Here is a 56,760-nt window from a genome sequence, read left to right as displayed (position 1 = left end):
ATCGTGAGCGAAATGATGTCGGTCCAGCGGCGGCTGTCGGCCGCGTCGAGCTGCTCGCGGGAGATCAGCGTCAGATAGGTTTTGACCGCGGCATAGAGTTCGTCCACGTCGTCGTCCATGCGGACTGTTTCGCGCGCTTTGTCGAGATCGTTGTGATGGATCAGATCCGCGACGTTGTCGAGCATGGTGCGCACGATGTCGCCGATGCGCAGCACCTCGCGGGCGGCATGCGCGAGCGCGAGAGCCGGCGTGGAAAGCGCCGCGGTATCCAGATGCAGCGGACGCAGTTCGCCGTTCGGCTGCGGCCGGTCCGGCAACGCGCGCGTACAGATGCGCGCCACCGGGTCGATCAGCGACAGACACGCGCAGCAGCGCAGCGTGTTGTAGATCACGTGAAAACCGACCACGGCTTCGCGTGGATTCGCAATCAGCACCGGCAGGCCGCGCGCGAGCAGCGGTGCGAACGGCAGGATCAGCAGTGCGCCGGCCAGCTTGAACGCAAGGCTGCCCAACGCCAGACGCCGCGCTGCCGTGTTTTGCGCAACAGTACCGATAAGCGCCAGCAAGCCGCTGCCGAGATTCGCACCAATCACGAGACACAACGCCACTTTCAAAGAGATCACGCTGGACGACGCAAGCGTCGCGGTCAGCAATACCGCCGCGAGGCTCGAATAGGAAAGCATCGCGAATGCCGCGCCGACCAGCGCATCGAGCATGGTGTCGCCGGTCAGCGCGCCGAACATCACGCGCACGCCGGCGCCTTGCATCATCGGCTGTGCGGCCTCGACGATCAGGTGCAGCGCCAGCAGGATCAAGCCAAGCCCGATGAGCGTGCGGCCAATCTGGCCGACGCGGGTCTGCTTGCGCGACAAAAAGAACGGCACACCGGACAGAATCAGGATCGGCGACAGCCACGACAGATTGAGAGTCAGCACCCGCGCCATCAACGCGGTGCCGACGTCGGCACCGAGCATGATGGCAAGGCCGCTGGTGAGCGGCAGGAGACCCTGCGCCGCAAACGACGTGACGATCACCGCGGTTGCATTGCTGCTCTGCACGAGGCTCGTTACGCCGACGCCAGAAAGGAAGGCCCGCCAGCGGCTGCTGGTGCTGCGCCCGAGTGCGCTGCGCAGATCGGCGCCGAGAACACGCAGGATGCCGGTGCGTACGATGTGCGAGCCCCATACGAGCAGCGCAACGCCGGCCAGAAGGTTAAGGAGAATCAACATGAGGCACTGCGCGTTCCGTTCCGGCTGCCATGACCCGAACCGCATGCCGTGCGAACCGGCACCCGGGGCGTATGACAGTAGTGTTGCATATTTTTGCCTTATTGTAATTTTGTGCTTTTAAATATACGCTCGCGCAAAGCTGTGGATTGCTGTGCGCCGACGGGATGGTTAGCGCACCGGTCCGCTCAACCACCTGATGCCGAGGAATCCCGATGAGCCGCAACCTTGCGCTGTTCGACCTGGACCATACGCTGCTGCCGCTCGACAGCGATCAGGCATGGGCGCATTTCATCGCTGGATTAGGGATAGAAGGCGCTGCGCGGCATGCCGAGGAAATCGACGATTACTACCGGCAATATGTAGCCGGCACGCTCGATATGGCCGCCTATCTGGACTACACGCTGGCGCCGCTCGCCCGCCATTCGCGCGAGCAGCTCGACGCGTGGCATGCCCAGTTCATGCGTGAGGTGATTGTGCCGGCGATCCTGCCGGCAGCGCGCGAACTCGTGCAACGTCACATCGAAGCAGGTGACCTGTGCTGCATCGTGACGGCGACCAACGTGTTCATCACCATGCCGATCGGCAAGGCGCTCGGCTTCGAACATCTGCTCGGCATCGAGCTCGGCACGGAAGGCGGCGATCCTTTGGCGCGCTACACCGGAACCGCAGTTGGCGTACCCACCTTCCGCGAAGGCAAGATCACCCGCACCGAGAATTGGCTGGCTTCGCTCGGCCATCGTTTGCAGGATTTTCCGCGCAGCTACTTCTACAGCGACTCGATCAACGACGTGCCGTTACTGGAGCGCGTCACGCATCCGGTCGCGACCAATCCCGATCCTCGCTTGCGGGACATCGCCACGGAACGCGGCTGGCCGGTGATCGAACTGTTTGCCTGATGTTTGCCCGATGATTGCTCCGGGTTTGCCGGCGCATGCGGCCGTGCAGGTGTGAGCCGCCGCGGCTAAACGCGCCCTTTCCACGGCGCCATCCGCCGCTCCAGCGCGCGCATGCCGAGGTCGAACAGCCACGCGATAAGTCCGATCAGCACGATGCCCATCACCACCACGTCGGTACGTAGGAAGCTAGATGCGTTGAGCACCATCTGGCCGAGTCCCGCGGTGGCGGCGACCATCTCGGCGGCGACCAGCGTGGTCCAGCCGAAGCCGATCGCGATACGCAAGCCGGTCAGAATCTCGGGCAACGCGGCCGGCAAGACCACGTGGCGCACGACCTGCCCAGAGCGGCCGCCGAGAGAATAAGCCGCATGAATCTGTTCGATGGTCGCGCTGCGCACACCGGCGCGCGCAGCCATCGCGATCGGCGCGAAACAGGCGAGATAAATCACGACGATCTTCGCCGTCTCGTCGATGCCGAACCAGATCACCACCAGCGGCAGATACGCGAGCGGCGGCAACGGCCGGTAGAACTCCAGCGGCGGATCGAGCAAGCCGCGCGCGACCCGGCTCACGCCCATCAGGAGACCAATCGGCACTGCGGTGAGCGCCGCCAGTGCGAAGGCGCCGAACACGCGCAGCGCGCTCCATGCGAGATGCTGCGAGAGCGGCAGGCCGCCCTGAATGTGTCCGCGCCACGCGTCCAGAAACGCGGCCCAAACGGCTTCGGGCGTCGGCAGGAACAAGGGTGGCAACCAGTGCAGATGCGTCGCTAGCCACCACAGCGCTGCGAGCGTCGTCACCGAGACTACGCTGAGAGCCGCAGTCGGGCCTTCGCCCGGCAAGCGCCAGCCGCGCACCGGGCGCGCATTCCTGCGCGACGATTCTCCCGCACGCGCCCGCGGCAGATCGCCGAATGATTCCCGCGAAGCCGTCAAGACGCCACCTCCTCCTCGCGCCGTTCATGCAGGCGGCGCACCAGCCGCTCCCGCCATTCGATGAAATCCGGTGACGACTTCACCGCGCGCGCGTCGCGTGTCTCGAGAAAACGTCGTGCGAACGGCAGGTCGTAGCTGTCGGCGATGCGGCCAGGGCCTGGCGTCATCACCACGAGGCGGGTTGCCAGAAACAGCGCCTCTTCGACGCTGTGCGTAATGAAAAACACCGTCTTGCGCGTACGCCCCCAGACGTCGAGTACGAGTTCCTGCATCGACTCGCGTGTCATTGCGTCGAGTGCGCCCATCGGTTCATCCATCAACAGCACTTGTGGATCGCTCGCCAATGCGCGTGCAATGCCCACGCGCTGCTGCATGCCGCCCGACAACGCATAGACCGGCGAGCGCGCATGCTGTTCGAGGCCGACCAGCGCCAGCATCTGCCGTGCGATGCGCTCGCGCTCCGCCTTGGGCACGCGTTGGAAGCGCAAGCCGAGCGCCACGTTTTCGAGCACGTCGAGCCACGGCATCAACGCGTACTTCTGGAACACCACGCCGCGATCCGCGCCCGGCCCGAGCACAGGTTCGCCGTTTAGCCGCACGTCGCCTGCGGTCGGTTGAATGAAGCCGGCAATGCAGTTCAGCAAGGTCGTCTTGCCGCAACCCGACGCCCCCAGCGCGACGACGAACTCGCCCGGTTCGATGCGCAGATCGACGTCGGCGAGCGCGACGTGCGGCATCGCGCCGCGCTCGCCTTCATAGGCGACCTGCAATCGCCTGATCTCAAGACCGCTCATCGCCGATCCTTTTCATCGTGCTAATGGGAATCAATGCCTGCGGCTCAATGCGCTGCACGCTGCACGAACTGCGGATCGACGCCGATCGAGTAATCGGCCAGCACGTTCTGAATCGTGCCTTGCGTCTTCAGAAACGCGGCGGTGGCGGCCAGCGATTTCGCCGCGCCGGATTGCGCGCCGCCACCCAGCCACAAGTTCGAAGCCTGCTGCGCGGGCGTCGGGAAGGCATACAGCGCGAGGCTCGCCGGCACGTCCTGCGCGACGGCGCCGGACTCCTTCGCAACGGCTTCGACCAGCGGCGAAGCCGCGGTCCACGCCGACCTGTGATCGCGGTAGCTCGCGTCGGTCGCGGCCAGCACCTTCACGAAACGCGCGACGAACTCGGCGTTCTGACTGGCGAACTTACGATCCACAACGAAGCCGTCGAAGGTCGCCTTGCCGGTCTGCTGCGCAATCTGTCCCGACGTGATCAACACCTTGCCGTTCTTCTTCACCTTCGCCAGCACCGGATCCCAGATGTAGGTCGCGTCGATGTCGCCGCGCTCCCACGCTGCCGCGACTTCAGGCGGGCGCAGGTTGACGATCTTCACGTCCGACGGATTCACGCCGGCGTTCTGCAGCGCGACCAGCGTATGAAAGTGCGAGGTCGATACGAACGGGACGCCGATCTTCTTGCCCTTCAGTCCAGCGACGCTCGTTACGTTGGAACCGTCGCGCGCGACCAGCGCTTCGGCGTCGTTGATGTTGTCGAGAATCCAGAACAGCGAAATATCGACGCCTTGCGACAACCCTGCCGCGATCGGACTCGACCCCGCCTCGCCGAGTTGCACCGAGCCGGAGGCCAGCGCGCGGATCACGTCGGCGCCGCTACCGAGCTTGCGATAGGTGACTTTGTAACCGGTGGCCTTCTCGACCTCGCCGGTCGCCTGCGCATAACGCCAGGGCACGACCATGTCCTGATACGCGATCACGACTTCTTTGCTATCGGCGTGTGCGGCGGAGGTAAACGGCGCGGACAGCGCGAGCAGCGCGGAGAACGCCGCGAATGTGCGGAGAAAGCGGTTCATCGGGAAGCCCCTTTAGTGCGTGTTGTCTGGGAGGCTTTCGACTATAGGGAGTTTGTGCGCGCGCAGTTCTATTTAATCCGCGATAGCTAATCACGCCGTTCGAGCATTGCTTTTCGCGTTGAGTTGGATAGGGGTGGTTGCTGCTGCGTGCAGCGGATCGGCTCTAGCGGATGATCGCGGATTTAAATACCTGAGCGCAAGCTGGCCGTTTGGCGGATTGACCGTGGCTTGGGGCGGGCGGGATGATCACCGGATTGTTCTTCAGTTCGCATTCCTATGGTCGAATTTCTTCACCGCTTGAGCTGGTTGCTTTTCAATGTCGGCGTGCCTGTTTTCGCGCCGATTGCTTTGTTGCCTCTATTGAACTTCTCGCGCGTCTATCGGCAGACCTCGAAAGGCATTGCCACAAGGGCGATCCGGGACGGGCAACTCCTGTGGGTCGTCATTTCGATGTGCGCGAGCGCGTGCTATGAGATTGGAGGTGCGCTCGGAGCGGCTTCGTCAGGCAGCATATTGACTGTGATGCTGGCAGGACTAATCTGGCACGTACTATTTATCATCGCAGCCTCCATACTCGTGACGTTCGGCGCTGCTGACTCGGCGCCCCATCTCTCACATAGCGGCGGCGACGAGGTACCTGGCCAAAAACTGATGTGGACATCAATTTTAATAACGGCCGTCGCCGCGACTTCGTTCGCCATATCTCATTATTCGTTAACCTAAGCAATTTAAAAACTATTGGGCTATACTTTGACCCACGAATCACAGGGAGAAATCACATGCCCAATCTGATTGACTACATCATCGAGAATCGCGAACTGCGTAATCGCTTTATCGATTTCATCGGCCCCTTCGCGGTCGTCAGCGGAACGCTGCTCTGTATTGCGATGCTGACCGTGAAGTACTTCCGGTAACCGACGCCGGCCGTCTGCCCGGGCTTGACTCCCGCCCGGTAACCAGGCCGCCCAGATGAACAAAGCCCGCAACAAGTGCGGGCTTTGTATTTTCAACCGACCAACCAGCCAAACCGCTTAGACCACTCCAGCGCCATGCGCCTGCAAATCGGCGTGGTAGCTCGAGCGCACCATCGCGCCAACGGCAGCATGCGTGAAGCCCATCTTGTACGCTTCTTCCTCGTACATCTTGAACGTATCCGGATGCACATACGAGCGCACCGGCAGATGATGCTCCGACGGTTGCAGATACTGGCCGATCGTCAGCATATCCACGTCGTGCTCGCGCAGATCGCGCATCACTTGCAGGATTTCCTCTTCGGTTTCGCCGAGGCCGACCATCAGGCCCGATTTGGTCGCGACGTTCGGATGCAGCGCCTTGAAGTCTTTCAGCAACTTCAGCGAATGCGCGTAATCCGAACCCGGACGCGCTTCCTTGTACAGACGCGGCACCGTTTCGAGGTTGTGGTTCATCACGTCAGGCGGTGCGGCGTTCAGAATACCGATCGCGCGGTCCAGACGGCCGCGGAAGTCCGGCGTGAGAATTTCGATGCGCGTGTCCGGCGACAACTCGCGCGTCTGACGGATACATTCCACGAAGTGAGCGGCGCCACCATCGCGCAAATCATCGCGGTCGACGCTGGTGATCACCACGTACTTCAGCTTCAACGCCGCGATGGTGCGAGCGAGGTTGCCCGGCTCGTCCGCATCGAGCGGATCGGGACGGCCGTGGCCGACGTCGCAGAACGGGCAGCGGCGCGTGCACTTGTCGCCCATGATCATGAACGTCGCGGTGCCCTTGCCGAAGCATTCGCCGATGTTCGGGCAACTCGCCTCTTCACACACGGTATGCAGGTTGTGTTCGCGCAGGATCTGCTTGATCTCGTAGAAACGCGAATTGCCGGTGGCCGCCTTCACGCGGATCCAGTCGGGTTTCTTCAGCTTCTCGATCGGGACGATCTTGATCGGAATACGGGCGGTTTTGGCTTGCGCCTTCTGCTTCGCGGTGGCGTCGTAAGCCGTGCCGGCGGCGGCAGCCGGCACGGCATCGGTAGCGGCAGCAGGAGAAGCTGCGAGGTTCGCGGTAACGTCAGTCATTCGTTCGGTCCAGTCAGGCGGTGAGCGCACCGGCCTGCGGTTGGGCGACGGCCGCGGGACTGCCGTCGAGGTTTGCGGTGAGGCACGCAGCAAAGGTTCGGGCCACTTCGTCCCAGCCGGCAGCAACGCCCAGCGTCGCCATATCGACGGTTTCGAGCCCCGCGTAGCCGCATGGGTTGATGGCCAGAAACGGCCGCAGATCCATCTTCACATTCAGGCTCACGCCGTGATAGCTGCAGCCGTTGCGGATTTTCAGACCCAGCGCGGCGATCTTGGCGCCAGCATGCAGCCCGGCGTCCGGCCCGGGCGCCACATAGATGCCCGGAGCCCCCGCCTTGCGTTCTCCGGCGAGATTATACGCCGCAAGGGTATCGATCACGGCCTGCTCGATCCGCGTGACCATCTCGCGCACCATCAGCTTGCGCCGGCGCAAGTCGAGCAGCAGATAGGCGACCACCTGGCCTGGTCCGTGATACGTGATCTGCCCGCCGCGATCGACCTTGACCAACGGAATGCCGCTGTCGGCCGCCAGCAGATGCGCCGGGTCGCCGGCCTGGCCGAGCGTGAAGACGGGTGGGTGTTCGACCAGCCAGATTTCGTCAGGGGTGTCCGCCGTGCGCTCGTCGGTGAACGCGCGCATCGCGGCGAAACTGGCTTCGTAAGTTTCACTGCCGCGCCAGCGCAGAGTGGGGGGCACCGTGGCGGGCAGGGGAGACGGGAAAACCGGGGTGGCACACATAATGGCGTCAGTTTACCGAAATCCGGCAATCCCCGCCGGAAGTGCTCACGGCGCCGCGGCCCGCCGCCGCCGCGCCGTCCAGGCCCCAAAGAGGCTCAAACCGTGCGCCAGCCGCCGCGCATCCACGCCGCCAGCCGTTCGCCGACCCGCGCGAACCAGTTCAGCGCCCGCTCGTCGCACCGTGTCGGCACCGAAAACGCCACCCTCGCCTGCGTGTTGCCCTCGGCGCTCAGCCACAGACGCTCGCCGCGCCGCAGCCGCAGCGTGTGGCCAGGCTGCAGCCAGTAGTCTTCGGTGTCGTCGCTGCGTGTTACCCATACGGCGCCACCATGCACGACCAGCTTGGTGCTGCGTGCCACCTTCATCGGTACGGTTTCGCCGTGACGGATTTCAAACGCGATGCTAGAGGAAATTTCTCTCATGATGCCCTCGCCAAAATTCGTTTCGTGGCTACAATCGTAGGCGTAGCAAGGGTTTACGCAAAACGATCTATTTTCACCTCTATGTGAGAAATATTGCGATGGACCTAAGGCAATTGCCCGCACTGAACGCCATCAAGGCTTTCGAAGCCGCCGCCCGCCACGAGAGCTTCTCGCGCGCCGCCGACGAGCTGTTCGTCACGCACGGCGCTGTCAGCCACCAGATCCGGGCGCTGGAAGCGGAGCTGGGCATCACGCTGTTCGCCCGCGACGGCAAGCGCGTGCGTCTCACGGAAACCGGCCGGCGTTATGCCACCCACGTGCGCACCGCGCTGATGGCGCTCGCCGATGCCACCCGCGAAATCCGCGCCGGCGACCGCGAGCGGCGCCTCGTCGTATCGATGCTGTCATCGTTTGCGGCGCGCTGGGTGACGCCGCGCATCGGCAGCTTTATCGAGGCGCATCCGCAGTGGGACCTCGAACTGCTGTCCACCAACGCGCTAACGGACTTCGCGCGCGACGACGTCGACGTGGCGATCCGCTTCGGCTTCGGCAAATATTCGGGGCTTCATTCGGAACTGCTGCTGGAGGAGATTTTCTTTCCGGCCTGCGCGCCGACCTTCAACGGCGGCAAGCTGCCGCAAGTTCCCGCCGATCTGACCAAGGTCCCGCTGCTGCGCTCCGACGACGAATTGTGGCGCCCGTGGTTCGACGCCGCCGGCCTCACCGACTGGCCGGAGCCGAAGCGCGGGGTGCTGTATCAGGATTCGTCGAATTTGCTGCAGGCGGCCATCGACGGCCAGGGGGTCGCGCTCACGCGCCGATCGCTGGCAATGCACGAGATCGCGGCGGGCCGCCTCGTGCGGCTATTCGACGTGGATGGGCCGAGCCCGTGGCAGTACTACTTCATCTGCCCTCCGCAAATGCTCGAAACCGCGCGGGTCAAGGCTTTCCGCGATTGGGTATTCGACGAAGTGGGACGGTTCAAACAGCTTTTCGACCGGGCTTGTGCGGCAGGCCCCTCGGCAAGCTCCGCTCAGTCGGCGGACGCATTGCGCGTCACGCCATGACTTCGCTTAAAGCACCACTTTCACCATCGGATGACCGGTGAGCGCACGATAGATATCGTCAAGCTGCGCCTGGCTCGTTGCGCGCACCGTGACCGTCAGTCCGGTGTAGTTACCACCGCTGGACGGTCGCGTTTCGACACGCTCCGGGTCGACTTCGTTATCGAACTGCCGCACCACCGCGACGATGGTCTCAGCGAATGCGGGATGCGACTTGCCCATGATCTTGATGGGAAAATCGCACGGAAACTCAAGCAATGATTCTTTCGCGGAATTCACTGTTCACTCCTTGCTGCGCCTCAAGCGCTTCTTTTGCCTTGGCACGCTGGTACGCCGCGTACAGCGCCGCAAAGACCGCGCCCGGCTTACCGTCGTGGCCGACCGGCCGGCCGTCGAGCTGCGTGACCGGCAGCAGTTCCTTGGTGGCCGAGCTGACCAGGATCTCGTCCGCGGCGCGCAGTTCCGCTTCGGCAATCTCGCGCGCTTCGAAGCGGATGCCGCACTCCTGCGTCAGCTCTTCGATCAGTCCGTAGCGGATCCCTTCGAGAATCTTCTGGCTGCGCGGCGGTGCAAATAGCGCGCCATCCTTCACCACCCAGACATTCGACGACGACCCTTCGGTCAGCAAGCCGTCGCGAAACTGGATCGTTTCGAACGCATCGTTTTCCGCCGCGTACTGTGCCATCAGCACATTGCCGAGCAGCGACACCGATTTGATGTCGCAATTCAGCCAGCGACGATCTTCGGCGCTGACGCAACGCACGCCTTGGGCACGCTGCGCGGCGCCCGGCAAGTTCAACGGGCTGACCATCACGAATACGGTCGGCTGGATGCCGGCCGGAAATGCATGGCCGCGTTTCGCGACGCCGCGCGTCACTTGTACATAAGCGATCGCGTTCTGATCGACACGCAAGCCGCCATCCGCTTCATTGGCGGCGACTACCCGCTCGATCAGCGCGCGCCAGCCGGCGGCGTCGAACGGATTGACGATGCCGATCTTCTCCAGCGAACGCGCGAGACGCGCCAGATGGTGCGCGAAGCGAAACGGCGTGCGGCCGCCGGCGTGCGCATACAGCGGCGCGACTTCGTAAATGCCGTCGCCGAAGATAAAACCGCGGTCGAGAACCGGCACGCGCGCTTCGGACAACGGCACCAGCTCGCGGTTCAGATAGACGATCGGGTCGAGCGGAGCATCGCAGACAGCGGTCATCGGCGTCAGGTTGTTACTTCTTCTTGTTGAACATCAGCATCAGCGAATCCCACACGCGGCCCACTACGCCGGCTTGCGACACGGCCTGCAACGCGACAACCGGGAATTGCGCGAGCACCTTGCCGTCGGCGACCAGCTTCACGGTGCCGACCTGCTGACCGTTGGCGAGCGGCGCGATCAGCGGGTCGATCTGTTCGATCTGGGGCTTCACCTTGTCGCCCATGCCCTTCGGCACGGTGATGTACTGATCGCCCTTCACGCCGATCTGCACGGTGTCCTGCGCTCCCTTGTAGACGCGCGGCGCGCCGACCACCTGATTCGCCTTGTACAGACGCACCGTGTCATACGCGGTGTAGCCGTAGTTCAGCATCTTCAGGCTGTCCTGCACGCGGTCGTGTTCCTTGGTCTCGCCCATCATCACCGAAACGAGACGGCGCGACGTGTCGTTCGCGCCCGGCAACGGCCGCTTGGCGCTCGCGATGAGGCAGTAGCCGGCGCCTTGCGTATGGCCCGTCTTCAGGCCGTCCACCGACGGATCGATCCACAGCAGACGGTTGCGGTTCGGCTGCTTGATCTTGTTGTAGGTGAAATCCTTGACCGAGAAGATGTTGTAGTAGTCGGGGAAGTCGCGGATCAGGCGCGCCGACAGGATCGCGAGGTCGCCCGCGGTCGTGTAGTGCTGCGGGTCGGGCATGCCGTTCACGTCGGCGAAATGCGTATGCGTCATGCCGAGGCGCTGGGCTTCGGTGTTCATCATGTTGACGAACTGCGCCTCGCTGCCGCCGGCCAGTTCGGCCAGCGCGATCGCCGCGTCGTTACCCGACTGGACGATCATGCCGTAGACCAGATCGTGCACGGTCACCGGCTTGTTCGCCTCGATGAACATGCGCGATTCGTCCGTGCGCACGCGGCGCACCGCTTCGCTCGGCATCACCGTCTGTTCCATCGTGATCTTCTTCGTCTGCAGTGCTTCGAAGACGAGGTACGCGGTCATCAGCTTGGTGAGCGACGCCGGTTCGACGCGTTCGTCGGCATTGCCCGAGGCGAGCACCTGATTGCTGGTTGCGTCGACGAGCACCCACGAACGCGCGTTCACGCCAGGAGGCGGCACTTGCGCGAACGCCGTGCTGGCAACGAGGGTTGCCGGCAACACGATGCCGAGGGTCACGGCACGGCTAAGCGTAGGGGGAACGAAGGAAGCGACGGAGGGAAATGACGTGCGGCCGGAGATGGAAAAACGCATAGGGTCGATTCGTGCAGATAAATGCATCGCGCGCAGGGCGCGGAGTTTGGGAGAGCCGGTCGGCAAGCGTCAGCCGTGTAAAACACGGCACGGCGCCCGTTGGACTTCCGGCCACGCGGTCGGTTCGCGCAGCAAGCCTCGCATCCAGCACCGCTGCGCGCGCAGGGTTGCTACGCGTCGCGCGAACTGCCGGGTGGGCTGTGCTGCGCCCAAAAAAGAGCGCTCATTATACGCGCGCTATCCTGGTAACTTTGCGCAATGGGTGGCGATTAATTTCGGTTTGTGCGTACCTGTACCCCGGAAAACACGCGCCGGGCACGATTCACCGCCACGCGTCGACGATGATCCGCTTCAGAATATGCAGCTTGCGGTGCAGAAAATGCTCCGCTCCCGGGATCACGACAATCGGCAATTCCTGTGGCCTTGCCCAGTCGTAAACCGATTGAATGGGAACCGTCTCGTCGGTTTCGCCGTGAATCACGAGCGTGTTTTCCGGTACGGGCGCGACTTCCCAGCGACTCGCCGCGGTGCCGACGAACACCATGCGCTCGATCGGCTGACCGTCTTCGCGCAGCTTCGCGGCCACATGCGACAAGACGAAGGTGCCGAACGAGAAGCCCGCGAGCACGAGGGGCAGATCACCCTGCCCCGCTTCGGCGCGCATGTGGTCGAGCACCGCGCGCAGATCGTCGCGTTCGCCGATGCCGTTGTCATGCTCGCCCTGCGTTTCGCCCACGCCGCGAAAATTCGAGCGATAGGTCACGTAGTTCAACTGCACAAGCGTGCGCGCGAGCGTTTGCGCGACCTTGTTGTCCATCGTGCCGCCGAACAGCGGATGCGGGTGCGCGACGAGCGCGATGCCACGCGGCGCGGCGCCGTTTTCGCGGGTTTCGTCGGGCAGATCCAGTGCGACTTCGATCTTGCCGACCGGGCCGTCGATCAGATATTTCTTCGTGTGAACGTTCATGGCGCGGCTTATTGATCGATCTTCAGACGCTCGACAATCTTGCCGTTCGCAAGATGCGAATCGACGATTTCGTCGATGTCGCTCTCGTCGACATACGTGTACCAGACGCCTTCCGGATAAACGACGACCGTCGGCCCGAGTTCGCAGCGATCCAGACAGCCGGCCTTGTTGATCCGCACTTGTCCGGGGCCGGCGAGGCCAAGTTGCTTCACGCGTTTTTTCGCGTGCTCCTGCATCGCCTGCGCGTTGCAGTTCGCGCAGCTCGGGCGTTCCGCGCCGGGCTCGCGCTGATTGAGGCAGAAGAAGACGTGGTACTTGTAGAAGGAGTCCATGGTGTCCGGAGGCGAGACTGTAAGAATGGGGAACGGCGCTGGGCGCGCTGCGGCGCCTCTGTGGTGCGGTCGATTATAGCGAGCGGGGCTCGGGGCCGCTCATGCCCCATTCATGCCCCGCTCGCGCGCCGCCTGAGCCACACCCGCTCGACCAGGAACGCCAGCCACACCAGCGCCGCATACGGCCAGATCCACGCGAGCCATTGCGCGAGGCCATTGAAGTGCAGATAACGTCCTTGCCGCCAGTCGGCCAGCACGACATCGAAATACGGATTCACCGGCAGCAGATTGACGAACGCCAGCATGAGCGTCAGCGCACAGGCCGCGAGCGCCGCGCGCGAACGGCGCCGCAGCCGCAGTGCAAGCAGCGCCGCGACCGTGCCGCAGGCGAGGCCCAGCAGCGCGCCGGGCGTCGCCCAATCGAACGCGAGGCCCGATTGCGATTGCAGGAACGTCGCGCCCGCCTTGACGCACAAGGTCATGACGATAAAAGCAGTCAGCAGGCGCACGCGCGGCGCGTGGCGGCGCATCGGCAGCGACGCCAGCGCGAGCGCGGCGAACAGACTGAGCGTGGTGATAGCGGCTTCCCAGCCGCCGTCGGGCAACCAGGCGGCGGCCAGCGCCGGCCATCCGCCGACGTGCCAGCCGGGCGGCGTCCATGCGAGCAACGCCTCCTGCGTGTTCGAATCGAAACTCAGCCACAGCGCGCGCGGCCAGTTGCCAAGCCCGAAAAGGCGCGGCACCGGATACATCGTCGCGAACGGCCACAACGCGACGATGCAAGCGAGCGCCGCGCTATCGCGCTCGAACCACAGCAGGCGCAAGCGGCGCAGCAAGCCGCGATCGAGCAGCGCGCCGGTGGCCGGCGACATCATCGCCGCGCCGAGCAGCGCGCCGAGCGCATTGGCGGCCACATCGAGATTGGAGGCGACGCGCGTCGGCAGATAGGTCTGCACGGCTTCCATCACGCCCGACAACAGTCCGCCGAGCACGAACGCGAGCGCGACCGCCAACGTGCCGCGCCAGCGTGGATAGACCGCGAGCACCACCAGCGCGCCGAACGGCATGTAGCCGAGCACGTTGGCGACGACGTCGAACGCCGTCAGGTACTGCGGCATGGGATCGAACAGATAGTCGAAAGGACCGAGGCCGAGCGAACGCCAGCCGGAAAACGGGTACCACGACCCGTAGACGATCAGCGCGGCGTACAGCCCCAGCGCCAGCCGGGCGAGCGCCGACGGACGGTGCAGCCAGGGTTTGTCGTTCATGCAGCGCTCCGCAGCGCGCGCTGCAGTCGGGTCATTGCGCCGCGACCAGTGCCTGCACGCCGAGCCATGCGCTGATCTGCGCGACGAGGTCGTCGCTGGCGGCGGCGAGCGCCTGCGCGCCGCCGGCGGCATCGGCCGAACTGGACGGCGCGCGCGCAATGAAGGTGCGCTGGCCGATCACCTTGCCGCTCTGCGTCAGCGTGGCGCGCGCGGTCACCGCGCCGTGACTTTCCGACTGGCTGTCGAAGACCTGCTCGAACTCGCTCAATTCGACCTTCAATACCGGCGCACGCACGCCGTCCGCACCCGTCAGCACGGTGCCGCGCGAACTGAGCGCGCCGCGCAGACGCTGGGTGAGCAACTGCGACGGCGCCATGGTCCAGTGGCTATTCGCGTACGACGCCGTCTGCTGCGCGTCGGCGTAGCTGAGCCGGTAGATCAGCTTGTCGGACTCGAGCGTGTCGGGCGCGCTCACATCGAGCACCTTGACGGGCGGCAGCGTGCCGGCCGAAGCAACCGGGTTCGGCGGCCCGAGGTCGTAGCGGATATCCGCGATCGCCGCGGGCGTGCCCGCGCAGCCCGCGGCCAGCACGCCGAATGCGAGCAGCACCGCCAGCACGGCGCTCGAGGAAAACAGGCGGTGAATCGAGCGTGACATAACCATGTTCCTTCTTCAAAACCTTCAATTCATTTCGCGGCGGGCGCAGCGGCGGGCGCAGCGGCGCGGCCCGCGGGCCACGTAAAGCCGGCTTCGCCTGGGCCGGGCGCCGCCTGCGGCGCGCCGAACAGCACGCTGCGCGGATTGGTGCTGAACGCCTCGGCCGCGCGGTCCACCGAACGCGCGGCCGAGCGCACGTCTTCGGCAAGCGAATTGACGCGCGGCAGCGTGTCGTAACCGACTCGCGCCGACAACTCCTGCAACGAGCCGTCCATCGACGCCAGCGCATCGCCCGCCTGCTGCGCTGCCGTGCCGACCTTGTTCAGGTTGGTCTCGAACGGGCCGTCGGAGCGGTTCAGACTGGTGATCAGCTGATTGGTCGACGCCAGCGTGGCATTCAGCTGGTTGAGCGTGGCCGGCAGCTTGCCGGCGGCCGGCGCCATCTGCTGGGTCAGCGTTGCGACGCCGTCAGCGGCTTTCTGGATGCTGGCCGCCGTGCCCTGCAACTGACTGACCATTTCCGGCGACAACAGATTGTCGACGTCTTCGGTGACTCTTTCGAGTTTGCGCAGCAGCACGTCGCCGCGTTGCTGCAACTGATCGAGCAAGCCCGGGCGCATCGGCAATTGCGCCACCTGCTTCGGCGATGACGGCAACGGCGACGGATCGCGCCCGCTGTCGTCCAACTGGATGAATGCGATGCCCGTGACGCCCTGGAAGCCCAGGCTGCCGAAAGTCGAATGGGTAATCGGCGCGTGCGTGTCGACGAGGATGCGAATCACGATCTGACCCGGATGAGACGGATCGAATTTGATCGACTGCACCTTGCCGACGTCGAGCCCGCGATAACGCACGGCGGCGTCGGTATAGAGCCCGGTCACGTTGGTGCGCGCAATCAGATCGTACGGCACCCGTACCGAACGGTCGACGTTGAACAAAAAAGCCGCCGACGCGATGGCAACCAGCAAGACCACCGTGAAGAGCCCTGCCCAGAAGGCATGTGATTTGTTTTCCATGGTCAGGTTCCCTGGTTCACAGCGGCAATTCGGATGATGCCGGTTCGAGCGCCGCACGCGGCAGCTTCGCGCGGCGTTCCGGCGGCAGCGCCTGCAGCGCGCGACGCCCGCGCAGCCCGAGGAAATATTCGCGAATAAACGGATGATCGACGCCCGCCGCTTCTTCGACCGGCGCGGCGACCAGCACCTTGCGATCAGCCAGAACGGCCACGCGGGTGGACAGCGCGACCATCGTGTCGAGATCGTGCGTGACCATCACCACCGTCAAACCTAGCGCGCGATGCAAGGCGGCGATCAGCTCGACGAATTCCTCGGACGCTTGCGGATCGAGGCCTGCGGTCGGCTCGTCGAGAAACAGCAGTTCGGGTTCGAGCGCGATCGCGCGCGCAATGCCCACCCGCTTGATCATGCCGCCCGACAGCGCCGACGGCATCTTCGACGCATGCTTGCACGGCAGGCCGACCATTTCGAGCTTGAGCATCACGATGTCGCGCAGCAGGTCTTCGGGCACTTGGCCGAGTTCGCGCAACGGCTGCGCGACGTTGTCGAACACCGACAGCGACGAGAACAGCGCCCCGCGCTGAAACAGCATGCCCGAGCGGCTGCGCATCAGCAGCGCGGTTTCCGGAGATATCGTCGTAAGGTTCTCGCCGAACAGCTTGATGGTGCCGGACGACGGCCGCTCGAGACCGAGAATTTGCCGTACCAGCGTGGTCTTGCCCGAGCCCGAGCCGCCGACGATCGACACGATCTCGCCGCGCCGCACGTCGAAATTCAGGTGCTGATGCACGATGTTGCGGCCGTAGCGCTTGGTGATGTCGATCACCTCGATCACCGGCTCGGCGATCTCGGGCACCGGTTGGCCGCGCACGGCCTGAGTGAGTGGCGCAATCATCCGAGCCCCACGTTCTGGAACAGAATCGCGAACACCGCGTCCGCGAGAATCACGATGGTGATCGAGGTCACCACCGAGGTCGTCGTGCCTTCGCCGAGACTCTGCGAATTGGCCTTGATGCGAAAACCGAAGTGACAGCCGACGATCGCGATCAGCATGCCGAACGCGACGCCCTTGCCAAGGCCGATCCACAGGTTCGCGACCGGCACCACACTCGGCAATGCGCGCGCGAAGTAGTTCATGTCGATGCCAAGCACGATCTTCGCGGCGACCGCGCCGCCGGTCAGCGCGATGATGTTGGTCCACATCACGAGGAGCGGCATCGCCACGCCGAGCGCGACCACCCGCGGCAGGATCAGGCGCAGCCCGTGCGGGATGCCCATCACGCGCATCGCGTCCAGTTCTTCGGTGACGCGCATCACGCCGATCTGCGCGGTGATCGCCGAGCCCGACCGGCCCGCGACCAGAATCGCCGACAATACCGGTCCCAGCTCGCGGATCACCGAAAGCCCGAGAATATTGACGATGTACTGGTTTGCGCCAAAAAGCCGCAGTTGCTGCGCGGACAGGTAGCTGAGCACGATGCCGATCAGAAAGGCGACCAGCGCGGTGATCGGCAGCGCCTTGGTGCCGGCGTTGTAAACGTTCGCGGAGATTTCGGTCCACGGCGTGATTTTCGGTTTACGCAGGATCGCCAACAGATCCAGCACGACGCGCCCGAACATCGCGACGCCGCCGTACAGATGCTCGACGAACGAGAAGATCGCCATGCCGAGCCGCGTCAACGGATCGAACCTCGGCACCGGCTCGGCCTTTTCGCGCCCGGCGTCGAGCAAGGCAATGCGCTCGAAGATGTCGCGTTGCGTATCGGTGAGCGTGGTGTCGGCCGGCATCTTGTGGCCCCACACGCGCCACAGCGCCTGGCCGCCGACGTGGTCCATGCGGTCGACGCGCGATAGGTCCCACTGGCCGATGCCTTCGGCGCCGATCAGCTTGCGCAACTGGGGAATCACATGACCGGTGGCACGGTCGCGCGCGAGCGCAAGCGCCGTCCACTGGCCTGAGAGCCGGACGATCTTGCCTTGGCTGCCTGCCGCGACTTCGAGGCCGGGCGGAGTGTCGTAGTTCAAGGATCGCTGGAATCTTGTGATCGGATTAAGGGCCATTGTAACGAAGGCGCGGGCGATGGACCGTGCTCGCGGGCTCGCTGTGTTCGCTATCGCTACAATATAAAGATGAACGCTTCCAAGACCCCACCCAAAGCCGCCGAGGCTGCCGACTGGCGTATCGACCGGGCGCGGGCCGTCGCGCTGTTCGGCCCCCAGGCGCATGACTGGCCGATCGAAATTGTCGAAGAAACCGGCTCGACCAACGCCGACCTGATGACCCGCGTCAAAGCGCTGCCGCGCAAAGCCGGCGCGCTGCCGCGGCCGATCGTGCGGGTCGCGTATCTGCAGACCGCGGGCCGCGGCCGCCGGGGCCGGCCCTGGTATGCCGAGCCGGGCAATGCGCTGCTGTTTTCGGTGGCGTGCGTGCTGCCGCGTCCGCTAGAAGGCCTGGCGGGCTTGAGCCTTGCCGTCGGCGTGGCGCTCGTCGACGGTCTACGTTCGCTGCCGGTCGCGGGGCCCGGCCAGATCGCGCTGAAGTGGCCCAACGACGTGCTGCTCGAAGGCGACAAGCTGGCCGGCATCCTGATCGAAACCGCGTGGAGCACGGACGAAGCGAGCGCGGTGGTGATCGGCATCGGCACCAACGTGAAAGGCGCGGACGAACTCGCCGCCAGGGTCGGCGCACTGAACGCCGACGTGCCGCCGCAAGCGCGCGGCGCCATGCCGACCGCGCTGCAACGCGCACTGCCCAACGCGAACCTCACCGACACGCTAGCCGCCGAACTGAACGCGCTCGAACCGGCGCTGCAGCGCTTCGGCGCCGAAGGCTTCGCGCCGTTCCAGCCGCGCTGGAACGCAGTGCACGCTTATGCGGGCCGCGAAGTGGTGCTGCTGGAGCAAGGCGAAGAACTTGTGCGCGGTGTAGCGGCGGGCGTCGACGAACGCGGCCAGTTGCTGCTCGACACGGCCTCGGGCCGGCAGACCATCGCGACCGGCGACGTCTCGCTGCGGCTGGCCGACGGTGCCGCATGACGAGCGACGCGCCTTATCTGTTGATCGACGCGGGCAATAGCCGCATCAAGTGGGCGCTGGTGCAGCGCGACGGCACGCAGTGCGCGGCCGGAGCGCTCGCGCATGGCGGCGCCGATCAACCCGACTGGTCGACTCTGCCGACGCCTGGCAGCGCATGGTTGTCGAACGTCGCGGGCGAGACGGTGGCGGCCCGGATCGGCGCGTTGCTCGACGCTCATTGGCCGCAACTGCCGCTCACGACGATCCGTGCCTGCGCGCAGCAATGCGGCGTGACCAATAGCTACACGACGCCGCACGCGCTCGGCAGCGATCGCTGGGCCGGCCTGATTGGCGCGCATGCGGCATTTCCGGGCGAGCATCTGCTGATCGCGACCTTCGGCACGGCGACCACGCTGGAAGCCTTGCGTGCGGACGGCCGCTTTATCGGCGGATTGATTGCGCCAGGCTGGACCTTGATGATGCGCTCGCTCGGCGAGCACACTGCGCAACTGCCGACGCTCGACGCCAACGCCGCACGCGGCCTGCTCGACGATGGCGATGCGCCTGGCGGTGAGCGTCGCGGTCCGTTCTTCGCTACCGACACCCCGCGTTCGTTGTCTGCGGGCTGCACGTTGGCGCAAGCGGGTTTAATCGAACGAATGTGGCGCGACTTGCAGAGCGAGTGGCGGGTGCCGGTGCGGTTGGTGGTGAGTGGCGGCGCCGCGGACGAAGTGACAGGTGCGCTGGAAGTACCGCATACTCGCCACGATTCGCTGGTGCTGTCCGGGCTTGCGCTGATTGCGGCCGAGAGCGCGCCGGCGCGGAGCGCCTGAACGGTGACGATAGAAACGGCGGCTCAATTTCTGGACGGGGAATATTAACGATGCTGCGCTGGCTGATTGCCATATTGTTTCTTGCCAACATGCTGGCATTCGTCGCGATGCGCGGCGTCTTCGGCCCGACGCCTACAGCCGGCGGACGCGAGCCGAACCACCTGAACCGCCAGATCCATCCGGATTGGTTGAAGATACAACCGTTGACGGCCGCCGCAGCCGCGGACCAGGCCGTAGTAGGCGGCCCCGCACCGACGGCGCCGATCGCGGCGTCGGCGCTGCCGCAGTGAAGAAGAGAATCGCGCCGCCCCAAAGAATCGCGCCGCTCAAGGCAAAAATGAGCATCAGCCTTGTGCCCGAACCTTCCTTAGAAGTGCAGTGGTCGAGCGATCATGCTCGAACGGAATCGCCAACGCCCGCCCGCCCCATCCGCGCACAATCGCCGACTCCGGCAAAGCATCCATGTCGTAATCACCGCCTTTAACGAGCACATCCGGCCGCAAGGCCGAAATCAACTCGACGGGCGTCTGCTCCCCAAAGCAAACCACATAATCGACGCTCTCCAAAGCCGCGAGCAAGGCCATCCGGTCAGCCTCGTTATTGATAGGCCGATCATCCCCTTTACCCAGCATGCGAACTGAAGCGTCGCTATTCACGCCGACGATGAGACAAGCCCCAAGCGCTTTGGCATCGGCAAGATAAGTCACATGCCCGCGATGCAGGATATCGAACACACCGTTGGTAAAGACAACCGGCGCCGGCAGCGAAGGACGAAGCTCGGCCAGCGCATCGCGCGTAAGAATCTTGCGTTCGAAAGTAGCAGCCATAACGGAGTCAGAAAGAAAAAAGAAGTTTCGCCACAATACACGCCGAACAGCATGAAACAAAACGGCCCAGCAAGCTCACGCCTGCCAGGCCGTTCTCAACCAACAAACCGGTACGTGACGTAGACGCCCACGTACCTGAAACTATCAAGCCGGCTGTTCGGCCGATTTCTGATCGACCTGCAACCGCGCGACCACTTCCTTGCGATAGCGGTTCAATTCCTGCGCCGTATTGAACGTGCGCTCGAACAGGATCGACAGGTTATGCAGAATCCGCTCGACCACCTTCTTTTCCCAGCCGTCGTCGAAACGGATCTGCTCGTCGAGCCAGCGTTCGAGCCATTCCGGATCCGGCAGGCGCGATTGAATCGTGTCGCGCGGGAACAGCGCCTGATTCACGTGCAGGTTAGTGGGGTGCAGCGGCTTTTCAGTACGGCGCGCCGATGCCATCAGGACGCCGATCTTGGCAAACGCAGCACGTGCGATGTCGCCGGTTTGCGCCATCGCTTTCTTCATGTAGCGCAGGTAGGCGCCGCCGTGCCGCGCTTCGTCGCGCGAAATGGTTTCGTAGATGTGCTTGATGACCGGCTCGGTATGCCATTCGGCCGCGCGGCGATACCAGTGATTCAGGCGGATTTCGCCGCAGAAGTGCAGCATCAGCGTTTCGAGCGGCGGAGCCGGATCGAATTCGAAGCGCACGGCGTGCAGTTCTTCTTCGGTCGGGCACATTTCCGGCTTGAAGCGGCGCAGATATTCCATCAGCACCAGCGAGTGCTTCTGTTCTTCGAAGAACCACACGCTCATGAACGCGGAGAAATCGCTGTCGTGATGGTTGTCACGCAGGAACATTTCGGTGGCGGGCAACGCCGACCATTCGGTGATCGCGTTCATCTTGATCGTTGCGGCCTGCTCGTCGGTCAATAGCGATGCATCGAACTTGTCCCAGGGAATGTCTTTCTCCATGTCCCATCGAACGGATTCGAGCGATTTATAAAGTTCCGGATAAAGCATGGTGTTCATAGTCCCACCCCTGTTCTGCGCATACTGTCTGTGTCTGTTACTACTACGTGTAGCACTTTTGCTTACGACGAACGGAATGCACCGTTTGCCGGCCAACATTCAATTTTACGCGGTAATCAGCTGCCTGGACGCACTGGGCAGCAAAGAAGTCCTGGGCGTTTGCGCGGCGGCGACAACCAAAGGGTGATGCGCTGCGCGGCCAACCGTGGGTGAGGGATGCCCTGTGCCTGAGGTCGAGCCAGTTTGCGATGAAAACCGCACCGTCCAGCCCTACGCCGATTGTGCCGGCGACGAATGGAGCAAGGGCGGCTGGATTGGTTGTTTTTCAGCGCACGCCCAAAAGCCAAATAAAGCTTAAACAATGATAGCACGCTGACTTTACGGAACCCGCGCTTGGCGCCGCAATTCCGCTGCCCGCTTGACCGATCTCAATAAACGCGCAATTAGGCGAGTATGACCGTCGATCATGGTCAAAACCGTGACAGGCGGCGAATTCATATTCGTTCGCGCCGCCTGCGTGTGGTTCGCGTGCCGCTCCCCGCTTCTTTCCTGGCCTCTGTGCCGCAGTTAAATGGATTTTTTCGTTGCGCGCGGGCTGGCAGTTGAACTACTTGCGCGCCTGGCGGACGACGTCGCCCGTTTCGCCGCGGGACGTTTCGCCGCCGCTTCGGCCTCGCCATCGGCTTTCGCCGGCGCGCCACCCGGTTCATCGACCGACGCCGCCTGCTCATCGGTTTGCGCATCTTCCGGCGACGCCGGGGCGCTCCCGCTCGCCGCGCCTGCGGCCGCGGCTCCCGGCTGCGTCATCGCGAACTGGGCAATCTGGTTGAATTGCGATTGCAGCAGATTCCACCAGGCAGAGGCGTCGAAGGGCGGCGTATCGGCGGTATCGGCGGTATCGGCGGTATCGGCGGTATCGGCGGTATCGGCGTCGGCTTTGGCGCTTTCCGGCGAACCGGCACTCGACGCGCTCGACGTACCCGCTGCGCTGGACGCCTCCGGATGCGACCAACCCGCCGCCGGCGAAGGACTCGGCGCAGCGGACGGCGAAGCCGGCTGCGCCATCGACGCCTGCGCGAACGCGCCGAACGCACGCAGCGTCGCGAGTGTCGCGCGCTGCACTTCGAGCGCCTGAATGGCGGACTGCAGCATGTTCAGATTCAGCTTGAGCCATTGCTCGACCGCGCGCATGTCGGTAATGCGTTTGTCGAGTTCTTCGACACTGGTGAGCGGCGCCATCATGTCGGACATCATCGACAGCGACGGCCCGAGACCGCCGGGCTCCGCGCCCGAAAAAGCCGAACCGAACGGCGAAAGACGCATCATGCCCCACATGCGATCGAGCATTTCAGCGGGCGGAAAACCGGGAAAGCCCGGAAAGGGCGGCGTTGAACCAGGTGTATCGGTCATGCTTGTCGCCTCGTAGGAGAAAGGGAAGGAAGTAGCGCCATCCCGCGCGCGTCCGATCATACCGCGCGCGGCACAGCTTCCGGGGTTGGTTTGCGCTGTTGTCCGGCCTGTTGTCCGGCCTGTTGTCCTGCCTGTTGTCCTGCCTGTTGTCCTGCCTGTTGTCCTGCCTGTTGTCCTGCCTGTTGGTTAGCCTGCTGTCCGACCGGATGTCCGGCCCGTTCGACACCTTTCACGCAGCACCTCATACGCCGGCATCCGGCATCACGAACGCTCGCCGCCCGAAGTGCCGCCACGCGGCGCCCGTTGAGAATGTCCGCTCCACGGGTCCGCGCCGCCGAAGTCCGGCGCGCGCCGCTCGCGCAGCGAGGTCACGCCTTCGCGCACGTCCGGCCCGGCAAAGCCCATGAATTCCAACGCCAGCGACGTATCGAACGCCGGTCCCGCGGAGCGCAGCCAGTTGTTCAACGCGTACTTGGTCCAGCGAATCGCCGTTTGCGAACCGCTGGCCAGTTTCTGCGCGACTTCGAATGCCTTCGGCAGCAGATCGTTGTCGTCGACGGCGAGCGACACCAGCCCGATTCGCTCAGCCTCTTCGCCGCTCACCGGCTCGCACAGCAGCAGGTAGTACTTGGCCTTCGCCATGCCGCACAACAGCGGCCAGACGATTGCCGCGTGATCGCCTGCGGCGACACCGAGGCGCGTATGGCCGTCGATGATGCGCGCCGACTTCGCCGCAATCGAGATGTCCGCGAGCAGGCCGGCCACGAGCCCGGCGCCGACCGCCGGTCCGTGCATCGCCGAGACGATCGGCTTGCTGCAATTGATCACGTTGTAGACCAGATCGCGCGCCTCGCGCCAGACCCGCGCGCGCACCTCGAAATCGGTTGCCATGTCTTCGACCAGTTGCAGGTCGCCCCCCGCCGAAAACCCCTTGCCCTCGCCGCGAATGATCGCGACGCGTGTTTCGGGATCCCGATCGATATCGCGCCAGATTTCGGCGAGTTCGTAGTGCATCCGCGCGGTGGCCGTCGCGAGCCCGCTCCGGTTGGCGCCCTCGCCGCTCATCACGACTTCGAGCACGCCGTGCGGATGCCGGCGCAATTGCAGCGACCGGTAGTGCGCGTAAAAGGGATCGTTGCTGTGTGGTGCTTGAGACATGGTGAGCCATCCGTCCATCGGTATGTCTGTCAAAAGCCGCGCGCGAGCTCAGCGCGGCTGGTAAACCCACTTGGCGTTCCGGATCTCGACCATCACGCGCGCCCGTTGATCGAGCCCGAGGTGATCGGTGGCGCTCATGTTGACCACACCGTTGGTGTTCGCGAGCGCGCGCGTCGCTTCCAGCGCATCGCGCAGCGCGCGGCGAAATTCCGGCGTGCCGGGCCCGGCTTGTGTCAGTGCGATCGGCACGGCGTTGCCGAGCAGCATGCCCGCGTCCCACGTGTAGGCGCCGAACGCCGACACGCTGCCCGGCCCGCGCAGCGCCTCGAAGCGCGCGATGTAATCGAGAGCAAGACGCTTGGCCGGATGGTCCGTCGGCAGTTGCGCGGCGACCAGCACCGGGCTGGCGGGCAGGAAGGTGCCGTTGCAATCGGCGCCGCATACGCGCAGGAAGTCGTTATTGCCGACTCCATGGTTGTGATAGATCAGGCCTTTGAAGCCGCGCTCCCTGAGCGTCTTCGGCGGCAAGGCGGCCGGCGTGCCGGCCGCGCCCACCACCACTGCGTCGGGATTGGCCGCGAGGATCTTGAGGACCTGGCCGGTGACGCTCGGATCGGTGCGATTGAAACGCTCGCTTGCCACCACGTTGATGCGATGCAGTTGCGCGAACTTCGCGACTTCGGTGTAGAACGTCTCGCCGAGCGCGTCGGCCTGACCGATGAACGCGATCGTTTTGACGCCATGCGCGCTGGCATGTTCGGCGATCGCCGAAGCCATCATCGCGTCGGTTTGCGGGGTCTTGAATACCCAGTGGCGTTTCGCGTCGACCGGATCGATGATTTTCGCCGACGACGCCAGCGAGATCATCGGCGTTTCGCCCTCTGCGACGACGTCGATCATCGCGAGTGAATTCGGCGTGATCGACGAACCGATGATCACGTCGACGTGATTTTCGGAGATCAGCTTCTTGGTGTCCTGAACGGCCTGGGTGGTGTCGGACGCGTCGTCGAGCACGATGTATTCGACTTGCTGACCGCCGATCTGTTTGGGCAGCAGCGTGGCGGTATCGCGCGCGGGAATGCCGAGCGACGCGGCCGGCCCGGTCAGCGACAGCACCAGACCGATCTTCACCTGCGCCAGCACGATGCCCGGCAACGCGGCGCCCAGCGCGGCAGCCAGACAGCGGAATCGATACCGCAGTTTCGTTGCATGCAAACCCGATACGCGAGCACGCAGGGTTGCCGGCTCAGACGATTTGAATCGCGGCATGCTGTTTCCTCACGGTCGTTATTCGTTCTGACGTACTGTGCCGATGGACTGCGTCCGTCGTGCGTCCATCACGCGGCGGATCGACGGCCCTCCCCCTGGCGCGCCGCCGCGGCGTTCAGTGTAACGGTGCGCTCTGATGGCGGCATCGGGCGAAACCCTTTCGTATGCTGAGAACCTTGCGCGGACGCCGGCCCGACGCCGCGTTCCGCACAAAACCAGTGCATCAGTCCAGCGGCGCGATACTCTGGTCGATCGAACCGAAAATCGACTTGCCCGCTTCGTCGAACATCTCGATCTTCACCGTATCGCCGTATTTCATGAACTCGGTCTGCGGCGCGCCGTGCTCGATGGTTTCGAGGCAGCGCTTCTCGGCGATGCAGCAATAGCCGCGCTTCGCGTCCTTGTTGGACACTGTGCCCGAACCGACGATCGCCCCGGCACGCAAATTGCGCGTTTTCGCCGCGTGCGAGATCAACTGGCCGAAGTGAAACACCATGTCGGTGCCGGCGTCCGGCTGGCCGACTTTCCTGCCGTTCCAGTGGACGATCATCGGCCGGTGCACTCGGCCTTCGCGCCAGTGTTCGCCGAGTTCGTCGGGCGTCACCGCGACCGGCGCGAACGAGCTGGCCGGCTTGCTCTGGAAAAAGCCGAAGCCCTTCGCGAGTTCGGCGGGAATCAGATTGCGCAGCGAGACGTCGTTGACCAGCGTGATCAGACGCACGCCTTTGAGCGCCTGGTCGGGCGTGGCGCCCATCGGCACGTCGCCGGTGATCACGGCGACTTCCGCTTCGAAGTCGATGCCGAATTCCTCAGACGCACACAGTACGTCGTCTTTCGGGCCAATGAAGTCGTCGCTGCCGCCCTGATACATCAGCGGATCGGTCCAGAATTCCGGCGGCATTTCCGCGCCGCGCGCGCGCCGCACCAGTTCGACGTGGTTCACGTACGACGAACCGTCTGCCCACTGGAAGGCGCGCGGCAGCGGCGCCATGCAGTCCTTCGCATCGAACGGGAACGCATTGCGGGCGCGTCCCTGATTGAGCGCGTCGTACAGGTCCTGCAATTGCGGCGCATAGAAGGCCCAGTCGTCGAGCGCGCGCTGCAGCGTGGACGCGATCGCGTCGGCGATCGCCGCAGTGTGCAGGTCGCGGGACACGACGATCAGCTGGCCGTCGCGCGTGCCGTCCTTCAGCGTGGCAAGTTTCATAGAGGAATGAGCCGTATTGGTGACGATAGAGGGAATCTATTCTACGATGGTGAATCATCGCGACCCAAGCGCCGCGGCCCGGCCGTCGCTTGCGGGCCGCGGCGGACTGGCCGCTCTGCTTGTTTTCTGACCGTCTTTTGAATGCGCTCCGTGCGCCTCGCTCATGCCTTCACTTGCCCGCCCCGGCGCGATCCATCCCGATGCCACCCCAGCTGGACCGCTCGACCGAACTGAATCCGCTGATTCCTCAGACGACGAAACCGTCGAAGCCGTCGAAGCCGGCGAGGAGAAACTGCGCTCGGGCATTCAGTCGATCGAAGTCGGTTTCAGGCTGCTCGACGTGCTGACTCACGAACCGCGCGCGATGATGCTGCGCGATCTGGCGCAGCGCGCCGGCATGAGTCCGGCCAAGGCGCATCGCTATCTGGTGAGTTTTCTGCGGCTCGGCGTGGTCGCGCAGGATCCGCTGTCGGGCCGCTACGAGCTCGGCGGATTCGCCTTGCAATTGGGACTCGCGCGGCTCGCGCGCGTCGACGGCGTGAAGCTCGCGCGCATCGCGCTCGCCGAACTGCGCGACCGGCTCGATCTGACCGTGGGCATCGCCGTGTGGGGCAATCAGGGTCCGACGATGGTTCACTGGATGGAGTCGAGCCACCCGGCGAAGGCGTCGCTCAAGCTCGGCGACGTGATGCCGCTGCTCAGTTCCGCCACCGGCCTGCTGTTTGCCGCCTATCTGCCGCCTGGCAAGACCGCCGCGATGCTGGAGCGCGAGCTGGCCGATTCGCGCCGCTCGTCGCAAGCCAGCGAACCGCGCACGCGGGAAGAAGTCGAACGCGTGTTGGCCGAGGTGCGACAGCATGAGGCGGCACGCGTCGAGGGCATGTTGCTGCCGACTATCCACGCGTTCTGCATGCCGGTGTTCGACTCGACCGGCGATCTCGCGCTCGGCCTGGTCGCGCTCGGTCATGAAGGCGCGTTCGATATCCGCTGGGGCGGCGAGATCGATACGGCCCTGCGCGAGTGTGCGCAAAAGCTGTCGTATGAGCTGGGGTATAGTCCGACGCCGCGCTGACGCGCTGCACGCGTGCGCCAACCCGCTCACTTTCCGTCGCCTAACTTCCGTCGCCTAACTCCACTCGCCGATGTCGTCACCGTCCATCACACGCAGCTCCGAGCGCACGCAGCCCATCGCCGCGCGCCTCGATCTGCGCGCGTGGCGATGGATTGCCGTGCTGCTGGTGGTGGCCGTTCTGCACTGGATCGCCGCGCAGTGGGTCGAGCGCAACCGCGCGATGCTGAATGCAGCGGACAAGCAGACTATTCCCGTGCAGGTCGCGCTGCTGATGCCCGAGCGCATCGAGCGCAAGCCCGCCGACGCCTCGCAGCAACTGCAGCCGGCGCATCAAGCCATCCCCCGAAAACCGCGCGAACATGTGCTGACCGCTACGCAGCCGGGAACCGCTGCGCCCGCTCCCGCCACGGCCGCGCCGGACGCCGCGGCGAGCGCATCGGCTGCGGCAAGCAGCGCCGTTGCTGCATCGAATGGCACGGCCGGCGCGCCCGCTGCCGCCAGTGCGCCGCAAGCTTCATCCGGCGTAAAGTTCTCCGTCCCGCCGTCGGGCGAACTGCAATACGACTCGTTCTACAACGGCGTGCGCAACCAGCCCGGCACGATCCACTGGACCAGCAACGCCCAGAGCTACGAAATGGTCGTATCCGTGCCGCTACCGTTCGTCGGCGCATTTGTGTATTCGAGCCACGGCCGCATCGACGCATTTGGCCTCGCCCCCGAGCAATACATCGAAAAACGCGGCCGCCGGCCCGAAGACGTATCGATCTTCAACCGCACCGCCAGACAGATCGCATTCACGCGCACGCCGGCGACACTGCCGCTGCCCGACGGCGCGCAGGACCGTTTCAGCATGGTGATGCAACTTGCCAGCCTGGTGCGCGGCGACCCCGACGCATATAAACCCGGCGTGACGCGGCAGTTCTTCGTCGTGGATAGCGACAGCGGCGAGAACTGGCCGGTCGAGACAATCGGCGACGAGACGATCCGCACCGCGCAGGGCTACCTCGATACACGCCATTTCAAGCGGCTGCCCCGCCGTGAAGGCGATCAGCGCCGAATCGACGTGTGGCTCGCGCCATCGCTCGGCTGGTTGCCCGCGCGAATCATGCAAACCGAACCGAACGGCACGCAATTCGAACTCGTCTGGCGCGGCAAGCTCGATGCTGCGGGCGTCGGCGGTTCGGCCAGCGGTACGGATAACAACGGCAACCGCGAGAAACGCGACAACAGCGGCAGCAACGGTTCGCCTGACAATTCGACCAACCCCGCGACCCACCCGCCGACCAACACAGCGGCCAACCCGGCGCCATCCGCGCCATCGGCAGGCACACCCGAGGCGCAGCCCACCGCCTCGCCCGCTTCCGCAGCCACTTCGCCCCCCACGTCGCCGGTCGATTCGACCGATTCCGCCGGCGCGCCCGAAAAGCCTTGAACGCGAGCAGGATCTCGAAGAAATCGCCGAAACTTCCGCGGCAACGCTTACTCGCCCGAAGAGCTGCAACCGTTCGCGCGGCCACTGCGTCAGGCAGCACACCCTGAAGCCGTCGAGCAGATTCTCGACGCGCTGATCAATACGTTGTCAGAAGGCTACGCTCTCGCATGCGAAGCGCTGCGCGATTTCGATGTCCGCGGTAAGCTGGGGACGTTACGTCTTCTCACCCTCGCGGCGGCGGGCCGCCGCGACACAGGCACGCCGCCTGCTGCGACACAAGCCATGGCAAACGCCACGAAGGCGCACAGTTCGAACTGCTCGAAGCCGCTCATCTTGCCCCGATCGAGCAATCTCACCGTTTTGCTGCACTGCTTGAAACGTTTCTTGCAAGGCCGGTCTAACCGGTAGGTTCGGAACCTTTACAAGCATCAATCCGGACCCACCCCTTGAATTCCACACCAAATGCTCCACGTACGGTGCAGGAACGGCCAGGAGCCAACGGAAATAAGGAGTGTCGCCATGCAAATGATCTACAACAGCCCCAACTACTGCGTCGTCGAGTTTCCGCCGCAGGAAGGTCTGCTGGCCATGAAGTCCGGTGGCTACGAGATCGTCGACAAGAACATGCAGCGTGAAATCTATATCGACGGTGCAATGGCCGCGCGCTTTCGCGAGCACGTGCAAAAACTGATCGAAGAGGAGCCGTCGCTGGACGAGGTAGACGAATTCCTCGGCCAGTTCGACAGTCTGATGCATCAACCGGTGATTCTTCACTAACCTCGAGGTTCGGCTTAACAGTCTGGCGACATACATCGACCGCGCCGTCCGGCACAGCCGGCGGCCTTGAAGTCGGTCAGCATCGATAGAACGGCCCAGCAGGCCCGTGCCCGCTGGGCCGTTTTCTTTTCCTCCTTCCCTTTCCTGCATTTCGTGCGTTGCCGTTAATTTGCGTGCGCTGCCGCTTTACATCTGCTTGCGGGTGCTCGCGTGCGCGTGGGTCGCGAGGCGGACGACTCCGCCTCGCCCACGGCGCTTGCGCCGCCCACGCCCGGCGCAAGCGACCCGCAGCGGCTACAATGACAAGTTTCCTGAAAAAGCCGGCGCAAGCCCACGTCCGCCATGAACCAGCCTGCTCAAACCGCCACGCCAGTCCGTCCTGATGCCGCCTATACGCGCGGCACGGCGCTGCCCGCGCTGCTCAAGTCGCGCATCCTGATCCTGGACGGCGCGATGGGCACGATGATCCAGCGCTACAAGCTCGACGAAGCCCGCTACCGTGGCGAGCGCTTCAAGGACTACGGGCGCGACATCAAAGGCAACAACGAATTGCTGTCGATCACGCAGCCGCAGATCATCAGCGAGATCCACGAGCAATATCTCGCGGCGGGCGCGGACATCATCGAGACCAACACGTTCGGAGCCACCACGGTCGCGCAGGCCGACTACGGGATGGAAGGCCTCGCCGTCGAGATGAACCTCGCATCGGCGAAGCTCGCGCGCGCCGCCTGCGCCAAGTACTCGACGCCGGACAAGCCGCGCTTCGTCGCCGGCGCGATCGGACCGACGCCGAAAACAGCGAGCATTTCCCCTGACGTGAACGATCCAGGCGCGCGCAACGTGACGTTCGACGAATTGCGCGCGGCGTACTACGAGCAGGCCAAGGCGCTGCTCGACGGCGGCGCCGATCTGTTTCTCGTCGAAACTATCTTCGACACGCTCAATGCGAAGGCCGCGCTGTTCGCGCTGGATGAACTCTTCGAGGACACCGGCGAACGTCTGCCGATCATGATCTCGGGCACGGTCACCGATGCATCGGGCCGCATTCTGTCGGGGCAGACTGTCGAAGCATTCTGGAATTCGCTGCGTCACGCGAAGCCGCTCACGTTCGGCCTGAACTGCGCGCTGGGCGCGGCGTTGATGCGCCCGTACATCGCCGAACTGGCGAAGCTGTGCGACACCTACGTGTCGTGCTATCCGAACGCCGGTTTGCCGAATCCGATGAGCGACACGGGCTTCGACGAATTGCCGGCGGATACGTCGGGATTGCTGAAGGAGTTTGCGCAGGCAGGTCTCGTGAATATCGCGGGCGGGTGCTGCGGCACGACGCCGGAGCATATCGCGGCGATTGCGAAAGCGCTGGCCGACGTGAAGCCGCGCAAGTGGCCGACGCAATATCGCGACGCAGCCTGAGTTCGCGGCTCTGCGCCCACCCGCCGCTCTTCCGCTACCGAAACAGACACACCTAATCGTACGCAATCCCGCACGCAATCGAACCGCATACACGCCATGACCGATCACACCATGCGCCTTTCCGGCCTCGAGCCGTTCAACGTCACGTCCGGGGCGCTCTTCATCAACGTCGGTGAACGCACCAACGTGACCGGCTCGAAAGCGTTCGCGCGAATGATCCTGAACGACCAGTTCGACGAGGCGATCGCGGTCGCGCGTCAGCAGGTCGAGAACGGAGCGCAGATCATCGACGTGAATATGGACGAGGCGATGCTCGATTCGAAAGCGGCGATGGTGCGCTTCATGAATCTGATCGCGTCGGAGCCGGACATCGCGCGCGTGCCGATCATGATCGACTCGTCGAAGTGGGAAGTGATCGAAGCGGGTCTGAAGTGCGTGCAAGGCAAGGCGATCGTCAATTCGATCTCGCTGAAGGAAGGCGAAGAGGCGTTCCGCCATCATGCGAACCTGATCCGCCGTTACGGTGCGGCTGCCGTGGTGATGGCGTTCGACGAGCAAGGCCAGGCCGACACGTTTGCGCGCAAGACCGCGATCTGCAAGCGTTCGTACGATTTCCTCGTGAATGAAGTCGGCTTCGCGCCGGAAGACATCATCTTCGATCCGAACATCTTCGCGATCGCCACCGGCATCGAGGAGCACAACAACTACGCGGTCGACTTCATCAACGCGACGCGCTGGATCAAGGCAAACCTGCCGTACGCGAAGGTGAGCGGCGGTGTCTCGAACGTGTCGTTCTCGTTCCGCGGCAACGATCCGGTGCGCGAAGCGATCCACACCGTGTTCCTCTATCACGCAATCCAGGCGGGAATGGACATGGGCATCGTCAACGCGGGCCAGCTCGGCGTGTATGCCGATCTCGATCCCGAGTTGCGCGAGCGTGTCGAAGACGTGGTGCTGAACCGTCGTGAAGACGGCACCGACCGCCTGCTGGAAATCGCCGACAAGTTCAAGACCGGCACGGCAAAGAAGGAAGAGAACCTCGAGTGGCGCAACCAGCCGGTCGAGAAACGCCTGTCGCACGCGCTGGTGCACGGCATCACGAACTTCATCGTCGAAGACACCGAGGAAGTGCGCGCGAAGATCGCGGCCGAAGGCGGCCGCCCGATCAACGTGATCGAAGGCCCGCTGATGGACGGCATGAACATCGTCGGCGACCTGTTCGGTCAGGGCAAGATGTTCCTGCCGCAGGTGGTGAAGTCGGCGCGTGTGATGAAGCAGGCGGTCGCGCACCTGATCCCCTTCATCGAAGAAGAAAAGAAGCAGCTCGCGGCCGCCGGCGGCGACGTGCGCGCGAAGGGCAAGATCGTCATCGCCACGGTGAAGGGCGACGTGCACGACATCGGCAAGAACATCGTGTCGGTGGTGCTTCAGTGCAATAACTTCGAAGTGGTCAACATGGGCGTGATGGTCCCGTGCAACGACATTCTCGCGAAGGCGAAGGTCGAAGGCGCGGACATCATCGGCCTGTCCGGGCTGATCACGCCGAGCCTCGAAGAAATGGCGTACGTCGCCTCCGAAATGCAACGCGACGACTATTTCCGCGTGAAGAAGATTCCGCTCCTGATCGGCGGCGCAACCACTTCGCGCGTCCATACCGCAGTGAAGATCGCGCCGCATTACGAAGGCCCGGTGGTGTATGTGCCGGACGCGTCGCGCTCGGTCTCGGTGGCGTCGAACCTGCTGTCCGACGAAGGCGCGGCCAAATACGTCGACGATCTCAAAGCCGACTACGACCGCATCCGCGACCAGCACGCGAACAAAAAAGCCCTGCCGATGGTCACGCTCGCCGAAGCGCGTGCGAACCGGACCAAGGTCGACTGGGCCAACTACCAGCCGGTCAAGCCGAAGTTCATCGGCCGCCGGCTGTTCAGGAATTTCGATCTGAACGAACTGGCGAACTACATCGACTGGGGCCCGTTCTTCCAGACCTGGGACCTCGCCGGCCCCTACCCGGCGATCCTGAACGACGAGATCGTCGGCGAATCGGCGCGGCGCGTGTTCTCGGACGGCAAGTCGATGCTGGCGCGCCTGATCCAGGGCCGCTGGCTGCAGGCCAACGGCGTGATCGCGCTCTTGCCGGCCAACACGGTCAACGACGACGACATCGAAATCTACACGGACGAATCGCGCAGCGAAGTCGCGCTCACATGGCGCAACCTGCGCCAGCAGAGCGTGCGGCCGGTGGTGGACGGCGTGATGCGGCCGAACCGGTCGCTCGCCGACTTCATCGCGCCGAAGGAATCAGGCGTGGCCGACTACATCGGCATGTTCGCGGTCACGGCGGGCCTGGGCGTCGACGTAAAGGAAAAGCAGTTCGAGAAGGACAACGACGACTACAGCGCAATCATGCTGAAGGCGCTCGCCGACCGCTTCGCCGAAGCCTTCGCCGAAGCGATGCACGCCCGCGTGCGGCGCGACCTGTGGGGCTACGCGAACACCGAAACGCTCTCCAACGACGACCTGATCGCCGAAAAGTACCGCGGCATCCGCCCGGCGCCGGGCTATCCGGCTTGCCCGGATCACCTCGTGAAGCGCGACATGTTCGACGTGCTGCAAGCCAACGAAATCGGCATGAGCGTCACCGAATCGCTGGCGATGCTGCCGGCGGCGAGCGTCTCCGGCTTCTATCTGGCGCACCCGGACAGCACCTATTTCTCGGTCGGCAAGATCGGCCAGGATCAGTTGGAAGACTACGCAAAACGCATGTCGTTGTCGAAAACGGACGCCGAACGGGCTCTCGCGCCGTTGCTGTAAGCCTTTGCGTGGCGGGAAACCCACTATATCGGGCTGCAAAGACTGAATATTTGCGGCAGTGCAATTTTCGGCTTTGTAGACTGAACTAGCTTTACCCCGCCAGACGCGGCCAAAACGCGTCGGCTTACCCAATTGCAATCGTCAACGGAGAAAATCGTATGAAGAAGCTGACGCTGTTATTGACTGCTGTTTCGCTCGCCGTCGGCGCCTCGGCGGCGCTGGCTCAGACGGCCGCTCCGGCCGGCTCCAGCGCGGTCAGTTCGTATTCGCCGCCGGTAGAGAAGCACGTCAAGAAGCCGAAAACGAAGAAAATGAAAAAGGGTGCGTCAGCGCCAATGGCCGCATCGGCGGATGCCGCCAGCCAGTAAGCAGCCCGGACAGGCCGCCCGTTCGGGCCTGCGAAAGACGAAGAGCCCGCGCGAAGCGGGCTCTTTTTATTGGCACACGATTGATTGACACATCGGGATTGGCACATCAGGGTCTGCGGCGCGAGGCGTACCGCACGCCGCGACCGGTGGGCAGGCCCGAAATCAGAGGCCCCAGACGATGTCCGCGTTTTCCTTCTGCGCCGCGCGCAGCATGTCGAGGAACGGATACGCGCGCTGCGCGAGTCCGGGCGGAATCTCATGCGGCTCGTGGCCTTCTTCGCCTTCGTGGAAATGACCGTCGTGCTCGGCGCGCTCCTGCTTGTCGGTAGTGATGGCCGACTCGAGTTTCGTGATCGCAATACCCACTTCGTCGTGGGTAATGACACCACGCTCACCCAGCCGCTTGCCGACGATGCCGACCAGGTAGTGAGCGAGATTCTCCAGCATCACCACGTCCGGCGCTGCGCGACATTTGAAAGTAATCAGCATGACTGTTCCCTTTTTCGTTATGTTGGATCGCCGCGCGAGCGGCTGTACGGCCGCCGCCGACGCGCGTTTCGTTGACACGCCGATCAGGCATGGCGGCCACGGCCCTTAGTGGGCATCTCATTGAACATATTAGCACCTGCTAAAATCCGTCTGGACGGAAAAGCGCGCCGCCATACGCCGCGCGCGGCCTGGCGGAAGTCGCGCGGCCGGGCCGGCTGGCCGCGGTCCGCTGCGTGCCGCAGCAGCAAGCGCCTCGGCATGACGCTACGCACCGCGCCGGCCGCGTCGCAGGCCATGTGCCTGAAGCCGCGCCCGAGCGGCGTGCCCGATGCATCCTGGCGGGCGCGCCGCCGCTTTCCACGCTTCTGACGAATCGGCTGCGCCTGCCGCGCGGCCGGCACCTCTTCCGCATCACCGGATTGCCTCACTGGACTCGCAACAAGCATGCTGCCTGCACATAAACACACACTCGAAACACTGCTCGCCGACACGGTGAAGCAAGTTGCGCAAGCGTCCTGGGGCGCGAGCGAAGCCACTTTCGTCGCGCCCGCAATCACGCTGGAGCGCCCCAAGGTCGCGGCGCACGGAGACGTCGCCTGCAACGTGGCGATGCAACTCGCCAAGCCGCTGCGCGCCAACCCGCGCCAGTTGGCGCAACAGATCGTCGACACGCTGCTCGCGCAACCGCAAGCCAGGGGTCTCGTCGATGCCGCCGAAGTAGCCGGCCCCGGCTTCATCAACCTGCGTCTCGCGGCCGCCGCCAAGCAGGCGGTCATCGCCGCCGTGTTCGCCGGGAAAGACGCGTTCGGCCGCTCGCAACGCGACGCCGGCAAGCACGTGCTGATCGAATTCGTCTCGGCCAACCCGACCGGCCCGCTGCACGTCGGCCACGGCCGTCAGGCAGCGCTCGGCGACGCGCTCTCGAACGTGCTGGCTTCGCAAGGCTATGACGTGCATCGCGAGTTCTATTACAACGACGCCGGCGTGCAGATCCACACGCTCGCCGTGTCGACCCAGGCGCGCGCCCGCGGCCTCGCCCCCGGCGAGCCCGGCTGGCCGGCATCCGCGTACAACGGCGAGTACATCGCCGAGATCGCGCAAGACTATATGAAGGGCGTCACCGTTGCCGCGAGCGACGGCGAGCCGGTGACGGGCGCGGGCGACATCGAAGACCTCGACGCGATCCGCCGCTTTGCGGTGGCGTACCTGCGCCGCGAGCAGGACATGGACTTGCAGGCCTTCGGCGTGAAGTTCGATCAGTACTATCTGGAGTCTTCGCTGTACAAGGAAGGCCGGGTCGAGAAGACGGTCGAGGCGCTGATCGCCGCCGGCAAGACCTATGACCAGGAAGGCGCGCTGTGGCTGCGCACCACCGACGACGGCGACGACAAAGACCGCGTGATGCGCAAGAGCGACGGCACCTACACGTACTTCGTGCCGGATGTCGCCTATCACGTCGCCAAGTGGGAACGCGGCTTCACCAAGGTCATCAACATTCAGGGCTCGGACCACCACGGCACGATCGCGCGGGTGCGCGCCGGCCTGCAAGGGCTCGGCATCGGCATTCCGAAGGGCTATCCCGACTACATCCTGCACAAGATGGTCACGGTGATGCGCAACGGCGAGGAAGTGAAGATCTCCAAGCGTGCCGGCAGTTACGTCACCGTGCGCGATCTGATCGAATGGTCGGGCGGCGCGACGCCGGGCTCGGAAGCCGCCGTCGACCTGATCGACGAAGAGACGATTCGCCGCGGCCGCGACGCCGTGCGCTTCTTCCTGATCTCGCGCAAAGCGGATACGGAATTCGTGTTCGACATCGACCTCGCGCTGAAGCAGAACGACGAAAATCCGGTGCATTACGTGCAGTACGCGCACGCACGCATCTGCTCGGTGATCGCCGAGTGCAAGGCGCGCTACAACACGGACGAAAGCACGCTGGCCGAGGTGGACGTGGCGCCGCTCACGAGCGAACGCGCGATGGCCTTGCTGAACAAGCTCGCCGAGTTCCCGGACATGCTTCAGCATGCCGCCGACGAACTCGCGCCGCACGCGGTCGCGTTCTACCTGCGCGACCTCGCCGGGGAATTCCACTCGTTCTACAATGACAAAGCCGAACGCGTGCTGGTCGACGACGCAGCCGAGCGCAACGCCCGCGTCGCGCTGCTCGCGGCCACGCGCCAGGTGCTGGCCAACGGCCTCGCGACGATCGGCGTCTCCGCTCCCGTCAAGATGTAAGTCCTCCGGCGCAACATGCATGCGGCCGTCGTTATAATCGACGGCCGTTCCAGGATTCTTTTTGCAGGTGATTCATACGATGGCAAAACCACGCCGCACAACAAAGCAATCGAAACAAACCGGGGGTACTTTTCTCGGCATCGTGCTGGGCCTGATCGTCGGCCTTGCGATCGCGGTAGTGGTGGCGCTGTATATCACCCGTGCGCCCACGCCGTTCGTCGCAAAGGTCGCGCCGCCCGCGGCGTCCGATTCCGGCGCGAGCCAGCCGCAATACGATCCGAACCGTCCGCTGCAAGGCAAGACGCCGGGCCAGCCGGTGCCGCAAGCCGCACAACCGGCGCCGCCGAACACCGCACCGGGCCAGACCAATTCGCAGACGCAGTCGGGCATGCTGGAAGAGCCGCAGATCGTCGAAGTGCCGCCGTCGAACGGCAGCGCAAACGGCAATGCGAACGGCACGGCGGTTGCACCGAAACCCGCGCAGGATAACGGCAACAGCAACGGCAACGGCGCCGCCGCGCCGGCGAAGAAGCCGCAAGCCGGCAGCGCGCCTTCGGCCACCGCGGGCACCTCGGCGCCGAAGAGCAGTTCGTCCACGACGGTCGCCAGCATCAAGCCGGGTTCGAATGCGGCGCCCACGCCTGGCGACGCCAATACCGGCTACTTCCTGCAAGTGGGCGCGTACAAGACCGCGGCCGATGCGGAGCAGCAGCGCGCGCGTCTCGCCTTCCAGGGCTTCGAATCGAAGGTCACGCAGCGCGACGCGGGCGGTATCACGTACTACCGGGTGCGCATCGGGCCGTTCTCGAAGTTCGAGGACATGAATTCGAGCCGTCAGCGTCTGTCCGACGCAGGCGTGGATACCGCTGTGATCCGCTTTACGAAACAATGAGCCAACAATAAGCAAACGATGCTTTGCCGTGACGCGCCGCCGCCGAACTATCGCCGTGCGGCGCGTGTCACAAGCACAACGGACAAACAAGACGCAAACAAGACGTTTACGCCGATTTATAAACGGTGACGGGCATTTGCGTGGCGCCACCGCTTTACCGCCTACCTGGGTCAACACAACATGAAAAAATTGCTGAGCATTCTGTTTCTCTCGCTGGGCCTCGTTGCCGCCACGGCGCACGCATCGCCCACCGCACCGGTATCCGGCAAAGACTTCACCGTGCTGTCGGCGGCGCAACCTACCGACGCGCCGGCCGGCAAGATCGAAGTCACCGAATTCTTCTGGTACGGCTGCCCGCACTGCAACGAATTCGACCCCTTCCTCGAAGCATGGGTCAAGAAGCAAGGTCCGGACGTCGTGTTCAAGCGGGTGCCGGTCGCCTTCCGCGACGATTTCATTCCGCACTCGAAGCTGTACCACGCCGTCGACGCACTCGGTCTCGCGCAACAGCTCACGCCGAAGATCTTCAACGAAATCCACGTCAACAAGAACTACCTGCTGACGCCGGAGGATCAGGCCAAGTTCCTCGCGAAGAACGGCGTCGATTCGAAGAAGTTCATGGACGCGTACAACTCGTTCTCGACGCAAAGCGCGCTGCAAAAAGACAAGAAGCTGATGGAAGACTACAAGATCGACGGCGTGCCGACCCTTGCCGTACAAGGCAAGTATGAAACCGGTCCGGCTGCGACCAACAGCCTGCCGGGCACGATCCAGGTGCTCGACTACCTGGTCCAGCAAGTCCGCGCCAAGAAGATGTAACGTCAAAGGCGCCGGAATGAGCTCCCCTCTGAAGGTTTTCATTACCGGCGCATCGAGTGGCATCGGCCTCGCGCTCGCCGCCGAATATGCGCGGCGCGGCGCGATTCTCGGCCTCGTTGCCCGCCGCGGTGACGCGCTCGCCGCCTTCCAGCAGTCCCATCCCCAGAACACCGTCTCGATCTATTCCGTCGACGTCCGCGACGCCGAGGCGCTCGCCGAAGCGGCTGCACGATTCATCGCACAGCACGGCTTGCCGGATGTCGTGATCGCCAATGCCGGCATCAGCCGCGGCGCGCTCACCGGCCACGGCGATCTGCGCACCTTCCGCGAAGTGATGGACATCAATTACTTCGGCATGGTCGCCACCTTCGAGCCGTTCGCCGCCGCCATGGTCGAAGCAAGGAAAGGCACACTGGTCGGCATTGCCAGCGTGGCCGGCGTGCGCGGCTTGCCGGGCTCCGGCGCCTATAGCGCGTCGAAGTCGGCGGCGCTGAAGTATCTCGAAGCGTTGCGCGTCGAAATGCGGCCGTTGGGCGTCGGCGTGGTCACGATCGCGCCTGGCTACATCCGCACACCGATGACCGCGCACAACCCGTACGCCATGCCGTTTCTGATGGATGCCGAGCGCTTCGCGCTCAAGGCCGCGCAGGCAATCGAGCGGCAAACCGCCTTTGCGGTGTTCCCGTGGCAGATGCGCATCGGGGCCATGCTGCTGCACGTACTGCCGCGCTGGCTCTACGACCGCATCTTCGAGCGCGCGCCGCGCAAGCCCCGCGCCGTCACCGAGTAAATCATGCGGCCGCGTGCGGTCGATGCAGCCGGCGTCGCGCACGAAGTTGCGGGCGGCGAGGTGCGCATCGTCTCGCTGGTGCCGAGCATCACCGAATTGCTGTTCGCGCTGGAACTCGACGGGCAAATCGTCGGCCGCACCGGCTTTTGCGTGCATCCGCGCGACAAAGTGCGGCAGGTGCCCAAGGTCGGCGGCACCAAGGCCGTGAATATCGACGCGATCCGCGCGCTGCGCCCCACCCATCTGATCGTCAATATCGACGAAAACGAGCGCGATACCGTCGACACACTGCGCGCGTTCGTGCCGCATATCGTCGTAACTCATCCGCTGACGCCGCAGGACAATCTCTCGCTGTACGCGCTGCTCGGCACGATCTTCAACCGCGAGCAGGAAGCCCGGCGCTTGAGCAAGGCGCTCGAAGCGCGCCTGCACGAAGCTGCGGCGCGCGCGTTTCCCGCTCAAAACGTGCTGTATCTGATCTGGCGCGAACCCTGGATGACGGTCGCACGCGATACCTACATCGCCGCGATGCTGCGGCTCGTGAACTGGCGGACCCTGCCCGACGTGCAAGGCGGCGCGGCGGGCGCCGCGCGTTACCCAACCATCGACTTCGACCACGCGCCGTGGCTTGCCGAGGTCGACCGCATCCTCCTCGCCAGCGAGCCGTATCGCTTCACGCAGGCGCATTGCGACACGCTGAAGCGCGATCCGCGCTTCGCCGGCAAGCGCATCGAGTTAATCGATGGAGAACTGGTGTCGTGGTATGGCGTGCGCGCGGTCGAAGGCATCGGTTATCTGCTGCACCGCGCCGCCGCGCCGTGAACGCGTGTCGCCGCCCCCATATGGATATGTGGATTAAGTTGTTGTCGCCGCAACCACCCTTCGATAAGCTTTCGCGAAGGCCGGCGCGCGGGTATAGGCGGGTAGTGCGGGCGGGTAGTGCGGCAGCCAAACCGTGCGGCACCCCAACCATGCGCCTGCGCCGGAAACGTATCACAATAAAGACGACGGCCACGCCGCTGTCAGTTGCCGTCACTCGTCAACGGAACATAACCACACCACCAGACGCACTGCCTGACTGCGCTCGTTATGGGAGATCCTATGCGCTTCAAACTGCTCGCAGCCGCCGTACTGTTCACGGCGCCCGCGCTCGTGCTCGCCAAACCGCTGACCGTCTGTACCGAGTCGAGCCCCGACGGCTTCGATGTCGTGCAGTTCAATTCGCTGGTGACGACCAACGCGTCGGCCGATGTGATCTTCAATTCGCTGGTCTCGTACGACGAGGCCGCGAAGAAAGTGGTCCCGGCGCTCGCCGACAAATGGGACGTGAGCGCCGACGGCCTCACCTACACGTTCCACCTGCGCCCGAACGTGCAGTTCCAGACCACCGACTACTTCAAGCCCACCCGCGCGCTGAATGCCGACGACGTCGTGTTCACGTTCGACCGCATGCTCAACGACAGCAACCCGTGGCACAAGGTGACGGGCGCGAGTGGGTTTCCGCATGCGCAGTCGATGGGCTTGCCGAAGCTGATCAAGTCCATCGGCAAGGTCGACGACAACACCGTCAAGTTCGAACTGAACGCGCCGGATGCAACCTTCGTGTCGATCCTGACGATGGGTTTCGCGTCGGTCTATTCGGCTGAATACGCCGACCAGTTGCTCAAGGCCGGCAAGCAGGTCGATCTGAACTCGAAGCCGGTCGGCACCGGTCCGTTCGAGCTGAAGAGCTACACGAAAGACGCGGTGATCCGCTACGACGTGAATCCGACCTACTGGGGTCCCAAACCGAAGATCGACCGCCTGATCTACGCGATCACGCCGGACGCCACCGTGCGCGCGCAGAAGGTGAAGGCGGGCGAATGCCAGATCGCGCTGTCGCCCAAACCGCAGGATCTCGCCGACTCGAAGAGCGACAAGTCGCTCGCCATCGTGCAGACGCCCGCCTTCATGACCGCGTTCGTCGCGCTGAACACGCAGAAGAAGCCGCTCGACAACCAGAAGGTCCGCGCCGCGCTGAACATGGCGTTCGACCGCGGCACGTATCTGAAGACCGTCTTCGACAACACCGCGACGCCGGCCAACAACCCGTATCCTCCGAACACGTGGAGCTACGACAAGTCGGTCAAGCCCTGGCCGTACGATCCGGCAAAGGCAAAGAAACTGCTCGCGGACGCCGGCTATCCGAACGGCTTCGAAACGACCATCTGGGTGCGTCCGAACGGCAGCGTGCTGAATCCGAATCCGAAGGCCGGCGCCGAACTGCTGCAAGCCGACTTCGCGAAGATCGGCGTGAAGGCCGACGTGAAGGTGATCGAATGGGGCGAGCTGATCAAGCAGGCCAAGCAGGGCCAGCATGACACGCTGTTCATGGGCTGGGCCGGCGACAACGGCGATCCGGACAACTACCTGTCGCCGCTCTTCAGTTGCAATGCGGTGAAGTCAGGCATCAACTTCGCGCGCTTCTGCGATCAGGATCTGGACAAGCTGATCGCCGATGGCAAGGCCACACCGGATCAAGCCAAACGCGCGAAAGCGTATGAACAGGCGCAGCAGATCATCCACGACGAGGCGCTGTGGATTCCGCTGGGATATCCGACCGCCGCGGCGATTACGCGCACGAGCGTGAGCGGTTATCACGTCAGTCCGTTTGGACGGCAGAACTTTGGGACGGTGGCGGTGCAGTAAGCCAGACAGTCAGGCGGTGCGGTAAGCGTCAGCAGCACCACGCCAACAGAAAAGCCCGGTTGCGAAAGCACCGGGCTTTTTTCATGTACGCGTGACGCTCACCGGGCCGAAAACCGGATCACGCCATCCGCATCCTGCGTGCGCTGCAATTCACCGGCGAGCCAGAGCAGATGCAAGTGAGCCAATGCTTCGCCCATCGCAAACGTCATCTGGTGAATATCGAGTTGGCGCTTGAACATCAGCGGCACGATATCGGCCGCGCTCTGCGGCTTCCCGGCGCACGCCTCGCGCACTTCGGCCAGACGCGCGTCGTGATGCTCACGCAGTTGCGTGATGCGCGTACGCACGCCGCGAAACGGCTTGCCGTGCGAAGGCAGCACCAGCGTGTCCTCAGGCATCGTCTCATAGCGGCCGAGCGATTCCAGATACAGCGCGAGCGGCGAGCCCTCCGGCTCGATATCGAACACCGACACGTTGGTCGAAATGCGCGGCAGCACCATGTCGCCGGAAATCAGCACGCCCGTCTCTTCGCAGTGCAACGCGCAGTGTTCCGGAGAATGGCCGAAGCCGGTCACCACACGCCACGCCTTGCCGCCGATCTTCACGCTCTCCGCTTCGCGCAGCCGGCGATACTGCCCCGGAATCGCCGGCACGAGGCTCGAATAGTAGCTCTTGCGATTGCGCAGCTTCTCCAGCGACTCCTCGTCTTTGACGCCATGCCGCGCGAAGTGGCGAGCCGCGCCCTCGCCGCCCGCATTGGAACCGTCGCCGGCGGCCATCACGCGGGCTTGCATGTATTCGCCGAGCGTCATCCACAGCCGCACGTCCCAGCGCCGCTGGTCGCCGCCGGCGCAGATCCAGTGTGCGAGGCCGATGTGATCAGGATGGCAATGCGTGACGATCACGCGCAGCACCGGCAAACCGTCGAGCACCGAGTCGAACACTTTCTCCCAGTTCTCCTTGATCGTGTCCGACGTAATGCCGCAGTCGACTACGGTCCAGCCCTGCCGACCGTCGATTTCATCGCGTAGCAGCCAGAGGTTGATGTGGTTGAGCGCGAACGGCAGCGGCATACGCAGCCAGAACACGCCGGGCGCGACTTCCACCGCCTGACCCAGTTCGGGCAAGGTGTCGTTGAACGGATAGTCCAGTTGATGTTCGAGGGCGTTCATTGTGGGTGTCTTCCTCCGTCGGCCATCCGGCATGGCGAGGTATGCGATGCCGGATGGCGTGGTTGCGGCGCGTTCGCGAAGTCAGCGTGCCGTATTGCGCCTGGTTGCGTTTCGATCAAGTTGACGATAACGTAAACGTCGATTCTATCGTTCAATCCGATTTTCTGCCCGGCCACGGGATGCCCCGATGAATACGCAATACACGATCACCGAGCTCGCGCGGGAATTCGACGTGACGCCGCGTGCGATCCGCTTCTACGAAGATCAGGGTTTACTCTCACCGAGCCGCGAGGGATCGAGCGGCTTGCGGCGCGTCTACTCAGGCCGCGACCGAACCCGCCTGAAGTTGACGCTGCGCGGCAAACGGCTCGGTTTCACGCTGTCGGAAATCCGCGATCTGCTGGACGTCTACGAATCGCCGACCGACACCGTGCCGCAATTGCACGCGTTCCTCGCGACGGTGGCCCGGCATCGCGAGGTGCTCGAACGTCAACTGGAAGACCTGAACGCGACGCTCGAAGACCTTGCGCAATACGAAGCCCAGGCACAAGCGCTGCTCGAAAGCGGCACGCGCGAAGCCAAGCCCGCATGAGCGTGGATACCTGCGCGGACAAGTGCCGGACATGAACAGGCAGCAAATATTTTTTTGCCGAAAGTTGAGCCGATTAAGGCATGCCAAACTGCGGCATTGAGCGGAGATAGTCTGAAAGTCGGCGAACGCCCGACAACGCCCACGAGGCGGCAAGGCGCGAGTCGAGCGGCGCGATGCGTCGCAGGCCCACCCGGACGATACAATCCCGGGTGTCTTCACGACATGGGACGAATGCACGGTCGACATGAATCACTTCCCCAAACTGCTGTCGTCGCAGATCGGCTTTGACGTTGCGCAGACGATGCTCGAAGGTTTCGATCGGCACTACCGGATCTTCCGCGACGCTGCGATCCGTGCCAGGACACTCTTCGAAGCCGCCGACTGGCACGGTCTGCAAAAGCTCGCGCGCGAGCGCATTACCTCGTATGACGAACGCGTCGAGGAATGCGTCGAGTTGCTCGAAGACGAATACGACGCGGAAAACATCGACGACGAAGTGTGGCAGCAGATCAAGCTCCACTACATCGGCCTGCTGACCACGCACCGGCAACCCGAGTGCGCGGAAACGTTTTTCAATTCGGTGTGCTGCAAGATCCTGCACCGCTCATATTTCAACAACGACTTCATTTTCGTGCGCCCGGCGATCTCGACCGAATACATCGAGAACGACGAACCGGCGGCGAAGCCGACCTACCGCGCGTATTACCCGGCCAAGGACGGTCTTGCCGCGACGCTCGAGCGCATCGTCACGAACTTCCAGCTGGAGCCGCCGTTCGAAGACCTGCGCCGCGACGTCGGTTGCGTGATGCAGTCGATTCACGACGCGTTCGGCGTGTTCGAAGAAGCGGCCAACTTCCAGATTCACGTGCTGTCGTCGCTGTTCTATCGGAACAAGTCGGCGTATATCGTCGGACGGATCATCAACGGCGACTTGCTGCTGCCGTTCGCGGTGCCGCTGCGTCATGTGAAGCCGGGTGTGCTGGCGCTCGATACGGTGCTGCTCAAGCGCGACCAGTTGCTGATCATCTTCAGCTTCTCGCATTCGTACTTCCTCGTGGATATGGAAGTGCCGTCCGCGTACGTCGAGTTTCTCGGCACGATCATGCCGGGCAAACCGAAGGCGGAAATCTATACATCGGTCGGTTTGCAAAAGCAGGGCAAGAATCTGTTCTATCGCGATCTGCTGCACCATCTGTCGCATTCGAGCGATCAGTTCATCATCGCGCCCGGCATCAAGGGGCTCGTAATGCTGGTGTTCACGCTGCCTTCGTTTCCGTACGTGTTCAAGCTGATCAAAGACAGTTTCCCGCCGCCGAAGGAAACCACCCGCGCGCAAATCAAGGAAAAGTATCAGCTCGTCAAACGGCACGACCGTCTGGGCCGCATGGCCGACACGCTCGAATATTCGAGCGTCGCGTTGCCGGTCTCGCGCCTCGACGAGGCGCTCGTGCGCGAACTCGAAAAAGAAGTGCCCTCGCTGATCGAATACGACGGCGACAATCTGGTGATTCGCCATCTGTATATCGAACGCCGGATGGTGCCGCTCAATCTGTTCCTGCAAAACGGCAGCGACGAAGACATCGATCACGGCATCAAGGAATACGGCAACGCGGTGAAGGAACTGATGCAGGCCAACATCTTCCCCGGCGACATGCTCTACAAGAACTTCGGCGTGACGCGTCACGGCCGCGTCGTGTTTTACGACTACGATGAAATCGAGTATCTGACCGACTGCAACGTGCGCGCGGTGCCGCCGCCACGCTACGAAGAAGACGAAATGTCGGGCGAACCGTGGTACTCGGTCGGCCCGCACGACATTTTCCCGGAGACGTACGGCACGTTCCTGCTCGGCGACCCACGCGTGCGCCATTCCTTCATGCAGCATCACGCGGATTTTTTCGATCCCGCGCTGTGGCAGCGGCACAAGGATCATCTATTGAAAGGCGAACTGCCCGACTTCTTCCCGTACGACAACAACGCGCGCTTTTGCATCCGCTATCCGGAACGCTTCGCCGATGTGGCGTCCGAACTATCGCAGACACCGCACACGTCGCACACGCCCGATAAGCAAACCGATCGGCGCACCGCGCGCATGGCGTGAGCCTCATGCGTCGCGAGCATTGATGCATGCATCGCCCGAACCTCATGTAACGACACCGACCGGTCAATCGGTCGAGCAACCGCCCAGACGCACCATGAACCCGAACGCTTCCTCCCTTCCCAACCCGCTCGCGCATCTGTTCGACAACAACGACGCGTGGGTGGCCCGCAAGTTGTCCGAGGACCCCGAGTATTTCTCGCGTCTCGCCGATCAACAGACGCCCGAATACCTGTGGATCGGCTGCTCCGATTCGCGCGTACCGGCCAATCAGATCATCGGTCTGCCGCCGGGCGAAGTATTCGTACACAGAAACATCGCCAACGTCGTGGTGCATTCCGATCTGAACTGCCTGTCGGTGATCCAGTTCGCCGTCGATCTGCTCAAGGTCAAGCACATCATGGTGGTCGGCCACTATGGCTGCTCCGGTGTCGGCGCTGCGTTGCACGGCCGTCGCGTGGGTCTCGCGGACAACTGGCTGCATCACGTGCAGGACGTGCGCGCGAAGCATGCCGCGCTGCTCGAGGAATGGCCGCTCGGCGAAGCGCGTCATCGGCGTCTGGTCGAGCTGAATACGATCGAGCAGGTGGTCAACGTGTGCCGCACCACCATCGTCAACGATGCATGGGCGCGCGGCCAGGAACTGACCGTGCACGGCTGGGCGTATGGCGTGCACGACGGCAAGGTGCGCAACCTCGGCATGACGATCAGCGAGCCGGGAGCGCTCGACCCGACTTATCGGAATTGCGTTGCGGCGGTGTCGGCAAGCCGCGCGCACCAAGCGGACAACGACGTGGTCGCCGCCGATGCGGCCAGGCTCGGCGATGTGCCGGCAATCGTCGAAGGTGTGATCAAGGAGATCAAACATGAGTGAGACAAAATCCGATCCGGTCGTGATCGTTTCAGCAGCCCGCACGCCGATGGCGGCATTTCAGGGCGATTTCGCGTCATTGACCGCGCCGCAACTCGGTTCGGTCGCGATCGAAGCCGCCGTGCAACGCGCGGGCCTGAAACCTGAGCAGATCGATGAAGTGGTGATGGGCTGCGTGCTGCCCGCCGGTCTCGGCCAGGCGCCCGCGCGCCAGGCCGCGTTGGGTGCCGGCTTGCCGTTGAGCACCGGCAGCACGACCGTCAACAAGATGTGCGGCTCCGGCATGCGCGCGGCGATGTTCGCGCACGACATGCTGGCCGCGGGCTCGGTCGAGGTGATCGTCGCCGGCGGCATGGAGAGCATGACGAACGCGCCGTACCTGTTGCCGAAAGGGCGCAGCGGCATGCGCATGGGCCACGGCCAGGTGATCGACCACATGTTCTACGACGGCCTCGAAGACGCGTACGAGAAAGGCCGCCTGATGGGTACCTTCGCCGAGGAATGCGCGGCGTCGTTCGATTTCACGCGTGAAGCGCAGGACGCGTTCGCCGTCGAGTCGCTGAACCGTGCGAAGCGCGCGAACGAAGACGGCTCGTTTGCGTGGGAAATCGCACCGGTGAAGGTGGAAAGCCGCAAAGGCGAAGTCACCATCGATCGCGACGAACAGCCGTTCAAAGCGAACCTCGAAAAGATTCCGACGCTCAAGCCCGCGTTCAGCAAGACCGGCACGGTGACGGCGGCGAACTCGTCGTCGATTTCGGACGGCGCCGCGGCGCTCGTGATGATGCGCGAGTCGACGGCGAAGCGGCTTGGCGTCGAACCCATCGCGCGCGTGGTCGGCCACTCGACCTTCGCGCAGGAACCGGCGAAGTTCACCACCGCGCCGGTCGGCGCGATTCGCAAGCTGTTCGAGAAGAACGGCTGGCGCGCCGAAGAAGTCGATCTGTACGAGGTCAACGAAGCGTTCGCGGTAGTCACGATGGCCGCGATGAAGGAACACGGTCTGCCGCACGACAAGGTCAACGTGAACGGCGGCGCCTGCGCGCTCGGTCATCCGATCGGCGCATCGGGCGCGCGGATTCTCGTCACGCTGATCGGCGCGCTGAAACAGCGCGGCGGCAAGCGCGGCGTCGCCACGCTGTGCATCGGCGGCGGCGAAGCGACGGCGATGGGTATCGAACTCGTTTGAGGTGACTCGATGAAGACAGTGTTGATCGTCGGTGCTTCGCGCGGCATCGGCCTGGAGTTTGTGCGGCAGTACAGGAAGAGCGGCTGGCGCGTGCTCGCCACCGCGCGCGATGGCGCCGCGCTCGACGCGTTGAACGAGCTCGGCGCGGAAACCTTTTCGGTCGACGTCAGCGCGCCCGACGAGATCGCCGCCCTCGGCTGGAAGCTCGACGGCGAACAGCTCGATGCGGCGATACTGGTCTCGGGCGTGTACGGCCCGCGCACCGAAGGCATCGAGACGATCACCGCCGAAGACTTCGACCACGTGATGAGCACCAACGTCCGCGGTCCGATGCAGTTGATGCCGATCCTGCTGCCGCTCGTCGAAGAAGCCGGCGGCGTGTTTGCGGTGATTTCGAGCAAGATGGGCAGCATCAGCGACGCGAGCGGCACGAGCGGCTGGCTGTATCGCACGAGCAAGGCGGCGCTGAACGACGCGCTGAAGATCGCGTCGCTGGAAGCGAGGCGCGCGACCTGCATCTCGCTGCATCCGGGCTGGGTGCGCACCGACATGGGCGGCGCGCAGGCCGCGATCGACCCGGCGCGCAGCGTGACCGGCATGCGTGAAGTGATCGCGCAGGCCGCCGCCGCGCACGAATCGTTCAACGGCCGCTTCTATCAATACGACGGCACACCACTCGACTGGTGATGAGACGAATGAGGAGACCGAGCCATGGTGCTTGATCAGGATCACCTGATGGTCCGCGATGCGCTGCGCACCTTCGTACGCGAAGCGGTCACGCCGAATGCAGCGCTTTGGGACCGCGAGCGCATTTTCCCGAAGGACGTGCATCGGCAGCTCGCCGAACTGGGCGCATATGGCGTGCTGGTGCCCGAAGCGTACGGCGGCGCCGGCATGGACGCGCTGGCGCTCGCGCTGATCCTCGAAGAAATCGCCGCGGGCGACGGCGGCACGTCGACGGCGATCTCCGTCAACAACTGCCCGGTGTGCAGCATCCTGCTGACCTACGGCAACGACGCGCAAAAGCGCGACTGGCTCACACCGCTCGCGCGCGGCGAGATGCTCGGCGCGTTTTGCCTGACCGAACCGCAAGCGGGCTCGGACGCGTCCGCGCTGCGCACCACGGCCACCCGCGACGGCGACGCGTACGTGCTGAACGGCGTCAAACAGTTCATCACGAGCGGCAAGAACGGCAACGTCGCGATCGTGATGGCGGTGACCGACAAGACCGCGGGCAAGCGGGGCATCAGCGCGTTTATCGTGCCGACCGATACCAGCGGTTACGTCGTCGCGCGAGTCGAGGAGAAGCTCGGCCAGCATTCGTCGGACACCGCGCAAATCATCTTCGAAGATTGCCGCGTGCCGGCGGCGAACCTGATCGGCGCGGAAGGCGAAGGCTACCGGATTGCGCTGTCGGGGCTCGAAGGCGGGCGAATCGGCATCGCCGCGCAAAGCGTCGGCATGGCGCGTGCCGCGTTCGAGGCGGCGTTGAGCTATGCGAAGGAACGAGAGAGCTTCGGCCAGACTTTGTTTTCGCACCAGGCCGTGCAGTTCCGTCTCGCCGACATGGCGACGCAACTCGAAGCCGCGCGCCAGTTGATCTGGCACGCGGCTTCGCTGAAGGACGCCGGCCTGCCGTGTTTGACCGAAGCCGCGATGGCCAAGCTGTTCGCGTCGGAAGCCGCCGAGCGCATCTGTTCGGCAGCGTTACAGATCCACGGCGGCTATGGCTATCTGAGCGATTTCCCTGTCGAACGCATTTACCGCGACGTGCGCGTGTGCCAGATCTACGAAGGCACCAGCGACATCCAGAAGATCCTGATCGCACGCGGTCTTGACTGAACGTCTGATGAATAAGCCATTGTTGTCGATACAACGCCCCTCCGACTGTCCTTGCGGCGGCGCGGCGCCCGATCAGCGTAGTGCGCCCAAAGCGCCCCGCTTCGCGCAATGCTGTGGCCGATATATCGACGGCGGCGAAGCGGCGCCGCGGGCGCTCGAACTGATGCGCTCACGCTATAGCGCCTATGTGCTGGGCGCAACGGATTACCTGCGCGCAACCTGGGCGCCGCACACCTGTCCGGCCGATCTCGACGCCGACCCCGCCGCGTCCGACGCGCCCCGTTGGCTCGGACTGCAGATCAAGGCGTTCGCCGAAACCGACGCCGGGCATGCCACGGTGGAATTTGTCGCACGCTATAAGGTGGGCGGCCGCGCGCATCGTCTGCACGAACTGAGCCGCTTTGTACGCGACGAAGACGGACGCTGGCGTTATGTCGACGGCGACGTGAGCGAATGAAGTAAACCTTTCCGTGCCTTACGGCGCAACATAGCGACCGGCACCAGGGACACCCGGAAGTACATTACGGTGGACTGACTAGCGACCTCACATATGGCCCTCAAACTGAGGGCTTTTTTTCATGTTGGCTCTACGCCACAGCGCGCTCGGGCGCCGAGTGGCGCGGCGATTCCTTCGTGGAGCCGATCATCGCCGGAGCGCCAGTCCAGCCGCCCCACCACCCCCGATCCCCGCACGGCAATTATTTCGTCGCGGGTTCTCCTTGATTGCACAAAACAAAATTGTCGTGCCAGGATGAGGCCGTAGGTTTGTGACGCCACACGTTGCGAGGGCCGGCCAATATCGGTTCCGCAACATGCGCAGGCACCCTGCCGATGACCCGGTGTCCCGGTTCGGCGGCGGTTCCAGCCAGCATGATGTGGCGCTCATCATCGGCGCGTGGGGTCGCGTCGGCCGTTTGGGTTCATCCCGTGCGATCTCCATTAGCGTGCGTGCGCTTGACGCACTACGTACGCGAGTGTGTTTTTGTTTGTCGAAAATGCCAATGAAAGGCAAATGTCAGCAAGGGTTTTCGACAGACAGACGCCACGGTGTTCAGGGCAGATTCTTGAAGCAGGTGCGTTAATGGTGTTCAGCAAGGTTCTGACGAAGTGTGCGGTGATCTGTGCAACGGCGACGTGCGCTGTCGCACTCGCGCATGCCAAGCCGCTTGCCGAGCCGCTTGCCGACAACCAGGCGGGACCGCTGACCCGAGCTCACGTACCGCGCATTGCTCTGGACGACGACGTCTATCTGCCGAGCGCGAGCCTCAACGAGCGGATTGTGCGAGTCCCGGTCGACGCTGCCGGCTCGATCACGCTCGAAACGACGATTTACAAGCCGGACGGCGCAGGCCCGTTCCCGATGATCGTCTTCAATCACGGCAAGATTCCCGGCGACCCGCGCATGCAGGAGCGCAGCGATCCGCGGCCGTTCGCGCGCGAATTCGTGCGGCGCGGCTACGTGGTGGTGGCGCCGAACCGCCAGGGCTTCGGCCATTCGGGCGGCGCCTATCAACAGGATGGCTGCGATGTCGAGCGCAACGGCATCCACCAGGCCGGCGACGTGGCCGCGACGATCGACTACATGTCGAAGCAGCCATACGTGGATGCGACGCACATTGTGGTGGCCGGAACTTCACACGGCGGGCTGGCGACGATGGCTTACGGCACCGAAGCTGCACCGGGTGTTCGGGCATTGATCAATTTCTCCGGCGGTTTGCGGCAGGACGCCTGCACCGACTGGCAGGGCAACCTGACGCGCGCCTTCGGCGCATATGGTGAGAAGACCAAGGTGCCGTCGCTGTGGTTGTACGGCGAAAACGATTCGGTCTGGACGACACCTTTGGTGGCCGGCATGTATGCCGCTTATGCCGAGCATGGTGCGAGCGCCAGGATGGTGGATTTCGGCAACTACAAGAACGACGCGCATCGGCTGGTGGGCGATCGCGATGGCGTGCAGGTCTGGTGGCCTGCTGTCGAGGCTTTCCTTGCACGGGCGGGGATGCCTACCGGCGTGCAATATCGTGTGTCTGATCCTTCTTTGCCGAAGGCTAGCGGGTTTGCTGCTGTCGACGCGGTCGACGCCGTGCCGTTTGTCGATGAAGCTGGACGCAATGGGTATCGGAATTTCTTGCATCAGTATCCTAGCCGGGCTTTTGCGGTTTCGGATACGGGGGCCTGGTCGTGGGCTGAAGGCGGTGATGACCCGATGTCGGTAGCGATCGCGAATTGCCAGAAACAGAGTTCGGCGCCTTGCCGGTTGTATGCGGTGGATAACTCCGTTGTGTGGGGGGCTCAGTCGTCGCAGACGGCTAATTCGTCTGCTGGCTCTGAAAAGCGGGCTATTGCTAGTCGGGAGTAGGTTTTCTTTTGCCTTTGGCCGCGGCATTGTTCGGTGTGCCTACGGCGTTGGTCTTCCTTGATTTTTTGCCTTCGCGGCGCTTATGGTGGTGCTGCCTGCGGCGTTGGCCTTTCCTTGATTTCCTTCGAAAACCCATAGCGCGACGGTCTTGCACGGTGGGTCGTCGGGCAACCGTTCGCGCACGACGCCGACGCCCGTCCCAGCCCCCTCGCGCCCCACGTTGTATCCCCTAGGTAGCGGTGTCCATGCAGGGCCCCCGAAATTCATTCTTCCATGGCCGGATCGGCGCGATCCGGATCCACGCCGATTTCCTGCGGTGAATGCGCACCAAAGATGCCGCGATGCGCCGCGATTGCCGATCCCGCGAATCAGGTAATGCGCCGGCGCCGACCACGTCGCGCGGCTCACTCGCAGCAGATGCTGCCCGTTACCAAAAACACGGTATTGCCGGTCGTGGCGGCATCACCAAAAATCGACAGAGGGAGTCTCCAGGCAACTGGTCGAACACGCGGGCCTGCGGCTGACCGTCCGCGACAACGGCGTCGGCTTCAGGTCGTTCGATGAGACGTCCCATCTGGGAACGGGCATGTCGAGCATGCGCACGCGGGCGCAACGACTGGGCGGAACGCTCGACCTTCAGTCGGCGCCGGGGGCCACCGTCGTCACGCTATGGATGCCGGAGAACCGGGACGCGGATGCCACGATTTCATCGGCCGACACTACCGCGTTTTAGGTATTTCTCGCTCAAATTCCGCGTTATACCATCGCCCCGCAGTCGATGCCTCCCTCGCCATATCGAGGGCATCGGCAATCGAACTAGAACATATCGCTCGGGGTTCAGCGTCACTCGGCCACCACTTTCGTAACGGAACTGCGGGAGCGTGCCGCTCCTGCTGCCGCAGCCGGCGAGGACGGTATCCGTCCCGCCGCGCTACGACGTGTTGTCCGACACTTCGCATGGGTCCGATCAGGCGGCGAGGCCGGCGTCGATATTGCCAGCCTCCGGCCATGCTCGACCTGCTTCGGCTTGCGGTTGATAGCGGTATGCGACGACTAACTCAGGCGCACGCAGCTTCGCGCGTCATACAGGGACCAATCTGGACATGGAAATCTCCATGCGCTCTCTTCTGTCTGGCGACAGGAAATCATATGGCTATCCATTAGTCTTGCTGGTGACGTCTCTGGTCTCCGCCACCGCCGCCTGGGCGGACGAAGCGCCCGCCGACAGGACCGTATTCGACACGCTGCACCTGTCCGGATTTTCGACTCTCGGACTGACTTACAACGATAACGACAGCGCCGGAGTTATTACTTCGTACATGCAGAAAAAGCCGGCGACGCACGGTGTGTCGGCTTACCTGGACTCGGTAGTCGGCGTCCAGCTCGAATGGCGCCCGTTGCAGAACACGTCGGTCGTTGCTCAGGCCGTGTCGCGTCCGAGCAATGACATGCAGCCGGAACTGCGCATGGGGTATCTGCGCCAGCAGTTCGGTAACGATTTCGCGGTGCGTCTCGGTCGCATTCGCAGTCCGGTGTTTTTCGACTCCGACGTCGCCGAGATCGGCTATGCGTACCTGACGGTACGCCCCCCCATCCCCGTTTACGGCGACGTGAACAGCGTGAACGTGATCGACGGCGGCGACGTGCAATGGAGACATGCGTTCGGCGGCACCGCGATCCTCGTGCAAGGTTATTTCGGACATGACGGCTACAGGCACTATTTCTACAATCTCAACCCGGTGTCCGCGGCGGATGCGAGTGTCAACGGCATCGCCGGACTCTCCGTCAGTGCATCGCTGCCGAACGTGACCTTTCGCGTGTCGCGCACCTGGATAAAGAGCTACACGTTCCGCTCCGGCCAGCTTGACCAGCTCAATGCCGGTCTCGGCCAGCTTTCCAGTTCGTTGACGGCACTGGCAGCCAACCCATTCCTGCCGCCTGCGCTGGCGGAATCGCTCAGGAATCAGGCCGGCGGTATCGAAGGGTATGAAAACCCTTTCGACAGCCATCCGATCTACACCAGCATCGGCTTCGACTCCACCCTCGGCAAGTGGCGCGTACAGGGCGAATGGACACTGCTGGATTCGCGCTCGGCTATCGTGGGCAAATACCGGAGCTATCAATTCACGGTCGGGTACAGCCACGGCAATTTCACCCCGTATGTGTCATATGCACGCCGGGACCGCACGAGCCCGCCATTCGACGCCAGCGCGCTGTCCGCAACGGGGCTGAACCCGGCCCTGGACGCAGGGCTCGCGCAGATGCGAGGGGCGCTCAATCAGGCCGCCCAGTTCGCCGATCTTTCGACCCGTGCCGCCAGCGTGGGCGTGCGTTGGGACTTCAGGGAAGGGATGGCGCTGAAACTGCAATACGACAGGATCACAACGCCGAATTCGATGACGCCTGGCAACTTCGCGGTATCCACTTTGCCGTACAAGAACACGGTGAACCTGATCTCTGCCACTTTCGACTCCGTTTTCTGAGGTAGAAACCATGAAAACGCTCTACTTCGCATTGCTGTTTTTTTCCTGGCCAATACCTCGTTTGCGGATGAGTCGTTCGTGGTGGTTGCCAATCGCGACACGGCAGTCGACAAGATCAGTCCGGACCAGACCACTCAAATCTTCCTGAAGCACGTTCAGAGCTGGCCGGACGGCAAGGCGATCTATCCGGTCGACATCGAGGAAGGCTCTCCGCTGCGCACCGAGTTCTACAGCAAGATCACCGGCCGCAGCCCCGCGCAATTGCGCGCTTATTGGGCCCGCCAGGCCTTTACGGGCATGGGCTTCCCACCCCGGCAGGTCGCGTCGGCCGAGGAGGTCAGCAAGATCGTGCAGAACACCGCCGGCGCGATCGGATATGTCGGCAGGAACGAGCGCGACGGGACGGCCAAGATCGTACTCGACCCAGGCAAATGAACGGGCGTGGCCACACCGAATCCGATGCGAGGAAGCGCTCGCTGATGCAGCACTTTCTGGCGCCGACCATCTGGCTTTCCAGCCGCCTGGCTTTTTCGCGCAAGTTTCTGCTGATCGGGGCCGTGGTGCTGATCGCGCTCGCGCTGCTGAGCTTGCCGCTGCTGCGGCAGGTGCGGGACGATCGGCGTCTTGCCGGCGTTGAGCGTGAAGGGTTGAGGCAGTACGTGGCCCAGGTCGATGTTCTGGCGAACATGATCGCGCTGCGCAGCCGGGGCATCGACGACAAGGGCACGACGCCGTCTTCCGCGCTGAATGCCGACATGGCCCGGTTGGCCGCTCAGGCAAGCCGGGCCGGTATGGCCGGTCCCGCCGAGCGATTGTCGCGCAGCTGGCAGCAGGCGGACAGCCATGCAGCAGACCCGGACCTCCGGCGGCGCTTTGCGACGATGACGGCGAGCATCAACGCATTGCTCGCGCTGATCGAGGAAAGCGCACGAACCTACCGGCTCAACGTCGACCCCGAGCTCGACGCGACCTTCGACATGCTGACCAGCCGCCTGCCGCTGGTGCTGGAAACGCTAGGCAAGCAGCGCGACGCGCTCGCGCTGCACACGGGCGAGATGGCCTCCTACGCGCTGGGGGCACAAGTCGTGTTGACCGAGTCGGCCCCCGCATTGAAGGCAGGCATCGCGCAGATGGTCGCGCGTGAGGGCCATCGGGCGTCATTGCAGCGGTCGTTGCAGACGCTCCTCGACGGCATCGTCCGGCAGCAGGATGCTGCCGACAATGCGCTGGACGATCCGAAGGCCAACGACGAACTGGGCGGGCTCACGCACGCAAACCTGGCGCTCGCGCAGCTCCTGCTGAAGGACGCGGTCGACGCGGCGGATCAGCACCTCGCATCCCGCATCGATCAGCTCGATCGGGCCCAGCGGATCATCGCGGCCTTGCTGCTCGGCGTCATCGTGGCCGTCGCCTACCTGTTCGCCGGAATTTATCTGTCCACGCTGCGTTCGCTCCGCAGCCTATCCGTGGGGACGGACGCGTTCTGCGGGGGACAACTGGAGACGCGCATCGAGGTCGATACCCGGGACGAACTGGTGCTGGTGGCGCGCAATTTCAACACGATGGCGGCGGAAGTCCAGCGCCTGCTGGAGTTCATACGCAGGCAGAACGAGTCTCGCCAGCGCGAGCTGGAAACGTTGGTCCAGCAACGCACCGCCGAACTCGCGGACAAAAACGAACTGCTGCTGGCCGCCGGCAAACGGGTGCAGGAGGAGCTTGACCTCGCGCGCGGCATGCA

The 56,760-nt window shown here is 63.8% G+C and carries 56 protein-coding genes and 1 pseudogene (2 of these 57 running past the window's edge); 32 read left to right on the top strand and 25 right to left on the bottom strand.

All coding sequences use genetic code 11. The features are described 5' to 3' along the window. On the bottom strand, nt 1–1,229 hold the 5' portion of the coding sequence (locus DLM46_RS04120) for a Na/Pi cotransporter family protein (protein ID WP_115099634.1). The gene continues 439 nt to the left of window position 1, outside the view; 1,229 of the gene's 1,668 nt are visible here — the first part of the coding sequence; it begins with the start codon at nt 1,227–1,229; its stop codon lies off the left edge, out of view. 212 nt (nt 1,230–1,441) lie between these two features. Here DLM46_RS04120 and DLM46_RS04115 point away from each other — a divergent pair, with 212 nt between their 5' ends. Further along, entirely contained in the window at nt 1,442–2,125 is a 684-nt protein-coding gene (locus tag DLM46_RS04115) for a histidinol-phosphatase (RefSeq protein ID WP_115099501.1), read from the top strand. Nucleotides 2,126–2,190: 65 nt separating this feature from the next. Here the strand turns inward: DLM46_RS04115 and DLM46_RS04110 are convergent, their stop codons facing one another. From DLM46_RS04110 to tauA, 3 genes are read right to left on the bottom strand one after another with little or no spacing between them, the layout of a single operon-like run. Then, nucleotides 2,191–3,060, bottom strand: coding sequence for an ABC transporter permease subunit (locus DLM46_RS04110; protein ID WP_115099500.1), 870 nt, complete (start codon nt 3,058–3,060; stop codon nt 2,191–2,193). Continuing rightward, nucleotides 3,057–3,854: a taurine ABC transporter ATP-binding protein gene (locus DLM46_RS04105; RefSeq protein WP_115099499.1), complete on the bottom strand. Its 798-nt coding sequence runs from the start codon at nt 3,852–3,854 to the stop codon at nt 3,057–3,059. Before DLM46_RS04105 ends, DLM46_RS04110 begins: the two co-directional genes overlap by 4 nt. A 44-nt stretch (nt 3,855–3,898) precedes the next feature. Then, the gene (gene tauA, locus DLM46_RS04100) at nt 3,899–4,921 is read right to left on the bottom strand and encodes a taurine ABC transporter substrate-binding protein (RefSeq protein WP_115099498.1); all 1,023 of its coding nucleotides are present in this window, start codon (nt 4,919–4,921) and stop codon (nt 3,899–3,901) included. Between the two features lie 276 nt (nt 4,922–5,197). Between tauA and DLM46_RS04095 the strand changes: the two genes are divergently transcribed. Continuing rightward, a complete protein-coding gene (locus tag DLM46_RS04095; protein WP_115099497.1) occupies nt 5,198–5,644 on the top strand; it encodes a hypothetical protein in 447 nt (148 codons plus the stop codon). 56 nt (nt 5,645–5,700) lie between these two features. Then, a complete protein-coding gene (locus DLM46_RS40875) occupies nt 5,701–5,835 on the top strand; it encodes a hypothetical protein (protein ID WP_279635153.1) in 135 nt (44 codons plus the stop codon). A gap of 117 nt (nt 5,836–5,952) precedes the next feature. Here DLM46_RS40875 and lipA read toward each other — a convergent pair whose 3' ends face one another. From lipA to DLM46_RS04080, 3 genes are all read right to left on the bottom strand, one after another. Continuing rightward, nucleotides 5,953–6,972, bottom strand: coding sequence for a lipoyl synthase (gene lipA / locus DLM46_RS04090; RefSeq protein WP_115099496.1), 1,020 nt, complete (start codon nt 6,970–6,972; stop codon nt 5,953–5,955). Between the two features lie 13 nt (nt 6,973–6,985). Beyond that, entirely contained in the window at nt 6,986–7,711 is a 726-nt protein-coding gene (gene lipB / locus DLM46_RS04085) for a lipoyl(octanoyl) transferase LipB (RefSeq protein WP_115099495.1), read from the bottom strand. A 95-nt stretch (nt 7,712–7,806) separates the two neighbouring features. Then, nucleotides 7,807–8,133 (bottom strand): DUF2917 domain-containing protein, encoded by a 327-nt coding sequence (locus DLM46_RS04080; protein ID WP_115099494.1) that lies wholly within the window; start codon nt 8,131–8,133, stop codon nt 7,807–7,809. 98 nt (nt 8,134–8,231) lie between these two features. Here DLM46_RS04080 and DLM46_RS04075 point away from each other — a divergent pair, with 98 nt between their 5' ends. Further along, the gene (locus DLM46_RS04075) at nt 8,232–9,200 is read left to right on the top strand and encodes a transcriptional regulator GcvA (protein WP_115099493.1); all 969 of its coding nucleotides are present in this window, start codon (nt 8,232–8,234) and stop codon (nt 9,198–9,200) included. A 6-nt stretch (nt 9,201–9,206) separates the two neighbouring features. Here DLM46_RS04075 and DLM46_RS04070 read toward each other — a convergent pair whose 3' ends face one another. The 10 genes from DLM46_RS04070 to DLM46_RS04025 all read right to left on the bottom strand — a co-directional run bounded on the left by DLM46_RS04070 (nt 9,207) and on the right by DLM46_RS04025 (nt 17,916). Continuing rightward, the gene (locus DLM46_RS04070) at nt 9,207–9,419 is read right to left on the bottom strand and encodes a DUF493 family protein (protein WP_244305819.1); all 213 of its coding nucleotides are present in this window, start codon (nt 9,417–9,419) and stop codon (nt 9,207–9,209) included. Between the two features lie 28 nt (nt 9,420–9,447). After that, entirely contained in the window at nt 9,448–10,407 is a 960-nt protein-coding gene (locus DLM46_RS04065) for a D-amino acid aminotransferase (RefSeq protein WP_115099491.1), read from the bottom strand. A 13-nt stretch (nt 10,408–10,420) separates the two neighbouring features. Then, on the bottom strand, nt 10,421–11,650 hold the full coding sequence (locus tag DLM46_RS04060) for a D-alanyl-D-alanine carboxypeptidase family protein (protein ID WP_115099490.1): 1,230 nt from the start codon (nt 11,648–11,650) through the stop codon (nt 10,421–10,423). Between the two features lie 322 nt (nt 11,651–11,972). After that, entirely contained in the window at nt 11,973–12,617 is a 645-nt protein-coding gene (locus DLM46_RS04055) for an alpha/beta hydrolase (protein ID WP_115099489.1), read from the bottom strand. Between the two features lie 8 nt (nt 12,618–12,625). Continuing rightward, entirely contained in the window at nt 12,626–12,949 is a 324-nt protein-coding gene (locus DLM46_RS04050; protein WP_115099488.1) for a (2Fe-2S) ferredoxin domain-containing protein, read from the bottom strand. 110 nt (nt 12,950–13,059) lie between these two features. Next, on the bottom strand, nt 13,060–14,217 hold the full coding sequence (locus tag DLM46_RS04045) for a VanZ family protein (RefSeq protein ID WP_115099487.1): 1,158 nt from the start codon (nt 14,215–14,217) through the stop codon (nt 13,060–13,062). 31 nt (nt 14,218–14,248) lie between these two features. Further along, the gene (locus tag DLM46_RS04040) at nt 14,249–14,875 is read right to left on the bottom strand and encodes an ABC-type transport auxiliary lipoprotein family protein (RefSeq protein WP_115099486.1); all 627 of its coding nucleotides are present in this window, start codon (nt 14,873–14,875) and stop codon (nt 14,249–14,251) included. Between the two features lie 29 nt (nt 14,876–14,904). After that, nucleotides 14,905–15,891 (bottom strand): MlaD family protein, encoded by a 987-nt coding sequence (locus DLM46_RS04035; RefSeq protein ID WP_115099485.1) that lies wholly within the window; start codon nt 15,889–15,891, stop codon nt 14,905–14,907. 16 nt (nt 15,892–15,907) lie between these two features. Next, nucleotides 15,908–16,786, bottom strand: coding sequence for an ABC transporter ATP-binding protein (locus DLM46_RS04030; protein ID WP_115099484.1), 879 nt, complete (start codon nt 16,784–16,786; stop codon nt 15,908–15,910). After that, complete coding sequence (locus DLM46_RS04025; RefSeq protein ID WP_115099483.1) at nt 16,783–17,916, bottom strand: MlaE family ABC transporter permease; 1,134 nt, start codon at nt 17,914–17,916, stop codon at nt 16,783–16,785. Before DLM46_RS04025 ends, DLM46_RS04030 begins: the two co-directional genes overlap by 4 nt. Nucleotides 17,917–18,021: 105 nt before the next feature. Here DLM46_RS04025 and DLM46_RS04020 point away from each other — a divergent pair, with 105 nt between their 5' ends. The 3 genes from DLM46_RS04020 to DLM46_RS04010 are packed head-to-tail and all read left to right on the top strand — an operon-like array spanning nt 18,022 to nt 20,029. After that, on the top strand, nt 18,022–18,927 hold the full coding sequence (locus DLM46_RS04020; protein ID WP_115099482.1) for a biotin--[acetyl-CoA-carboxylase] ligase: 906 nt from the start codon (nt 18,022–18,024) through the stop codon (nt 18,925–18,927). Further along, nucleotides 18,924–19,739 (top strand): type III pantothenate kinase, encoded by an 816-nt coding sequence (locus tag DLM46_RS04015; RefSeq protein WP_115099481.1) that lies wholly within the window; start codon nt 18,924–18,926, stop codon nt 19,737–19,739. Before DLM46_RS04020 ends, DLM46_RS04015 begins: the two co-directional genes overlap by 4 nt. Nucleotides 19,740–19,789: 50 nt before the next feature. Next, a complete protein-coding gene (locus tag DLM46_RS04010; protein ID WP_115099480.1) occupies nt 19,790–20,029 on the top strand; it encodes a hypothetical protein in 240 nt (79 codons plus the stop codon). Nucleotides 20,030–20,083: 54 nt separating this feature from the next. Here the strand turns inward: DLM46_RS04010 and rfaE2 are convergent, their stop codons facing one another. From rfaE2 to DLM46_RS03975, 6 genes are all read right to left on the bottom strand, one after another. After that, a complete protein-coding gene (gene rfaE2 / locus DLM46_RS04005; RefSeq protein ID WP_115099479.1) occupies nt 20,084–20,566 on the bottom strand; it encodes a D-glycero-beta-D-manno-heptose 1-phosphate adenylyltransferase in 483 nt (160 codons plus the stop codon). Nucleotides 20,567–20,710: 144 nt separating this feature from the next. Next, nucleotides 20,711–21,583: a ferritin family protein gene (locus tag DLM46_RS04000; RefSeq protein WP_115099478.1), complete on the bottom strand. Its 873-nt coding sequence runs from the start codon at nt 21,581–21,583 to the stop codon at nt 20,711–20,713. A 567-nt stretch (nt 21,584–22,150) separates the two neighbouring features. Beyond that, nucleotides 22,151–22,993 carry a PhaM family polyhydroxyalkanoate granule multifunctional regulatory protein gene (locus DLM46_RS03995; protein WP_115099477.1) on the bottom strand — a complete coding sequence of 281 codons (843 nt, stop codon included), beginning with the start codon at nt 22,991–22,993 and terminating at the stop codon, nt 22,151–22,153. A 261-nt stretch (nt 22,994–23,254) separates the two neighbouring features. Next, on the bottom strand, nt 23,255–24,151 hold the full coding sequence (locus tag DLM46_RS03985; protein ID WP_115099633.1) for an enoyl-CoA hydratase/isomerase family protein: 897 nt from the start codon (nt 24,149–24,151) through the stop codon (nt 23,255–23,257). A gap of 48 nt (nt 24,152–24,199) precedes the next feature. Beyond that, the gene (locus DLM46_RS03980) at nt 24,200–25,420 is read right to left on the bottom strand and encodes an ABC transporter substrate-binding protein (protein ID WP_115099475.1); all 1,221 of its coding nucleotides are present in this window, start codon (nt 25,418–25,420) and stop codon (nt 24,200–24,202) included. A 223-nt stretch (nt 25,421–25,643) separates the two neighbouring features. Next, a complete protein-coding gene (locus tag DLM46_RS03975; RefSeq protein WP_115099474.1) occupies nt 25,644–26,627 on the bottom strand; it encodes a fumarylacetoacetate hydrolase family protein in 984 nt (327 codons plus the stop codon). Between the two features lie 163 nt (nt 26,628–26,790). On the opposite strand from DLM46_RS03975, the gene DLM46_RS03965 reads away from it, so the two are divergent. The 7 genes and pseudogenes from DLM46_RS03965 to DLM46_RS03935 all read left to right on the top strand — a co-directional run bounded on the left by DLM46_RS03965 (nt 26,791) and on the right by DLM46_RS03935 (nt 34,503). Beyond that, nucleotides 26,791–27,699, top strand: coding sequence for an IclR family transcriptional regulator (locus DLM46_RS03965; RefSeq protein ID WP_115099473.1), 909 nt, complete (start codon nt 26,791–26,793; stop codon nt 27,697–27,699). Nucleotides 27,700–27,769: 70 nt separating this feature from the next. Then, the gene (locus DLM46_RS03960) at nt 27,770–29,131 is read left to right on the top strand and encodes a DUF3108 domain-containing protein (protein ID WP_115099472.1); all 1,362 of its coding nucleotides are present in this window, start codon (nt 27,770–27,772) and stop codon (nt 29,129–29,131) included. A gap of 90 nt (nt 29,132–29,221) precedes the next feature. Then, nucleotides 29,222–29,532, top strand: a pseudogene (locus DLM46_RS41090) (alpha/beta hydrolase); the annotation flags it as partial. A gap of 118 nt (nt 29,533–29,650) precedes the next feature. Beyond that, a complete protein-coding gene (locus DLM46_RS03950) occupies nt 29,651–29,908 on the top strand; it encodes a BTH_I0359 family protein (protein ID WP_074762832.1) in 258 nt (85 codons plus the stop codon). Between the two features lie 342 nt (nt 29,909–30,250). After that, complete coding sequence (locus DLM46_RS03945; protein WP_115099471.1) at nt 30,251–31,321, top strand: homocysteine S-methyltransferase family protein; 1,071 nt, start codon at nt 30,251–30,253, stop codon at nt 31,319–31,321. Between the two features lie 87 nt (nt 31,322–31,408). Next, a complete protein-coding gene (metH, locus tag DLM46_RS03940; protein ID WP_279635159.1) occupies nt 31,409–34,135 on the top strand; it encodes a methionine synthase in 2,727 nt (908 codons plus the stop codon). A gap of 158 nt (nt 34,136–34,293) precedes the next feature. Then, nucleotides 34,294–34,503, top strand: coding sequence for an acid-shock protein (locus DLM46_RS03935; RefSeq protein WP_115099469.1), 210 nt, complete (start codon nt 34,294–34,296; stop codon nt 34,501–34,503). A gap of 162 nt (nt 34,504–34,665) precedes the next feature. Here the strand turns inward: DLM46_RS03935 and DLM46_RS03930 are convergent, their stop codons facing one another. Then, entirely contained in the window at nt 34,666–34,992 is a 327-nt protein-coding gene (locus tag DLM46_RS03930; protein WP_115099468.1) for a DUF1840 domain-containing protein, read from the bottom strand. A gap of 444 nt (nt 34,993–35,436) precedes the next feature. Between DLM46_RS03930 and argS the strand changes: the two genes are divergently transcribed. The 6 genes from argS (at nt 35,437) to DLM46_RS03895 (ending at nt 42,416) form a co-directional block, all read left to right on the top strand. Beyond that, complete coding sequence (gene argS / locus DLM46_RS03920; RefSeq protein ID WP_115099466.1) at nt 35,437–37,227, top strand: arginine--tRNA ligase; 1,791 nt, start codon at nt 35,437–35,439, stop codon at nt 37,225–37,227. Nucleotides 37,228–37,288: 61 nt separating this feature from the next. Continuing rightward, a complete protein-coding gene (locus DLM46_RS03915; RefSeq protein ID WP_115099465.1) occupies nt 37,289–38,119 on the top strand; it encodes an SPOR domain-containing protein in 831 nt (276 codons plus the stop codon). A 180-nt stretch (nt 38,120–38,299) separates the two neighbouring features. Then, complete coding sequence (locus DLM46_RS03910; RefSeq protein ID WP_115099464.1) at nt 38,300–38,938, top strand: thiol:disulfide interchange protein DsbA/DsbL; 639 nt, start codon at nt 38,300–38,302, stop codon at nt 38,936–38,938. Between the two features lie 16 nt (nt 38,939–38,954). After that, nucleotides 38,955–39,728 carry an SDR family oxidoreductase gene (locus tag DLM46_RS03905; protein WP_115099463.1) on the top strand — a complete coding sequence of 258 codons (774 nt, stop codon included), beginning with the start codon at nt 38,955–38,957 and terminating at the stop codon, nt 39,726–39,728. 3 nt (nt 39,729–39,731) lie between these two features. After that, nucleotides 39,732–40,550 (top strand): helical backbone metal receptor, encoded by an 819-nt coding sequence (locus DLM46_RS03900; protein ID WP_115099462.1) that lies wholly within the window; start codon nt 39,732–39,734, stop codon nt 40,548–40,550. 279 nt (nt 40,551–40,829) lie between these two features. Then, complete coding sequence (locus DLM46_RS03895; protein WP_115099461.1) at nt 40,830–42,416, top strand: ABC transporter substrate-binding protein; 1,587 nt, start codon at nt 40,830–40,832, stop codon at nt 42,414–42,416. 98 nt (nt 42,417–42,514) lie between these two features. Here the strand turns inward: DLM46_RS03895 and DLM46_RS03890 are convergent, their stop codons facing one another. Further along, the gene (locus DLM46_RS03890) at nt 42,515–43,588 is read right to left on the bottom strand and encodes an MBL fold metallo-hydrolase (RefSeq protein ID WP_165847906.1); all 1,074 of its coding nucleotides are present in this window, start codon (nt 43,586–43,588) and stop codon (nt 42,515–42,517) included. Nucleotides 43,589–43,775: 187 nt separating this feature from the next. On the opposite strand from DLM46_RS03890, the gene DLM46_RS03885 reads away from it, so the two are divergent. The 12 genes from DLM46_RS03885 to DLM46_RS03835 all read left to right on the top strand — a co-directional run. Continuing rightward, nucleotides 43,776–44,180 (top strand): MerR family transcriptional regulator, encoded by a 405-nt coding sequence (locus tag DLM46_RS03885; RefSeq protein WP_115099459.1) that lies wholly within the window; start codon nt 43,776–43,778, stop codon nt 44,178–44,180. Nucleotides 44,181–44,424: 244 nt separating this feature from the next. Next, nucleotides 44,425–46,281 carry a bifunctional isocitrate dehydrogenase kinase/phosphatase gene (gene aceK / locus DLM46_RS03880; RefSeq protein ID WP_244305813.1) on the top strand — a complete coding sequence of 619 codons (1,857 nt, stop codon included), beginning with the start codon at nt 44,425–44,427 and terminating at the stop codon, nt 46,279–46,281. A gap of 94 nt (nt 46,282–46,375) precedes the next feature. Next, nucleotides 46,376–47,152 carry a carbonate dehydratase gene (gene can, locus DLM46_RS03875; protein ID WP_115099458.1) on the top strand — a complete coding sequence of 259 codons (777 nt, stop codon included), beginning with the start codon at nt 46,376–46,378 and terminating at the stop codon, nt 47,150–47,152. Next, entirely contained in the window at nt 47,145–48,338 is a 1,194-nt protein-coding gene (locus tag DLM46_RS03870) for an acetyl-CoA C-acetyltransferase (protein ID WP_115099457.1), read from the top strand. Before can ends, DLM46_RS03870 begins: the two co-directional genes overlap by 8 nt. 9 nt (nt 48,339–48,347) lie before the next feature. Further along, complete coding sequence (locus DLM46_RS03865) at nt 48,348–49,025, top strand: SDR family oxidoreductase (protein ID WP_115099456.1); 678 nt, start codon at nt 48,348–48,350, stop codon at nt 49,023–49,025. Between the two features lie 24 nt (nt 49,026–49,049). Then, nucleotides 49,050–50,180, top strand: a complete 1,131-nt coding sequence (locus tag DLM46_RS03860) for an acyl-CoA dehydrogenase family protein (protein WP_115099455.1) — start codon at nt 49,050–49,052, stop codon at nt 50,178–50,180. Nucleotides 50,181–50,187: 7 nt separating this feature from the next. Then, nucleotides 50,188–50,637: a YchJ family protein gene (locus DLM46_RS03855; RefSeq protein ID WP_115099454.1), complete on the top strand. Its 450-nt coding sequence runs from the start codon at nt 50,188–50,190 to the stop codon at nt 50,635–50,637. Between the two features lie 624 nt (nt 50,638–51,261). Further along, nucleotides 51,262–52,539 carry a dienelactone hydrolase family protein gene (locus tag DLM46_RS03850; protein WP_115099453.1) on the top strand — a complete coding sequence of 426 codons (1,278 nt, stop codon included), beginning with the start codon at nt 51,262–51,264 and terminating at the stop codon, nt 52,537–52,539. A 496-nt stretch (nt 52,540–53,035) separates the two neighbouring features. Then, nucleotides 53,036–53,272, top strand: a complete 237-nt coding sequence (locus DLM46_RS41085) for an ATP-binding protein (protein ID WP_341868572.1) — start codon at nt 53,036–53,038, stop codon at nt 53,270–53,272. A 382-nt stretch (nt 53,273–53,654) separates the two neighbouring features. Next, on the top strand, nt 53,655–55,022 hold the full coding sequence (locus DLM46_RS03845) for a hypothetical protein (RefSeq protein WP_133300297.1): 1,368 nt from the start codon (nt 53,655–53,657) through the stop codon (nt 55,020–55,022). A gap of 78 nt (nt 55,023–55,100) precedes the next feature. After that, on the top strand, nt 55,101–55,457 hold the full coding sequence (locus tag DLM46_RS03840; protein ID WP_115099451.1) for a type 2 periplasmic-binding domain-containing protein: 357 nt from the start codon (nt 55,101–55,103) through the stop codon (nt 55,455–55,457). Beyond that, nucleotides 55,454–56,760 carry the 5' portion of an ATP-binding SpoIIE family protein phosphatase gene (locus DLM46_RS03835; protein WP_115099450.1) on the top strand. The gene runs 1,222 nt beyond the window's last position, so only the first 1,307 of its 2,529 coding nucleotides appear in the window; the start codon lies at nt 55,454–55,456; its stop codon lies beyond the right edge, outside the window. The genes DLM46_RS03840 and DLM46_RS03835 overlap by 4 nt, the downstream gene beginning before the upstream one ends.

Source organism: Paraburkholderia lacunae, assembly GCF_003353175.1.
GTDB lineage: Bacteria > Pseudomonadota > Gammaproteobacteria > Burkholderiales > Burkholderiaceae > Paraburkholderia > Paraburkholderia lacunae.
This window is presented reverse-complemented; position numbering and strand designations above follow the sequence as displayed.

Bases quoted from the DNA above. Each gene is read 5' to 3' on its own strand.
- DLM46_RS04115 (WP_115099501.1), top strand. From the start codon at position 1,442: ATGAGCCGCAACCTTGCGCTGTTCGACCTGGACCATACGCTGCTGCCG.
- DLM46_RS04105 (WP_115099499.1), bottom strand. From the start codon at position 3,854: ATGAGCGGTCTTGAGATCAGGCGATTGCAGGTCGCCTATGAAGGCGAG.
- tauA (WP_115099498.1), bottom strand. From the start codon at position 4,921: ATGAACCGCTTTCTCCGCACATTCGCGGCGTTCTCCGCGCTGCTCGCG.
- DLM46_RS04095 (WP_115099497.1), top strand. From the start codon at position 5,198: ATGGTCGAATTTCTTCACCGCTTGAGCTGGTTGCTTTTCAATGTCGGC.
- DLM46_RS40875 (WP_279635153.1), top strand. From the start codon at position 5,701: ATGCCCAATCTGATTGACTACATCATCGAGAATCGCGAACTGCGTAAT.
- lipA (WP_115099496.1), bottom strand. From the start codon at position 6,972: ATGACTGACGTTACCGCGAACCTCGCAGCTTCTCCTGCTGCCGCTACC.
- lipB (WP_115099495.1), bottom strand. From the start codon at position 7,711: ATGTGTGCCACCCCGGTTTTCCCGTCTCCCCTGCCCGCCACGGTGCCC.
- DLM46_RS04080 (WP_115099494.1), bottom strand. From the start codon at position 8,133: ATGAGAGAAATTTCCTCTAGCATCGCGTTTGAAATCCGTCACGGCGAA.
- DLM46_RS04075 (WP_115099493.1), top strand. From the start codon at position 8,232: ATGGACCTAAGGCAATTGCCCGCACTGAACGCCATCAAGGCTTTCGAA.
- DLM46_RS04070 (WP_244305819.1), bottom strand. From the start codon at position 9,419: ATGGGCAAGTCGCATCCCGCATTCGCTGAGACCATCGTCGCGGTGGTG.
- DLM46_RS04065 (WP_115099491.1), bottom strand. From the start codon at position 10,407: ATGACCGCTGTCTGCGATGCTCCGCTCGACCCGATCGTCTATCTGAAC.
- DLM46_RS04060 (WP_115099490.1), bottom strand. From the start codon at position 11,650: ATGCGTTTTTCCATCTCCGGCCGCACGTCATTTCCCTCCGTCGCTTCC.
- DLM46_RS04055 (WP_115099489.1), bottom strand. From the start codon at position 12,617: ATGAACGTTCACACGAAGAAATATCTGATCGACGGCCCGGTCGGCAAG.
- DLM46_RS04050 (WP_115099488.1), bottom strand. From the start codon at position 12,949: ATGGACTCCTTCTACAAGTACCACGTCTTCTTCTGCCTCAATCAGCGC.
- DLM46_RS04045 (WP_115099487.1), bottom strand. From the start codon at position 14,217: ATGAACGACAAACCCTGGCTGCACCGTCCGTCGGCGCTCGCCCGGCTG.
- DLM46_RS04040 (WP_115099486.1), bottom strand. From the start codon at position 14,875: ATGTCACGCTCGATTCACCGCCTGTTTTCCTCGAGCGCCGTGCTGGCG.
- DLM46_RS04035 (WP_115099485.1), bottom strand. From the start codon at position 15,891: ATGGAAAACAAATCACATGCCTTCTGGGCAGGGCTCTTCACGGTGGTC.
- DLM46_RS04030 (WP_115099484.1), bottom strand. From the start codon at position 16,786: ATGATTGCGCCACTCACTCAGGCCGTGCGCGGCCAACCGGTGCCCGAG.
- DLM46_RS04020 (WP_115099482.1), top strand. From the start codon at position 18,022: ATGAACGCTTCCAAGACCCCACCCAAAGCCGCCGAGGCTGCCGACTGG.
- DLM46_RS04015 (WP_115099481.1), top strand. From the start codon at position 18,924: ATGACGAGCGACGCGCCTTATCTGTTGATCGACGCGGGCAATAGCCGC.
- DLM46_RS04010 (WP_115099480.1), top strand. From the start codon at position 19,790: ATGCTGCGCTGGCTGATTGCCATATTGTTTCTTGCCAACATGCTGGCA.
- rfaE2 (WP_115099479.1), bottom strand. From the start codon at position 20,566: ATGGCTGCTACTTTCGAACGCAAGATTCTTACGCGCGATGCGCTGGCC.
- DLM46_RS04000 (WP_115099478.1), bottom strand. From the start codon at position 21,583: ATGAACACCATGCTTTATCCGGAACTTTATAAATCGCTCGAATCCGTT.
- DLM46_RS03995 (WP_115099477.1), bottom strand. From the start codon at position 22,993: ATGACCGATACACCTGGTTCAACGCCGCCCTTTCCGGGCTTTCCCGGT.
- DLM46_RS03985 (WP_115099633.1), bottom strand. From the start codon at position 24,151: ATGTCTCAAGCACCACACAGCAACGATCCCTTTTACGCGCACTACCGG.
- DLM46_RS03980 (WP_115099475.1), bottom strand. From the start codon at position 25,420: ATGCCGCGATTCAAATCGTCTGAGCCGGCAACCCTGCGTGCTCGCGTA.
- DLM46_RS03975 (WP_115099474.1), bottom strand. From the start codon at position 26,627: ATGAAACTTGCCACGCTGAAGGACGGCACGCGCGACGGCCAGCTGATC.
- DLM46_RS03965 (WP_115099473.1), top strand. From the start codon at position 26,791: ATGCCTTCACTTGCCCGCCCCGGCGCGATCCATCCCGATGCCACCCCA.
- DLM46_RS03960 (WP_115099472.1), top strand. From the start codon at position 27,770: ATGTCGTCACCGTCCATCACACGCAGCTCCGAGCGCACGCAGCCCATC.
- DLM46_RS03950 (WP_074762832.1), top strand. From the start codon at position 29,651: ATGCAAATGATCTACAACAGCCCCAACTACTGCGTCGTCGAGTTTCCG.
- DLM46_RS03945 (WP_115099471.1), top strand. From the start codon at position 30,251: ATGAACCAGCCTGCTCAAACCGCCACGCCAGTCCGTCCTGATGCCGCC.
- DLM46_RS03935 (WP_115099469.1), top strand. From the start codon at position 34,294: ATGAAGAAGCTGACGCTGTTATTGACTGCTGTTTCGCTCGCCGTCGGC.
- DLM46_RS03930 (WP_115099468.1), bottom strand. From the start codon at position 34,992: ATGCTGATTACTTTCAAATGTCGCGCAGCGCCGGACGTGGTGATGCTG.
- argS (WP_115099466.1), top strand. From the start codon at position 35,437: ATGCTGCCTGCACATAAACACACACTCGAAACACTGCTCGCCGACACG.
- DLM46_RS03910 (WP_115099464.1), top strand. From the start codon at position 38,300: ATGAAAAAATTGCTGAGCATTCTGTTTCTCTCGCTGGGCCTCGTTGCC.
- DLM46_RS03905 (WP_115099463.1), top strand. From the start codon at position 38,955: ATGAGCTCCCCTCTGAAGGTTTTCATTACCGGCGCATCGAGTGGCATC.
- DLM46_RS03900 (WP_115099462.1), top strand. From the start codon at position 39,732: ATGCGGCCGCGTGCGGTCGATGCAGCCGGCGTCGCGCACGAAGTTGCG.
- DLM46_RS03895 (WP_115099461.1), top strand. From the start codon at position 40,830: ATGCGCTTCAAACTGCTCGCAGCCGCCGTACTGTTCACGGCGCCCGCG.
- DLM46_RS03890 (WP_165847906.1), bottom strand. From the start codon at position 43,588: ATGAACGCCCTCGAACATCAACTGGACTATCCGTTCAACGACACCTTG.
- DLM46_RS03885 (WP_115099459.1), top strand. From the start codon at position 43,776: ATGAATACGCAATACACGATCACCGAGCTCGCGCGGGAATTCGACGTG.
- aceK (WP_244305813.1), top strand. From the start codon at position 44,425: ATGAATCACTTCCCCAAACTGCTGTCGTCGCAGATCGGCTTTGACGTT.
- can (WP_115099458.1), top strand. From the start codon at position 46,376: ATGAACCCGAACGCTTCCTCCCTTCCCAACCCGCTCGCGCATCTGTTC.
- DLM46_RS03870 (WP_115099457.1), top strand. From the start codon at position 47,145: ATGAGTGAGACAAAATCCGATCCGGTCGTGATCGTTTCAGCAGCCCGC.
- DLM46_RS03865 (WP_115099456.1), top strand. From the start codon at position 48,348: ATGAAGACAGTGTTGATCGTCGGTGCTTCGCGCGGCATCGGCCTGGAG.
- DLM46_RS03860 (WP_115099455.1), top strand. From the start codon at position 49,050: ATGGTGCTTGATCAGGATCACCTGATGGTCCGCGATGCGCTGCGCACC.
- DLM46_RS03855 (WP_115099454.1), top strand. From the start codon at position 50,188: ATGAATAAGCCATTGTTGTCGATACAACGCCCCTCCGACTGTCCTTGC.
- DLM46_RS03850 (WP_115099453.1), top strand. From the start codon at position 51,262: ATGGTGTTCAGCAAGGTTCTGACGAAGTGTGCGGTGATCTGTGCAACG.
- DLM46_RS03845 (WP_133300297.1), top strand. From the start codon at position 53,655: ATGCGCTCTCTTCTGTCTGGCGACAGGAAATCATATGGCTATCCATTA.